Raw genomic sequence first — 57,671 nt, 5'->3', positions numbered from 1 at the left:
GCGGCCTGACCCCGGACAACGTGGCGCAGGCCATTGCCCGGGTCCGGCCGTACGCGGTGGACGTCAGCGGTGGGGTAGAGCAGGGCAAGGGCATCAAGGATCACGCAAGGATTCACGCATTTATGCAGGCCGTACGCAGCAGCACCGCAACGATGTGACGGCTGGCAGTCTGCCGCCGTCCACTGCATGGTACAAAACATGCGCTGCACACAGCAGGCAGGCGTCGCCTTCGGGTGGGCCAGAACCGAAGTGGCAACCCCAAGCGCGGGTTGTCTGGAAGGCTGAGGATGGAGTGCGTTGCAGGCAGGTCGCGGCCTAGTGCTGACCGCCGTAGCGTACCGATCATCGCCGCACACATGAATTTAGCTCAAGGGCATACACGGGGCTGCGAACCAGAGCGTTCGGGCCGCCGGTACTGGAGAAAGAAAGCATGAGCAACTGGTTAGTAGACAAACTGATCCCTTCGATCATGCGTTCCGAGGTGAAAAAAAGCTCGGTGCCTGAAGGTCTGTGGCACAAGTGTCCATCCTGCGAGGCGGTGCTGTACCGTCCGGAACTGGAAAAGACCCTGGATGTTTGCCCCAAGTGCAACCACCACATGCGCATTGGCGCCCGCGCACGGATCGACATCTTCCTCGACGCTGAAGGCCGTGCCGAACTGGGCGCGGACCTGGAGCCGGTTGACCGTCTGAAATTTCGTGACGGCAAGAAGTACAAGGACCGCCTGACCGCTGCCCAGAAGCAGACCGGCGAAAAAGACGCCCTGATCTCCATGAGCGGCACCCTGCTGGGTATGCCGGTAGTGGTGTCGGCGTTCGAATTCTCCTTCATGGGCGGTTCCATGGGTGCGATCGTCGGCGAGCGCTTCGTGCGTGCGGCCAACTATGCACTGGAGCACCGTTGCCCGATGATCTGCTTCGCCGCTTCCGGTGGCGCGCGGATGCAGGAAGCCCTGATCTCGTTGATGCAAATGGCCAAGACCTCGGCGGTCCTGGCGCGTCTGCGTGAAGAAGGCATTCCGTTCATCTCGGTACTGACCGACCCGGTCTACGGCGGCGTTTCCGCCAGCCTGGCGATGCTGGGCGACGTGATCGTCGGCGAACCCAAGGCCCTGATCGGTTTCGCCGGTCCGCGGGTGATCGAGCAGACCGTTCGGGAAAAACTGCCAGAAGGCTTCCAGCGCAGCGAGTTCCTGCTGGAGCACGGCGCCATCGACATGATCATTGCCCGTTCCGAGCTGCGTCCACGCCTGGGTAACCTGCTGGCGCAACTGATGGGCCTGCCGACGCCTGAGTTCGTTGCTGCACCCATCGAGCCAATCGTGGTTCCACCGGTGCCTGCCCACCTATGACACAACGTACCCTTGGCGAATGGCTCGCCTACCTTGAGCAGTTGCACCCGTCCGCCATCGACATGGGGCTTGCGCGCTCGCAAGAGGTAGCGTCCCGGATGGGGCTGGGCAAGCCGGCGCCTCGGGTGATCACGGTCACCGGCACCAACGGCAAGGGTTCTACCTGTGCGTTCGTGGCTTCGTTGCTGCGCGCACAGGGCCTGAGCGTGGGTGTCTACAATTCTCCGCACCTGCTGCATTACAACGAGCGGGTGCAGGTCAATGGCGTGTTAGCCACTGACGCACAGCTGTGCGAGGCCTTCACTGCGGTGGAGGCGGGCCGCGGCGAAATCTCCCTGACCTACTTCGAAATGGGCACCCTGGCAGCGTTCTGGCTGTTCCAGCGCGCAGGCCTGGATGCGGTGGTCCTGGAAGTCGGCCTTGGCGGGCGCCTGGACACGGTCAACCTGGTGGATGCGGATATCGCGTTGGTCACCAGTATTGGTGTCGATCACGCCGACTACCTGGGCAATACCCGAGAATCGGTGGCCTTCGAGAAGGCCGGGATTTTCCGTCAGGGCGCACCGGCACTGTGTGGCGACCTCAATCCACCACAACCCCTGCTGGACAAAGCGCGCGAGCTGGCTTGCCCGTTTTTCCTGCGGGGTCGGGATTTTGACCTGGGCCTGACCGAGCAGCACTGGCAATGGCGCGGTGTCGACGGGCAGGGGCAGGCCATTGAGCTACGGGATTTGCCGTTGCTCGACTTGCCGATGGAAAACGCTGCGCTGGCGCTGCAGGCCTATGCCTTGCTGGGCTTGCCTTGGGTGCCTGGGCAGATCGCGGCGGCCTTGCAGGCGACCCGCGTGGTCGGGCGCCTCGATCGGCGTCAGTTCAACTGGCACGGCAAGCGCCTGAACCTGATGCTGGACGTGGGGCACAATCCGCACGCGGCCGAGTACCTGGCACAGCGCCTGGCCCGGCGCCCGGTGGCGGGTCGGCGCCTGGCGGTCTTCGGATTGCTGGCGGACAAGGATCTCGATGGAGTTGTCGGTGAATTGAGTGCTAGTGTCCAGCATTGGGCTGTCGCCCCGCTGGAGTGTGCGCGTGCCCGCCCGGTTGCAGATTTACAGGCGGCGTTGCAGAACCTTGGCGCGCCCGTGACCTCCTATGCAAGCGTGGCCGAGGCCCTGGAAGGGCAAAGCGCGCAGGCGACGGCAGAGGACGAGATTCTGCTGTTTGGATCATTTTATTGTGTCGCCGAGGCCCTTGAATGGCTGGCCCGGCACTCCACGGAGGAAGCTGCAGATGGCTTTGCTGGATAACGCGTACAAGCAGCGGATGGTCGGCGCACTGGTGTTGGTGGCCCTGGCGGTGATTTTCCTGCCGATGCTGTTCTCCCGAGAGGATGAGCAGCGCCAGGTGGTGGTCCAGGCCCCGGTCGCGCCACAGGCGCCGGTCATGCCCCAGGTCCAGGTCGAGCCAGTGGTGGTTCCCGAGCCGCAAGCGCTGCCGCAGGAGCCTGTGCCCAGCGATGCCGAAATCGCCATGGAGCAGGCGCCGGTCGCGAGTGCGCCGACGGTCGCCCCGAGCGCACCGATCGTCGCGGCCCCGGTGGTTGCCAAACCGGTTACCCCGCCGCCAGCACCCAAGCCGGCACCCGCACCGGTCGCGCCAGTCAGCAAGCCTGACACCACCCAGAGTCGGGTCGATGCCAATGGCCTGTCGGTCAGTTGGTCGGTGCAACTGGCCAGCCTGGCCAATCGTGAAAGTGCCGAAAACCTGCAGAAAACCCTGCGCAGCCAGGGCTACAACGCCTACATTCGCACGGCGGATGGCAAGAACCGGGTGTTCGTCGGGCCGCTGATCGAGCGCGCCGAAGCCGACCGTCTGCGTGACCTGTTGAACCGCAAACAGAACCTCAAGGGTTTTGTGGTGCGTTTCCAGCCCGAACGCGGCTGAAACGATCGTCTCTATTTGAAATGCACTGAAAATCGCAGCTTACCGATAGCCATGGGCTCTGCTAAAATGCGCCGCCTTATCCGTCTGTAGGCTGTACTGTGCCATTTACCTGGGTTGACTGGGCGATCGTTGCAATCATCGCCATCTCCGCTTTGATCAGTCTGAGCCGCGGCTTCGTAAAAGAAGCATTATCGCTGGTGACCTGGATCATCGCAGGAGTCGTTGCCTGGATGTTTGGTGGTTCACTGTCCGAGTACCTCGCCGGATACATCGAAACACCTTCGGCCCGCGTGATCGCCGGCTGCGCCATCTTGTTTGTGGCCACCCTCGTGGTGGGCGCAATGATCAATTATCTTATCGGCGAATTGATTCGCGTCACCGGCCTCTCCGGGACCGATCGATTCCTCGGCATGGCTTTCGGCGCGGCGCGTGGCGCCTTGCTGGTGGTCACCGCCGTCGGGCTGTTGAGCCTGGGCCCGGTACAGCAGGATTCATGGTGGCAGGAGTCGAGGCTCGTGCCACAATTTCTATTGGTTGCAGACTGGTCCAAAAACCTCATATTGGGGTGGAGCAGTCAGTGGCTGGCCAGCGGTATCAGCGTACCCGCTGACATACCGTTCAAGGAGCACCTCTTGCCGACGGCGAAAACGCCGCAGTGAGTCGTGTTCAGTTCAGTTTCATTAAGTAGGGGTTGCGTCGCATGTGTGGCATCGTCGGTATCGTCGGTAAGTCGAACGTCAATCAGGCGCTGTATGACGCGCTAACCGTCCTCCAGCACCGCGGCCAGGACGCTGCCGGTATTGTGACCAGCCACGACGGCCGGTTATTTCTGCGCAAGGACAATGGCCTGGTACGTGACGTGTTTCATCAGCGTCACATGCAGCGCCTCGTCGGCCACATGGGCATTGGCCATGTGCGTTATCCGACCGCCGGTAGCTCGACCTCGGCCGAAGCTCAACCGTTTTACGTCAACTCGCCGTATGGCATCACCCTGGCGCACAACGGCAACCTGACCAACGTTGAACAGTTGGCCAAGGAGATCTACGAATCGGATCTGCGTCACGTCAACACCAGCTCCGATTCGGAAGTGCTGCTCAACGTGTTCGCCCACGAACTGGCCCAGCGTGGCAAGTTGCAGCCGACCGAAGAAGACGTGTTCGCCGCCGTCACCGACGTGCACAACCGTTGCGTAGGTGGCTATGCGGTCGTGGCGATGATCACCGGCTACGGCATCGTCGGTTTCCGTGACCCGCACGGCATCCGTCCGATCGTCTTCGGCCAGCGTCACACCGACGAAGGCGTCGAGTACATGATCGCCTCCGAGAGCGTGTCCCTGGACGTGCTGGGCTTTACCCTGATCCGCGACCTGGCACCGGGCGAAGCGGTCTACATCACTGAAGAGGGCAAGCTGCACACCCGTCAGTGCGCGACCAACCCGTCCCTGACCCCATGCATCTTCGAACACGTCTACCTGGCGCGTCCGGACTCGATCATCGATGGCGTGTCGGTGTACAAGGCTCGCCTGCGCATGGGTGAGAAGCTGGCTGAGAAGATCCTGCGCGAGCGTCCCGAGCACGATATTGACGTGGTCATCCCGATTCCGGACACCAGCCGCACCGCGGCCCTGGAGCTGGCGAACCACCTGGGCGTGAAGTTTCGCGAAGGTTTCGTGAAAAACCGCTACATCGGCCGGACCTTCATCATGCCTGGCCAGGCTGCGCGGAAAAAATCCGTACGCCAGAAACTCAACGCCATCGAGCTGGAGTTCCGCGGCAAGAACGTGATGCTGGTGGACGACTCGATCGTGCGCGGCACCACCTGCAAGCAGATCATCCAGATGGCCCGTGAAGCTGGCGCCAAGAACGTCTATTTCTGCTCCGCAGCACCGGCCGTGCGTTACCCGAACGTCTACGGCATCGACATGCCGAGCGCTCACGAACTGATCGCGCACAATCGTTCGACCCAGGACGTGGCCGAACTGATCGGTGCTGACTGGCTGATCTATCAGGACTTGCCTGACTTGATCGAAGCGGTCGGCGGCGGCAAGATCAAGATCGAGCAGTTCGATTGCGCAGTGTTCGACGGCAAGTACGTCACCGGCGACGTCGATGAGGCTTACCTGAACAAGATCGAGCAGGCGCGTAACGACGCCTCCAAGGTCAAGACCCAGGCAGTCAGTGCGATCATCGATCTGTACAACAACTGAGTTTCTACCGGCCCTGAGGGGCCGGTTTTGTATCTACTACAGGCTCTTCATGACAAGAGCAGGGCAAGGAGTGACAGCATGAGTCAGGATTGGGATGCCGGTCGGCTGGACAGCGACCTCGATGGCGTAGCGTTCGATACCCTGGCCGTACGTGCCGGCCAGCACCGCACGCCGGAGGGCGAACACGGTGATCCGATGTTCTTCACCTCCAGCTATGTGTTCCGTACCGCAGCCGATGCTGCGGCGCGCTTTGCAGGCGAAGTGCCGGGCAATGTCTACTCACGCTACACCAACCCCACCGTTCGGGCCTTCGAGGAGCGCATTGCTGCCCTCGAGGGTGCTGAGCAGGCGGTGGCCACGGCCACAGGCATGGCGGCGATTCTTGCGGTGGTGATGAGCCTGTGCAGTGCCGGCGACCACGTACTGGTGTCGCGCAGCGTGTTCGGTTCGACCATCAGCCTGTTTGAGAAGTACTTCAAGCGTTTTGGTATCGAAGTCGACTACGTCCCCTTGGCGGACCTGTCCGGCTGGGACGCAGCGATCAAGGCCAACACCAAGTTGCTGTTCGTCGAGTCGCCGTCCAACCCGTTGGCCGAATTGGTGGACATCAGCGCATTGTCCGAAGTGGCGCACGCCAAGGGCGCGATGCTGGTGGTCGACAACTGCTTCTGCACGCCCGCCTTGCAGCAACCGCTCAAGCTCGGCGCTGACGTCGTGGTGCACTCGGCCACCAAGTTCATCGACGGCCAGGGCCGGTGCATGGGCGGCGTAGTGGCCGGTCGCAGCGAGCAGATGAAAGAAATCGTCGGCTTCCTGCGCACGGCCGGGCCGACCCTGAGCCCGTTCAACGCCTGGATCTTCCTCAAGGGCCTGGAAACCTTGAGCCTGCGCATGAAGGCTCACTGTGCCAACGCCCAGCAACTGGCCGAATGGCTGGAGCAGCAGGAGGGCATCGAGAAGGTGCATTACGCCGGCCTCAAGAGCCACCCGCAGCACGAACTGGCCCAGCGCCAGCAGAAGGGCTTTGGCGCGGTCGTGAGCTTCGAGGTCAAGGGCGGCAAAGAAGGCGCATGGCGCTTCATCGACGCCACCCGGCTGATCTCGATCACCGCCAACCTGGGTGACAGCAAGACCACCATTACCCACCCCAGCACCACGTCCCACGGGCGCCTGGCGCCACAGGAGCGCGAGGCGGCGGGTATTCGTGACAGCCTGATCCGGATTGCTGTCGGCCTCGAAGACGTGGCCGACCTGCAAGCGGACCTGGCGCGCGGGTTGGCTGCCTTGTGATCGAGATCGCAACGACTGCCGGCGGCAGCAATGGCCGGGTTGCCCTGGTCACGGGTGCTGCCCGCGGCATCGGTTTGGGGATTGCCGCCTGGTTGATCAGCGAAGGCTGGCAGGTGGTGCTGACCGATCTCGACCGTGAGCGTGGTTCCAAGGTCGCCAAGGCGTTGGGCGAACATGCCTGGTTCATCACCATGGACGTGGCCGATGAGCAGCAAGTGACCCAGGGCGTTGCCGAAGTCCTGGGGCAGTTTGGTCGCCTGGATGCACTGGTGTGTAACGCGGCGGTCGCCGACCCACGCAATATCACCCTGGAAAGCCTTGACTTGGCTTACTGGAACCGGGTATTGGCGGTCAACCTCAGTGGGCCGATGCTGTTGGCCAAGCACTGTGCGCCATACCTGCGGGCCCACAACGGTGCCATCGTCAATCTGGCCTCGACCCGTGCCGGGCAGTCGGAACCCGATACCGAGGCCTATGCGGCGAGCAAGGGTGGTTTACTGGCCTTGACCCACGCCCTGGCCATCAGCCTTGGCCCGGAAGTTCGGGTCAACGCGGTCAGCCCCGGCTGGATCGATGCCCGTGATCCTTCGGCGCGACGTGCCGAGCCGTTGAGTGATGCCGATCATGCCCAGCATCCGGCGGGCAGGGTAGGCACGGTCGAAGACGTCGCGGCGATGGTGGCCTGGCTGCTGTCGCGCAATGCCGGGTTTGTCACCGGCCAGGAGTTCGTGGTCGACGGTGGCATGACCAAGAAGATGATCTACGAGCAGTGAAGGGCAGTAACAAGTAAAAGCCGGTCGCAGGTGTCACTGCCTGCGCACCACTGCTTTGACTTGGAGCTTGCCGCTTGTGGCTTTCAGCTGTTTTTGAAAAAAACTTCAATCAGGGTATTGACTTAGCTTCGGTATCTGCGTAAATTTCGCGGCCTCGGAGAAGCAAACGGGTGATTAGCTCAGCTGGGAGAGCGTCTGCCTTACAAGCAGAATGTCGGCGGTTCGATCCCGTCATCACCCACCACTTCTTGAGAGTCTTGCGAAAGCAAGATGGAAGCTGAAAAGCCTCCACCGACGCGCAGCGGTAGTTCAGTCGGTTAGAATACCGGCCTGTCACGCCGGGGGTCGCGGGTTCGAGTCCCGTCCGCTGCGCCATATTTTCCAGATCGGGTTTACCCGGTTTGAGATTGCAAAGCCTCGAAGCTTTACAGTCAGACGAATTAACTGGACGCAAGTCCACAGCGATACGCAGCGGTAGTTCAGTCGGTTAGAATACCGGCCTGTCACGCCGGGGGTCGCGGGTTCGAGTCCCGTCCGCTGCGCCATATCTGCTCCAGGGCCCACTGAACGCCTTGGTGCTACGAAACAAAACACTGGTCATGCCCGTGTCTGTTTCGAGTCGATAGCAAAGACCCTGGTCGAAAGACCGGGGTTTTTTGTTTCTGTGATTCACAAAAAACCTGCGAGGCTCACGCTTCGCAGGTTTTTTGCTTTTCGCCTGGCGCGACAGACGCGCAAGCCAGCGTTGCCCTCAATATAGCGAAGCCGTGGCTTTGTTCTATCCTGAAATTTGAACCCCATCTCAGGAGGAGAGTGCCATGGCCGCTGACAAGCAACACGATCAATACCGCGATAACGACGAAGAAGATCAGGACGAAGCCAGTCCTGAAGAGAACCCGCCACCGCAAACCTGGAAACACCCCGATGACGGCAAAAGCCTCTCGGACCTGGACCAGGAGTGGCCGTTGAAACCCTGAAACTGCCCGTACCGGTCATGCCTGGTGGCGTGATCGGTACGACCCTGGTGCGCATTCGAACCAGCGCAGGCAAGCGCGGTTGAAACTTTGCACATCGCTGTAGCCGAGCTGGTCGGAAATCTCCACCAGCTCCAGCGGCGAGTGTTGCAGCAGGTCTTCGGCGCGATAGCGGCGGTACTCGTCCAGCAACTCGGAAAAACTCCAGCCCAGGGCTTTCAGGCGCCGGGCGGCGGTGCGTTCGAGCAGGTGCTGGGAGGTGCAGAAGTCTTGCCAGTGGGCGCCGGGCAGGTCGCGGATCAGGTGGTCGCTAACCAGTTCCAGCAAGGTCGGCTCGCTGTTGCGCCGAGTCTGCTCCAGCAGTTCGACCAGAGTCTCCTCCAGTTGATGGTTGCCCGGGGTCAGCGCCTGCACGAACACCTGGGGTTCGAGGTGGATCACGTTGTGTGCCTGGCGCCACTGCACCGGTGCACGAAAGGCCTGCTCGTGAGCCGAGGGGCTGGCTGGGACCGAGTGCACCAGGCCCACCCCCAAGATCGGGTCTTGCCCCAGCCCGCTGGCCAGCACCTTGCGGCGCAGCATGCTGCAGATGCTGATGAGGATGTAGTCGGTCATCGCGGCGGTGGCGCGCAGGCTGCCGCAGTCCAGTAAGTGCAGTTGCACCGAGCCTTCGCTGCGCACCACCCGGGCCTGGAAATGGCCGTTGAAAAACGGGAAGAAACGCACGAAGTAGGCGCAGGCGCTGTCCAGCGATGTGGCCACATCAAACAGGTAGGTCAGGCCGTTGGTCGAGGTGGACACGAAGCGCCGCCCGGCTGCCAGCCCCAGCAGCGGGTCGGCGGTCGTGGCCTGGGCAAAGGCCCAGAATCGCCGGGACAGAAACAGCGGGATCCGGGTAAACGGAGTGCGCAGTTCAAACAGCGTACGGCGAAACAAGGCCTCGATCTGTTCGTGCGCCACTCCCCGGGCCAGCAGTTCTTCAATGGCCGGCAGCAGGCTGGGGGCGTAGAACGCGTTGGCTATCGGCTGATCGCTTTTTGTCATTTAGGGCTCACAGCATGTTCCGGTTCACTGGTTAGGCTGCCCGACGTTAAGGGATTTGCCGGAGCAAGACCATGCTTGATTTACGCCAGCTCGACCTCAACCTGCTGCTCGCCTTCGATGCCATCTACCAGCAACGCAGCGTCACCCGCGCTGCCGAAGTCATGAGCCTGTCGCAACCGGCGATGAGCAATGCGCTGCGCCGCCTGCGTGACCTGTGTGGCGACCCGCTGTTCATCAAGAGTCGTCTGGGGGTGACGCCGACCCTGGTGGCGCACCGCCTGGCCGATTACGTGCGCGCTGCACTTGAATGCCTGCGCGACGGCTTGCGGATGATCCCGGCGGCGCGGCAAAGCGATCCACTGCTGCGCATCAGTTGCCTGGACTGCCTGCAGCCAGTGTTGCTCGAAGCCTTGCTCCAGGCCCCGCATGCCGATTGGCAGGTGCGGTATTTCCAGCCGCGACGCCGGGACGCCCTGCAGGAACTGGCAGCGGGCAAACTGGACATCCTGATCGATCTCGACCAGCCCCTGGCGGGCTTGCACAAGCAGGTGCTGCCGGTCGATCACTATGTGTTCGCCTATGGCGAGGCGCTGCGAGAGCCGCCGCGCACCCTGCAGGCTTACCTGGCGCAACCGCAGATCCAGGTCTCCAGCCGGCGCGACGGGCTGAGCCCGGTAGATCTGCACCTGGGCCTGAAAAGCCTGCGGCGCAACATCGCCGTCAGCACCCAGAGCACCCTGGCGGCGAAGCTGATCGCCGACCGCCAGCCGTTCGGCCTGAGCCTGCCGAGTCGGGTCGCCACGGCCCTGGGCATGCAGCAGGCGCCGTTGCCCCTGGACGAACCGGTATCGTTGCAATTGGCGCTGTACATCGAGTCGCGATATCGCTTCGAGCGCAGCCGGGAGGAGGCGATGCACTGCCTGCTCAACGCCCTGGGCGCACCTCGAACTCCGCTGGCCGTGGCACGCCGGGCTTGAGGAGCGTCGTCAGAACGCGTAGGGAATGGTCACCTTGGCCCACAGCATCTGGCCTTTTGGACGGTTTTCCACGTCGAATTCCTTGGCCCAGCGCAACTCGGCGCTCGCGTACTTGAGAAAGGTCAGATACATCGCCGGACCGATGGCGAACACCTCGCCACGGACCCCGTCGTTGACGTCCTGGCCGTTGAACTGCACGGCCTTGCCGTATTGTTTATCGTCGGTGGTCTGCTTGAGGTAATACCCGTTGAGGCCGAGGTTGAGGTTGTCGGTCACCTTGTAGCTGGCGGAGTAGTCGAAGTGGAAGATTTGCCCTGAGCGGTAATCGGTGTCGTGGTTCTCTTCGTTGAAGCTGTAGGTCGTCTTGAGCGACAGCTCGGTGCGCTCGGTCGGCAACCAGGTGAAGGAAAACAGCGGTTTGTAGGTATAGAAATTGTTGCTGGTATTGGCCAGGCGCGTGGCGTCGTACTCGCCGGTGGGAATGGTGATCTCCAGGGCCGCAGCCAAGGTCAGGTTTTTGCCCATGTCCCACAAAATGATCGGCGCCACGGTGGTGTCACCCATGCTTTCTCGATCATCCTCCAGGCCGAAGGCCTGCACGCGCTGCTTGATCCAGGGCTGGGCCGCGTAGAGTCCCAGACGGCTGCCGGCGACCCGCAGCGGGGTCAAGTAGTCCAGGCGCGGAATCACCGCTTCGGACGTGATCTCGACGCCCGGCACCTTGCCACCCAGGGAACTGATAGTGAGCTTCCTGGCTTTGTAGAAGTTGTAGTAGAGGTTGAACGCAACCATGTTGTCCGGGAGGCTATCGACGTCCAATGGCAGCATGAAGAAGCCATCGGTGCCCGGGCCGATGTTGTCGACGCCGGATTCGGTGGCCTGTGCCGACAGGCAGACACTCGACAGCAGGGCCAGGCTGGTCGCCAGGCGCAGGGGAGAGAAGACACGGGTCGGATTCATTTTTGGACTCTTATTATTGTCTGGGGACGCGTCGCCGGCCCTCACGCTGGCCGCCACATAGAAATAAGCCCTCAGCGTTCGACGGGGCAGGGTATTGGCGGACACAGAGCGGACTTCTGCGGCCAGCCTGTGGCCCGCCGGGGCGCCTGGCCGGCGGGGTGGGTCGCGGGTTGGCAATCAGGCGGCCAGGCGTGCTAACGTTCTGCGACATAATCGGTTACAAAAATAAGAACCTGATCGGAAGCCTGTCGCCATGCCCATCAAAGTCATCGATCCCCACTACGAACTGGCGCTGGTGTCACCTTTCCTGCTGCAGACCCTGGCCGAAGTGGCCAGCGTCAACGGCATCGACCCCCACAGCCTGTGCCGGGGCCTGGGGTTTTCCCTCGACGACCTGCAAGACCCGGCACAACGTATTTCCTACCGCCAGGCCGTGGCGATGATCCAGCGCGCACTCAAGGTCATCCCCAACCAGGGGCTGGGATTGTGGGTGGGCAACCAGAACGTGTTGGGCACCCTGGGGTTGCTGGGGCATGTGTTGTCGCTGTGCAAGACTCTGCGTGACGCGTTCGAACTGGGCATGCGCCACCAGCACACCTCGGGCGGGATTGTGGTGTCCAGCGTCCGCGAAGTGGCCGCCCAGGTGTTTGTCGACGCCGAATGTCGCCTGCCGTTCGCTGACGTGCAGATGTTCGCCGTGGAAGAGTTTTTTGCCAGCCTGCTGGTCTACGGCCGGGCGCTGGTGGGGGCCGATTTCAGTTGTGTGCGGGTGGAGTTTGTTCACGCGGCCCCCGACTACCTGGCGGAATATCACCGCCTGCTGGGCGCGGACGTGCGTTTTGGCTGCCTGCACAACCGCCTGGTACTGGAGGCTCGCTGGCTCGATGTGCGGCTGCCCAATCACCATTCCCTGGCGCTGCGCCAGGCGGTCACGCTGCTGGAGCTGGAAGGGGCCCAGGTGCACCAGAAGCTTGACCTGATTCAAGCGGTGGAGCGGGCCATCTCCCGCGACCTGACCCAGGGCAGCCACATCGAAAAGATCGCTGGCGACCTGAACATGAGCGGCCGCACCCTGCGCCGTCGCCTGACCGAGCATGCCCTGACGTTCGAGGCCCTGCTGGAGCAAGTGCGCCAGGCGCGCACCATGAGCCTGTTGGCCAACCCCGAGATGTCCATCGAACGTATTACCGAAGAAGTCGGCTACAGCGATGTGCGCAGTTTCCGTCGCGCCTTCAAACGCTGGACCGGGCAGAGCCCGAGTGCATACCGGGGTGAGGCGCAGGCACAATAACCCTTCCCCTCACACAAACCCCTGTGTGCCGGGTAGAATTCCTGCCTTTCTAAAGGAGTTCTCATGAGTTACTACCAGCCGGGCATCCTCGCCACCCCCGTTCCGCCCCAGGCGCGGCATCTGTTTTTTGCGCTCCAGGCCGTTGAAGCATTGCCGGCGGCGCTCGACCAACTGATGCAGTGGGTGGACGGGAAGTCGGCGGTGGTCGGGTTCGGCAAGTCGCTGGTCAACGCACTGGGGGCCAAAGTGCCTGGGCTGCGACCGTTCCCGGCGATGATCGGGGTGGGCGTCGACAACCCGTCGACCCAGCATGCACTGTGGATCTGGCTGCACGGTGAAGACCGCGGCGAACTGCTCAACCGCAGCCGCGCCATCGAGGCGGCGCTGGCCCCGGCCCTGCGCCTGGTGCAGATGAACGAAACCTTCCGCCACATGACCGGCCACGACCTGACCGGCTACGAAGACGGCACCGAAAACCCCCACGATGCGGCTGCCGTGGCGGCCGCGCTGGTAGCGGAGGGCGAGGATGGCCAGGTGGGTGGCAGTTTTGCCGCGATCCAGCAGTGGCAACACGACCTCAGCGGCTTCAACGCGCTGCCGTCCCATGAGCAGGACAACATCATGGGCCGGCGCAAAAGCGATAACGAAGAACTCGACGACGCACCGATTTCCGCCCACGTCAAACGCACCGCCCAGGAAAGCTTCACGCCCGAGGCGTTCATCGTCCGTCGTTCGATGCCGTGGATCGAAGGCGAGCGTGCCGGCCTGATGTTCCTGGCCTTCGGTCATTCGTTCAATGCCTTTGAAGCCCAACTGCGCCGCATGAGCGGCCTGGAAGACGGGATCGCCGATGGCCTGTACCGCATGAGCCGGCCGATCACCGGCGGTTACTACTGGTGCCCACCCCTCAAGGACGGCCGCCTCGACCTGCGCGCGCTGGCTATCGGCTGACGGGCATTCACCATCGATAGCACCTGATCCACCGCCATCGCTGGCAAGCCAGCTCCCACAAGGTAGGCGGGGGGATGCCAAACCTGCGCGCACCCAAACCACACTGTAGGTATGGGTAACCCACCCGGCGGTTGGCGCTTGTAAGAAATATCCGAGAGGAGTACAAATGTACTCCATGACGACTTTAACGCCCCGCCGTGCCGCTATCCTGACCTTCATCCGCGACCGTATCGCGCAACAGGGCCAGTCCCCGAGCCTCGCTGAAATCAGCGAGGCTTTTGGTTTTGCCTCGCGCAGCGTGGCGCGCAAGCACGTGCTGGCGCTGACCGAGGGCGGGTTCATCGAGGTCAACCCGCATCAGGCCCGGGGCATTCGCCTGCTCAACCAGCCGCGCCGCCCCGAGTTGCTGGACATCCCGGTGCTCGGGCGGGTCGCCGCCGGTGCGCCGATGGGGGTCGATGCCGAGGTGCACAGCCGCCTGTGGCTGGACCCGGCACTGTTCTCGCGGGCCCCGGACTACCTGCTGCGGGTCCAGGGCGACTCGATGATCGGCGACGGCATCCTCGACGGCGACCTGGTGGGGGTGCGTCGCAGCACCCAGGTGCAGAACGGTCAGATTGTGGTTGCACGGCTCGAAGGCGAAGTCACCATCAAGCGTTTTGAACGAACCGGGGACAGCGTGCGCTTGCTGCCGCGCAACCCGGCCTACAACCCGATCGTGGTCAACGCCGATCAGGACCTGGCGATCGAAGGGGTGTTCTGCGGCCTGGTGAGGCAAGGCTAATGGGTGCCGTCGTTGCGCTGGACACCCTGTTCCATCGCGGCCAGGTCTGGAAAGGCCGGCCTGCGCCCGCCGACGTCAGCCGCCAACCCACCGGGCATGCCGCGCTGGACGCGGCGTTGCCCAGCGGCGGCTGGCCGGAGGCGGCGTTGAGCGAGGTCCTGATTGCCGGGCAGGGCATCGGTGAGTTGCAACTGGTGTGGCCGGCCCTGGCCCGGCTGACCGCGGGAGGGGAGCGGGTGGTGCTGGTGGCGCCGCCTTGCGTGCCATACCCCCAGGCGTGGCAGAACGCCGGGGTCGATTTGCGCCAGTTGTCGATCATCCAGGCCAGTGACCGCGAGGCCTTGTGGGCGGCGGAACAATGCCTGCGCTCGGGCAGTTGTGGTGCGGTGCTGTGCTGGCCGAAACAGGCCGATGACCGGGCCTTGCGGCGTTTGCAGGTGGCCGCCGAAACCGGCCAGACCCTGGCCTTCGCCTATCGCTCGATCAAGGATGCGATCAACCCTTCGCCGGCAGCCCTGCGCATTGCCATCGATGCGCGGCCCGCCCAGTTGCGGGTGCTCAAGTGCCGTGGCGGGCTGGCCCGTACGGCGCCGATTGCCTTCGCCCCGGGGCATTGAGGTTGCTATGCGCTGGGTCTGTATCCTGTTCCCGCAACTGGCGCTGGACGCGGTCTTGCGTCAGCGCAGCGACTCCGACGAACCGCTGGCGCTGCTGAGCGGCCCGGCACAACGCCGGGTGTTGCAGGCGGTGAATGAGCCGGCGCGGGCCCTGGGCTTGCGGGCTGGGCAGTCGATGACGGCCGCCCAGGCCCTGAGCAAGGCCTTTGCCTGTGCCGACTATGACCTGGCGGGAGTGGAGCACTGGCAGCAGTTTCTCGCGGCCTGGGCCTACCGCTTCAGTTCCCAGGTCAGCGTGCATTTCCCGCGTACCGTACTGTTTGAAATCGAGTCGAGCCTGGCGTTGTTCGGGCCCTGGCCGCAGTTTGAGGCCCGCTTGCGTGCCGAGCTGACGGCCCTGGGGTTTCGCCATCGCCTGGTGGCGGCGCCCAACCCCCTGGCCGCGCGGATCCTGGCCAATGCCTATGACGGCCTGACGGTACCGGACTCCCAGGCCCTGGGGCCGTTGCTCGGGCAAATGCCGGTCGAGCGCATCGGCCTGGCGCCCACGGTCGCCAGCGCGCTGTCACGCATGGGCCTGCGCACCTTGAGCCAGGTCCAGGCGCTGCCCCGGCAAACCCTGGCCCGGCGTTTTGAGGCCGCGGTGCTCAAGCACCTCGATACCTTGCTGGGCGAACGACCGCTGGCCTTGGCCTTCTACCTGCCGCCGGACCGCTTCGACGTGCGCATCGAACTGAATTTCGACGTGCAATCGCACCAGGCCCTGCTGTTTCCGTTGCGCCGGCTGACCGCTGACCTGGCGGCGTTTCTCTGTGGTCGCGACAGTGGCGTGCAGCGGTTTGACCTGCACTTGGAGCACGCCGGCCTGGCCGATACCCTGATCAACGTCGGGCTGCTGAGTGCCGAGCGCGACCCGGGCATGCTCTTCGAGCTGGCCCGGGGGCGCCTGGAGCAGGTACACGTCGAGGCCCCGGTACGCGGCTTTCGCCTGTCGGCGCAGGACTTGCCCAGCTTTGTACCGCAGCGCCGCGAGCTGTTCGACGAACGCCCGCAGCAGTCCTTGCCCTGGGAGCAACTGCGCGAGCGCCTGCGTGCCCGACTGGGCGACGATGCCGTGCAGGGCCTGGGGTTCCAGGCCGACCACCGCCCCGAGTGTGCCTGGCAACCCCATACCCAGAGCCTGCCCGCCACGCTGCAGTCCCAGGCGCAGCGTCCAGGTTGGTTGCTGACTGAGCCCCAGGCGGTACCGGAAGGGGCGGTACGGATCCTCATGGGACCGGAGCGCATCGAGTCCGGCTGGTGGGATGGCGCCGATGTGCGCCGCGACTATTACCTGATCCAGACCCGTGCCGGGCAACAGGGCTGGGCCTATCGCGGGGTGGGCGAGGGCGGGCCGCTGTGGCTGCAGGGCTGGTTCGCATGAGCAGCGGGTATGCCGAACTGCATTGCCTGTCGAACTTCAGTTTCCAGCGCGGTGCCTCCAGTGCCCGGGAACTGTTCGAACGGGCCAGGCGCCAGGGCTACCAGGCCCTGGCGATCACCGACGAATGCACCCTGGCCGGCATCGTTCGCGCCTGGCAAGCGGCCAGGGGGCAGGGCTTGCCGCTGATCATCGGCAGTGAAATGCGTATCGAGAACGGCCCGAAGCTGGTGCTGCTGGTGGAGAACATCGAGGGGTATCAGGCCCTGTGCCGGTTGATCACCCAGGCCCGGCGGCGCGCGGAAAAAGGCCAGTACCGGGTCCTGCGCGAAGACTTTGCCGAGCCCCTGCCCGGGCTGTTGGCCTTGTGGTTGCCGGACCCGGAGGACGCGCTGGCCCAGGGTGCCTGGCTAAAAGGGGTGTTTGGCGCGCGGCTGTGGCTGGCGGTGGAGCTGCATTGCGGACAGAACGACGCCCGGCGCCTGGCCGATCTGCAGGCCCTGGCGGCACAGTTGCAGATCCGCGCCGTGGCCAGTGGTGATGTGCACATGCATGCCCGTGGGCGCCGGGCGCTGCAGGACTGCATGACCGCGATTGCCCTGCATGTGCCGGTGGCCGCCGCCGGGCAGCGCCTGCACCCCAATGGCGAGCGGCATTTGCGCAGCCTTGAGGCGCTGGGCGAGTTGTACCCGCGCGCGCTGCTCGACGAAACCCTGGAGATTGCCCGGCGCTGCCGCTTCGATCTCGCTCAGTTGCGCTATCAATACCCCCGTGAACTGGTGCCGCAAGGGCAGACGCCAACCTCCTGGCTGCGGCACTTGACCGAGCAGGGCCTGGCCCGGCGCTGGCCGCAAGGACCGGACAGCAAGGTGCGGGGGCTGATCGACAAGGAGTTGCAACTGATCGCCGAACTGGGCTACGAGAGTTATTTCCTCACCGTCGAGGACATCGTCAGCTTCGCCCGTCGCCAGCGCATCCTGTGCCAGGGCCGAGGCTCGGCGGCCAACTCGGCGGTGTGCTTTGCCCTGGGCATTACCGAAATCGACCCGAGCCGGATGAACATGCTGTTCGAGCGGTTCCTGTCTCGCGAGCGCAACGAGCCACCGGACATCGACGTCGATTTTGAGCACGAGCGCCGTGAGGAGGTCCTGCAGTACGTGTTCCAGCGTTATGGCCGGCGCCGGGCGGCACTGACGGCGGTGGTCAGCACTTACCACGCGGCCGGGGCGATCCGCGATGTGGCCAAGGTCCTGGGGTTGCCGCCCGACCAGATCAACGCCCTGGCCGACTGCTGTGGTCACTGGAGTGACGACGCGCCGCCGCTGGAGCGTTTGCGTGAAAGCGGCTTTGACCCGGACACCCCGTTGCTGCGCCGGGTGTTGAGCCTGACCCGGCAACTGATCGGCTTCCCTCGGCACCTGTCCCAGCACCCCGGTGGTTTCGTGATTTCCGAGCAGCCGCTGGACAGCCTGGTGCCGGTGGAAAATGCGGCCATGGCCGAGCGTACGATCATCCAGTGGGACAAGGACGACCTGGACATGGTCGGCCTGCTCAAGGTCGACATCCTGGCCCTGGGCATGCTCAGCGCCATTCGTCGCTGTTTCGACCTGCTGCGCTACCATCGCGGGCTGGGCCTGAGCCTGGCGAGTATCCCGGCCGAAGACCCAGCGACCTACGAGATGATTTGCCGCGCCGACACCATCGGCGTGTTCCAGATCGAGTCCCGGGCGCAGATGTCGATGCTGCCCCGGCTGCGACCCCGCACTTTCTATGACCTGGTGATCGAAGTGGCGATCGTCCGTCCCGGGCCGATCCAGGGCGGGATGGTGCACCCCTACCTGCGGCGACGGAACAAGGAGGAGCCAGAAACTTACCCCAGCGTGGCGCTCGAAGCGGTGCTCAAGCGCACCCTGGGGGTGCCGTTGTTCCAGGAGCAGGTCATGCAGATCGCCATCGTGGCCGCCGACTACAGCCCCGGCGAGGCGGATCAACTGCGCCGCGCCATGGCGGCCTGGAAACGTCACGGCGGCCTGGATTCGCACCAGGTGCGCCTGCGTGAAGGCATGTTGAAAAACGGCTATTCAGAGGCGTTTGCCGCGCAGATCTTCGAACAGATCAAGGGGTTTGGCAGCTACGGTTTTCCCGAGTCCCACGCCGCCAGTTTTGCCTTGCTGACCTACGCCAGTTGCTGGCTCAAATGCCATGAGCCGGCGGCGTTTGCCTGTGCCTTGATCAACAGCTGGCCCATGGGTTTCTACAGCCCGGACCAGATCCTCCAGGACGCGCGTCGGCATCAGTTGCAGATCCGCCCGGTGGACGTCAGCGCCAGTGCCTGGGATTGCAGCCTGGAACCGATTGACCAGCAGCAACCGGCGATCCGCCTGGGCTTGCGCATGATCAAGGGGTTTTGCGAGGAAGACGCCCGGCGTATCGAGGCGGCGCGCCTGTGCCGGGCCTTTGTCGATGTGGCCGATCTTGGCCAGCGCGCCGGGCTCGATGCCCGGGCCCACGCGCTGCTGGCCGACGCCGGTGCCTTGCGTCCGCTCGCCGGCAATCGTCACCGGGCGCGCTGGGAGGTAGCGGGGGTGCAGCAACAGTTGGGGCTGTTCGCCGGCTTGCCGAGCCAGGACGAGCCGCCAGTGAGCCTGCCGGCCCCCACTGTCAGCGAAGACCTGCACGCCGACTACCACAGCGTCGGCACCACCCTTGGCCCCCATCCGCTGGCGCTGTTGCGCGAGCAGTTGCGGGCCCGGCGTTGCCGCAGCTCGCGGGAACTGCTGGAGGTCGAGCATGGGCGCAACGTCAGCGTCGCCGGCCTGGTCACCGGCCGCCAGCGTCCGGGCACCGCCAGTGGCGTGACCTTCGTCACCCTGGAAGACGAGTTCGGCAACATCAACGTGGTGGTCTGGCGCGACCTCGCCGAGCGCCAGCGCAAGGCCCTGGTCGGGGCGCAATTGCTCAAGGTCGATGGGCGCTGGGAAAAAGTCGGTGAAGTGCGCCACCTGATCGCCGGCCGCCTGAGTGACCTGAGTCCCTTGCTCAATGGCATCAGTGTGCACAGCCGGGATTTTCATTGAGGGCGTTTTTCTTGCCCTTGTAATCGCCTTATTAATGCTGTCCTCGTTGATAGCACTTTGCAATAATGCCGCCCTCCGACGCCTTGACCCCAGGCTGTCGATTTCCATCCCATCGTTATCTCTCGTTGCTGCAATCGGCAGTGCCCAGGCCTGTTCGCGCCGGGATCAACAGTGTTTACATAAGGAATATGCAGTGAGAATGACCTCTCGGATGGTGCTGTCCGGTGCCGCGATTGCCATCGCGGCCACAATCGGGGGATGTGCGACCGAAAGCTCCCGTGCCTTGCCGGTGGCCAAGGTCGAAAGCGCCACTCAGGCCTGGAACGGTGCTCGGGTGCCTATGGCAGTCGGCAAGTTCGACAACCGCTCCAGCTACATGCGCGGGATTTTCTCTGATGGCGTAGATCGTCTCGGTGGCCAGGCCAAGACCATCCTGATCACCCACTTGCAGCAAACCAACCGCTTCAGCGTGCTGGACCGCGACAACATGGGTGAAATCCAGCAGGAAGCGGCGATCAAGGGCCAGGCCCAACGCCTCAAGGGCGCCGATTTTGTGGTGACCGGCGATGTTACTGAATTCGGTCGCAAGGAAACCGGCGATCGCCAACTGTTCGGCATTCTTGGTCGTGGCAAGACCCAGGTGGCCTACGCCAAGGTCAACCTGAACATCGTCAACATCAGCACCTCGGAAGTGGTGTATTCGACCCAGGGCGCGGGCGAGTACGCGTTGTCCAACCGCGAAGTGATCGGCTTCGGCGGTACCGCTTCCTACGACTCGACCCTCAACGGCAAGGTCCTGGACCTGGCCATGCGCGAAGCGATCAATCGCCTGGTGGACGGCATGAACGCCGGTGCCTGGAAGCCGGGCAACTGATCAAGGTCGATCACCAGGAGCGATACCCATGAACACGTATATGGCGTGGCCAATGATGGCCCTGGCCTTGTCGGGCAGCGTGTTGCTGGCCGGATGCAGCACCCCGAAAACCCTGTACCAATGGGAAGACTACCAGCCCCAGGTGTATGAGTACTTCAAGGGCGAAGAGCCCAAGGAAGCTCAGGCCGAAGCGCTGGAGCGCGACCTGCAGAAGATCAATGCCACGGGCAGCACCCCGCCACCGGGTTACCACGCCCACCTGGGGCTGTTGTACCTGAGCATGGGCAAGGACGATCAGATGGTGCAGCAGTTCCGGACCGAGAAAGCCCTGTTTCCCGAATCCGGGCCGTACATGGACTTCCTGCTCAAGAACGCCAAGACCGGAGATGCCAAATGATCGTGCGCTCAGTAAAACTGCTGGCCGGGGCCCTGGCCCTGGCCCTGCTGGGTGGATGTGTCAGCCCCAAGACCGTGGACTATTCGGCGTACAAGCAAAGCCGTCCGAAAAGCATCCTGGTGTTGCCGCCGCTGAACGACTCGCCGGACGTCAAGGCCACCTACAGCATGCTGTCCCAGGTGACCTTCCCGTTGGCAGAAGCCGGTTACTACGTCTTGCCCATCGCCCTGGTTGACGAGACCTTTCGCCAGAACGGCCTGACTACGCCGGCAGACATCCACCAGGCGCCCGCCAACAAGCTGCAGGAAATCTTTGGCGCCGACGCTGCGCTCTACATCACCGTGACCGAGTACGGCACCAGCTACATGCTGATCGCCAGCGACACGGTGGTCACGGCCAGCGCCAAGCTGGTGGACCTGCGCACCGGCACTACCCTGTGGACTGGCACCGCCCGGGCCTCCAGCGAAGAGAGTGGCGGCGGCGGTGGTGGCGGCCTGGTCGGCATGCTGATTACCGCGGCAGTCAAACAGATCGTCAATAGCTCCACCGACGCCGGTCACCCGGTTGCCGGCATCACCAGTGTACGGCTGCTGTCAGCTGGGCAACCGGCAGGCCTGCTGTATGGACCGCGTTCGCCCAAGTACGGCACCGATTGAGCTGAACTGACTGCGGATTCAGGCGTAGCTCGGCCCACACATCGCGGGCTGACAAGCGCCGTGAGTTGGACAACAATGAAACCATCAGCGCCGGCCGCGCTCCAAGCTTTGAGCGCGGGCCCACCTGCGTCGGTCCGTTGTCCCACCTTTGCCCTGTGCGCACTGAGTCCATCGATGCAGTTTCTAACGCAACACCACGGTTGTAGCGGATGGAGCGGTGAAATGGCCGAGCGCATTCGTGCGTTCGACTGGAGCGTCACCGAGCTCGGCAGCTTCGACACCTGGTCGCGCAGCCTGCGCAGTTCGGTGCAGTTGCTGCTGGCCTCGCCAGTGCCGCTGGTGATGCTCTGGGGACGCCCCGGCTACATGATCTACAACGATGCCTATTCGGTGTTTGCTGGCGGGCGTCATCCCTATCTGCTCGGCTCGCCAGTGGAACTGGGTTGGCCGGAAGTCGCCGAATTCAACCGTAACGTGGTCGACACCTGCCTGGCTGGTGGCACCCTTTCATACCGCAACAAAGAGCTGGAGCTGTTGCGTAACGGCCAGCCCGAAGCTGTGTTCATGGACCTCTACTACAGCCCGGTGGCCGATGATGACGGTGTGCCGGCCGGGGTCCTCGCGATTGTCGTGGAAACCACTGCCCACATGACCTCTGAACGCCTGCGCGAACAGGCCGAAGCGGCCTATCGCGCCGACAACGAACGGGTACGCCTGGCGCTCAATGCCGGGGCCTTGCTGGGGTCGTTTGTCTGGGACATTCGGGCCAATCTGTTGTCTGGAGATGAGCGGTTTGCACGGACTTTTTCCTACCCGTGCGAGCAGTCGCTGGAGCTGATGTCACCCGAGTACGCCGCGACCAGAATCCATCCCGATGACTTGCCAGAAGTTAACCAACGGGTGGAGCAGGCTCTGGAAAATGGTGGCCCGTTCAATGCTGAATACCGTATCCGGCGGGCGGATGACAGCTATTGCTGGGTGCTGGCCAGTGGTTGCTGCGAGTTCGATGAACAAGGTCAACCCCTACGTTTTCCCGGGGTGCTGATCGATATCCACGAGCGCAAGACTGCCGAAGAGAACTTGCTCAAGTTCACCCGCAACCTGGAACAGCGGGTCGCCGATGAGGTGGAAGGCCGCCTGGCCGCTGAAGAGCAATTGCGCCAGTCACAGAAACTCGAAGCCATCGGCGGATTGACCGGCGGCGTTGCCCATGACTTCAACAACCTGTTGCAGGTGATCGCCGGCAACCTGCACCTGTTGGCCCGCCATGAAGCGGGCAACGCCAACGTGCAGCGCCGGGTCGGTGCCGCACTGGCGGCCGTCGAGCGCGGTGCCATGCTGTCCTCGCAACTGCTTGCCTTTGCCCGTCGCCAACCCTTGTCGCCAGCGGTCTACAACCCTCGGCAAATCTACCAGGGCCTGGGGGAGTTGCTGCAGCGCGCGCTGGGCGAAACCATTCAGATCGATGTGCAACTGCCCGACGACCCCTGGTGCATTTCGGTCGACCGCAACCAGTTGGAAAACGCCTTGCTCAATCTGGCGATCAATGCCCGTGACGCGATGCATGGCGAAGGCACGATTGTGATCAGTGGCAAAAACGTCGTGCTCGATCGCTTCGTGTGTGCCGGCAAGGGCATCAGCGCCGGCGACTATGTGCGCCTGTCGGTGATCGACCCCGGCGAGGGCATGGATGCGGCCACCCTCAAGCAGGCATTCGAACCGTTCTTTACCACCAAGGCCGACGGCCAAGGCACCGGCCTGGGCTTGAGCATGGTATTCGGCTTCGTCAAGCAGAGCGGCGGGCATATCGAGATGATCAGCGAAGTCGGCGGCGGCACGTGCGTGCACATGTATTTTCCTCGCAGTGAACGCGCCCAGAGCCGCGAAATGCCAGCGCGTGGTGTGCCCCACACAGGCGGCAACGAGACGATCCTGGTGGTGGAGGACAACGAGGAAGTGCGTGGTACCACCGTCGAATTTCTCCAGGCCTCGGGCTACCAGGTGTTGCTCGCGGGCAATGGCGACAGTGCCATGCAGTTGCTGCTGGACGGGGCGGCGGTGGACCTGATTTTTACCGACGTGGTGATGCCCGGGCTGATCAAGAGTTCCGACCTGGCCGCCTGGACCAAGGTCCAGGTCCATCCAGTGGCGGTGCTGTTTACCTCAGGCCATACCCGCGACATCATTTCCGACAATCATCAGCTCAGCCCCGACACCTACTTGTTGAGCAAGCCCTATGGCCCGGATGCGCTGTTGCGCATGATCCGCAATGTCCTGGAGGATAATGGCCGCGGGTGAAGAAGGGCGACGAACGGACGCCACTGGTCCGATTGCCGGTCGACAGCGACCCTCAGGCAAGGCCATGCTGATGACTGGTGAACACAGGACACGTGTTCGCCACCGATCAACAAACGGAGGTGTTCCATGCCGGTGAAACATGACCTGTATCAGGACTTGAGCTATTCAAAGGAAGACATTCAGAAAAAGCGCGCCAATGATCCCCGCCTGCATGCGCTGCTGGATAAATACTCGGATATCGACACCCAGGTACTGGAGGCCGAAGCCGCCGCCAAGGATGATGACGAGGTGAAGAAGCTCAAGGCCAAACGCCTTACGATCAAAGACGAAATCTCCCAAAGCTTGAACGGTGCCTCCAAGGCTTGACCTCTCGACGGGGGCGCAGCATCGCCCCCGCGATTGACTCAAGGCTGTGCTGACAACGCCTTGGCCAAGGGCAGTCGCACCATGTGGCTGGACTTCAGTGAACCGAAATACAACCAGTCGCCATACTCGCGAACCGTGGTGATGGGCGAGTAGTTACCGCTACTGGCATCCTGCAAGTTGCTGATCACCTTGCCGTCCAGGTCCAGCCCCAGGGCAAATGCGCGGCGCTCCACCGGTTTGGGCAAGAGCATCATGGCCCTGACGATCATCTTGCGCACGAACGGATACCCGGCCAGGCCGTCGAGCAGGCTGTTGCGTGGTGCGTACAACGCTACCCAGAAGCGTTCCTGGCCGTTGAAGCTGAGGTTGTCCGGCAAGCCCGGCAGGTTGTCGACGAACACGTCACGGGTGCGTGCCTTGGGCCCGCTCAGCCAGTAACGGGTGATGCGATAGGCACCGGTTTCGTTGACCAGCACAAAGCCGTCATCCGGTCCCAGCGCCACGCCATTGGCGAACTCCAGGCGGTCCAGCAACTGCTCGGTCTTGCCGCTCTGGAAGTCATAGCGCAACAGGCGCCCGTCCCCCCCGTGCTCGATGATCGCCTCGCCATCATGACCGTAGCCCCACCGACTGGAAGCATCGCTGAAATAGGCATAGTGCCCGGTGCGGTCGATGACCACATCATCGGTAAAGCCCAAGGGCACGCCGCCGGCCTCGGTGCTCAGGGCGATCAACTGGCCTTGGGTGTCGAGGGCCAGCAGGCCCTTGATGGCGTCGGCGATGATCAGCCGGCCATCCGGATGCCGGGCCAGGCCCAGGGGGCGACCGCCGGTGTCGGTCAGGACCTTGAGGACTTTGCCGTCCAGGCTGGTACGGATCACCCGGCCATCATGCAGGCCACTGATCAGGAAGCCGTCTTCCAGCAGCAGGGCTTCGGGACCCGGGAGGTTGGCCGCGCCGATGTGCTCCACATCCCGCAGCCGTTGGTTCTCGGCAAACACACCCGAGACCAGGGAAGGCGCCGGCGGCGGTGTCCAGGCCACGGGTTGCACCTGGGTCGGCGCCAGCAGCAGGAACAGGCCGACCAGTACCACGACCACCAACAGCAAGCCACTGAGACTGACGCGTCGGCGTGCGCGGCTCATCAGGCGACGGCTCCGGCAGGCTTGAGCAGGGTGCCCAGCACCCGGTCGCGCAGGGCCAGCAACGACACCGCTGACTCGCGGTCGATCCGCCGCTTGAGCAGCAATTGATTGGCCAGGCGCATCCACAGGCCGCTGAAGTGGTATTCCAGGGTGCGCACGAAACGGCTGCCGTCGCCCTCGCTGCTGCATTCATAGGTCAGCAGCAGCTCCAGGCCATGATCGCCCTGGGCCCGGGCGCTCCAGCGGCGCCCCGGCAAATATTCGTTGACCTCCCAGCTCAGGTGCCCGGCACGACCACCGGCGTGGATGTCCTCTTCAAAACGTGCCCCGGCATGCAGCGGTCCCTGTGGCCCCTCGACCCGCAGCGAGGAGGGGTGCCACTCCGGCCAGCGGGTGACGCTGCTGGCGTAGGCGAGCACGGCAAGCGGGTCGAGGGCAATGTCGATCTGGTGCTGCAGGCGGGTCATGGGCGGTCGGCTCCAGGGCAGGTGGGTGTGCGCTGGGTGGTCTTCCCAGTACAGCGTGCCGAAGAGGTAGTCCATCAACGGCAGAACGATGTTGAAGTTGCGCGCCTGCATCAGTTCACGCCGGTGATGCAGTTCATGCAGGTGACGCATCTGGCGGATCCACGGCAGGCGGGTGAGCGGGTTGGCGGGCGGCAGGTGTTCGCAGGCGTGAAACACTTCGTAGGTCAGGTAGCCGAGGATCATGCAGCCGGCGAACAGTCCGGCGACATTGCCGTTGAACTGCGCCAGCAACCACCAGGCGGGCAGGGTGACCAGCAGGCAATGCAACACGATCAACCAGGCCGGAAACAGAATCACCCGCCAGTCGCGCGCGGTGTCGTAGGCCATGTGGCCGGGGGCGAAAAAACTGTGGTGATCGCCAGCGTGACGGGCATAAAACAGGCGGGCAAAGGCGTGCTTGTGGTGACCCAGGTGCCGGTGCACGGTATAGACCACCAGGTTGAACAGCAGCAGGGTCAACGGCACCGCCAGCCATTCGAGAGGCTGTACCTGCTCGAGTGTGCCCCAGAACAGGCTGATCGCGGTGATCCCGAACGCCAGCACAAACCCGGCGTGCAGCCACGGATTGTAGAAGCGATGGATATCAGCGCGATAACGGTTACGAAACGCCTGCGTGGTTTGCCTCACTCTGATCACCTGTTGTCGTTGTTACTGACAGAAGATTAGTCGCGGGCAAATTATCCGGCCAATGGATCTGCGTAATAGCGTTGGATTCAGGCGCTGAATGTCTTCAGAACACCGGGTCCCAGCGTTGGGACCAGTCGCTGTCACGCTGGACCAGTTGGCGCAGCAACTCGAATGCCTGCTGCAGGACCTGGGAATCACGATCGCGTGAATACACCAGGAACGTCGGGTAACTGAACTCCGGCGCCTTGGGCACTCGCTCCAGCACGCCGCTGTCCAGGTAGGACTGCACCACCCGGGTCCGGAAGTAACCGGTGCCACCGTTCTGCAGAATGTACTGCAATGCCAGCGGCCCGAGGTTGAAGCTCAGCACGGCCCTGGCCTTGTCCGGCAGTGCAGAGTCGTGCTGGCGGCGAAAGTCGCTGCCCCAGTCGATGTACACATAGGGTTCGGGCTGCGAGGGCAGTCTGACCTGGATCAGCTTTTCCTCGAGCAGTTGCTCGACCTGCAGCCGCGGCCAGTATTCGGGTTGAAACACCAGGGCGGCGTCGAGCACGCCCATTTCCAGCTGGCGCAGCAGGGTTTCGCCGTTGCCGATTTCCGTGCGCAGGGCGTAGGCCGGAATGTGGGTGCGAATGTCGCAGGCCCAGCTGAGCATCAGCGGATTGCACAGGCTGACCTCGCCGCCGATGTGCAGCACATTGCGGTAGCCGTCCGGCAGGGGCAAGTCGCGGCGCGCCGCTTCCCAGGTTTGCACCAGTTGATTGGCGTACACCACAAAGGCTTCGCCGTCGGCCGTCAGGCGGGCGCCGGCACGGTTGCGCACGAACAGCGTGGCGGCCAGCTGGCTCTCGAGCTTTTGTACCCGTGCGGTGATTGCGGTCTGGGTGACGTGGAGTTTTTCCGCGGCCGCGGCCAGGCTGCCGCAACGAACGATTTCCAGGAAGGTACGGGCGAGATCGATGTCCATGGGCCGGCCGCTGACGTAAAGGGCCCAGCAGTGTAGAGCAAGCGGGCGCTGAAGACCCGCCGGGGTCCTGAAACGACGAATCCCGCCTTGGCGGCGGGATTCGTGTGCAGCTTGGCCGGGCCTCCACTGGGGAGGCCGCTGGCTTAGGCCGGGAACAGCTCGGACAGTTTCATTGCCAGCATCATGTCGCCTTCAGCGCGCAATTTGCCGCCCATGAACGCTTGCATGCCATCGGTTTCGCCGCTGACGATGCCTTGCAGGGTTTCGCCGTCCATGACCAGGGTCACTTGGGCGTCCGGGTTCTCGCCTTCTTTGAGCTCGCAGGTGCTGTCTTTGACAACCAGCGAGAAGTTCTTGTCTTCGTCGATACGGAAACCGAACACCAGGTCCAGGCCGGCAGCGGCGGCTGGGTTGAACTTGGCTTGCATTGCTTGTACGGCGTCAGCTACGGAGGTCATGGTTCGATCCTTTTATGGGGTGTTACAGCAAGGGTCACAGTAATCCGGGGTTCATCGGAAAGTGATGAGTTCCGGGGCCTTCAACAGTTGCAGGTGGGCATGACTGTTGAAAGAAGCCAGGGCCACCTCGCGACCACGGAACTTCAAGTGGTTGAGCGAGGTGTTGACGATTTGCCAGTTCAGCTCGAAAGCCTGTTTGGCTGGCATCAGCGTAATCAGGTGGAGCAGGGCGGTAATGGTTCCGCCGGAGGTGAACACGGCGATCTTCTGGGTGCTGTCGGCCTGCTCCAGGATCCGCTGCAGGCCGGCCTGGACCCGTTCGACAAAACCGAGCCAGCTTTCCAGGCCGGGCGGATCGTAGGTGCCGGCCAGCCAGCGCTCGATGATCAGGGCGAAGATGCGTTGGAACTCGCCGCGGTTGTGCGCCGCGTTGCGCAGGATGTCCAGGGCCTCGGGTTCTTCGGGCAGCAGGTCCGGGAGCAGCGCACGGATCACCGCATCGGCGTCGAATTCATTGAAGGCCGAGTCGGTCTCCAGGGTCGGTACCGGCAGGCCAACGGCGGCGAACTGCGCCAGGGCACTGGTGGCGGTGTGTTGCTGGCGGCGCAGGTCGCCAGCCAGGCAGCGATCGAAGCTCAGCCCCAGTTCAGCCAGGTGGCTGCCGAGGATTTCTGCCTGGCGCACACCGGTCGGCGACAACACGTCATAGTCGTCTGCACCGAAGGAGGCCTGGCCATGTCGAATCAAGTAGATGCTGCCCACGTCCGCGTCATCCCGGTACGTTGAAGGTTTGGCGAGGTTATGAGGATGGCGGTGAGCTGTCAATGAAAAAACATACGCTTGTTTGAAATGCTCGTTGGAGGCCCCTCGCATCCGGTTTCACGACTGGCCGCCACGCGGTCGCATGGGTATGCTGGAGCTATCCGCGCCCGCGTATCGAGCGGCGCACCGTCGTTAAGGAGTCCCTGTGGAGTTTTTTGCCGAGTACGCAAGTTTTCTGGCTAAAACCGTTACCCTGGTGATCGCCATCCTGGTGGTCCTGGCCAGCTTTGCCGCACTGCGCAGCAAGGGTCGGCGCAAATCGGCGGGCCAGTTGCAGGTCAGCAAACTGAATGATTTCTACAAGGGGCTGCGCGAGCGCCTGGAGCAGACCTTGCTCGACAAGGACCAGCTCAAGGCCCTGCGCAAATCCGAAGCCAAGTCCGAGAAGAAACAGAAGAAAAAGCCTGAGGCCAAGCCGCGGGTGTTCGTCCTCGATTTCGACGGCGACATCAAGGCCTCGGCCACTGAGAGCCTGCGTCACGAAATCACCGCGCTGCTGTCCCTGGCCACACCCAAGGACGAAGTGGTCCTGCGCCTGGAAAGCGGCGGCGGCATGGTGCACAGCTACGGCTTGGCGTCCTCGCAACTGGCGCGCATTCGCCAGGCCGGCGTGCCGCTGACCGTGTGCATCGACAAGGTCGCCGCCAGCGGCGGCTACATGATGGCGTGCATTGGCGAGAAGATCATCAGCGCCCCCTTTGCCATCCTCGGCTCGATCGGCGTGGTGGCGCAGTTGCCCAACGTCAACCGGTTGCTGAAAAAACACGACATCGACTTTGAAGTGCTGACCGCTGGCGAATACAAACGCACCCTGACGGTATTTGGCGAAAACACCGAGAAGGGCCGGGAGAAGTTCCAGGAAGACCTGGATGTGACCCACGAACTGTTCAAGAACTTCGTTGCCCGTTATCGCCCGCAACTGGCCATCGATGAAGTCGCCACCGGGGAAGTCTGGTTGGGTATAGCTGCGTTGGACAAACAACTGGTGGATGAACTCAAGACCAGCGACGAATACCTGGCCGAACGCGCCAAGGGTGCCGAGTTGTTCCACCTGCACTATGCCGAGCGCAAGAGTTTGCAGGAGCGGGTCGGGTTGGCTGCCAGTGGTTCGGTGGATCGCCTGTTGTTGACCTGGTGGAGTCGCTTGACCCAACAACGGTTCTGGTAACTAACAAGCGATCTCTGTCGTCATGTAGGGGGACACGCCTACCTGGTTTATCGCGGTGACCGTTACACGTGGCACAGGTTTTTTCCAAGCCCTGAATACAAGTATCGATCCTTGGTTCGGGGCTTTTTCGTCATGTCTAACATCTGACTTTATGTGTCGGGATTTTACCGTCCGTTGGCGATTTTTCCGGCACGGATCCAGCCGTTCGATCGCTTAGGCTGGGGAGTTCCCCACCCAGCGCAATGGAATTGCCCAATGATCGAATCTGAACACCCTCTGCCCATAGCGCTTTCGCGCGAAGACCTCAAGGCAACCGTTGACTCGGCCCTGCCGCTATCGCCCGCGCAGTTCGCCAACCAACGGATTCAGGCCAAATGGGGTCACGACATTGACCCGGCGACCGCACAGTTGGTCACGCTCAACTACGCCTACCACGGTCACCCGGCGGTGGATGGCGTCCAGCAGGGGCGGGTAGCGCATGCCCAGAGCCTGAGCCAGGCACTGCTGGCCAACTATCAAACCGTCGGTGACGGGCGTTTTGGCGAAACCGCGTTCGGTTTGTATACGCCACCCGATATCGGCCCGGCTGTGCAAATCGTCGCTAAGGTCGATGAGTTTGCCTATGTCGGCAGTGGCAACCATGACACCTATGAAGGCATCTACCGCCAGGCTGATCCGCCGACCTACGGCCCTTCAACCCAGCTGAAAATCCGCCCTGTGGATTTCAAGCGCTGGGTCTGGGAGCTGGAGTTGAAGGACCGCTACAGTGACTATCTGGACCAAGCCTGGCCCACTGATGAGGTCATCATTGCAGCGCCAGCCTACCCGCTGCGCACGTCGGTCAAGACGGCCTTGGTCATGGCGGCGTATTTGCAGCGCCAGGAACACAGCCTGACCGAACAGGGTTTGGCCATCGTCCTGCAAGCGGCCGGCCTGGCGCCGCAGCAGCCCTGGGCGCAGGTGACGCTTGAGCAGTTGCAGGCAACGAGCCGCAGCACGCGGCAGATCGAAGTCGCGCGCCTGGTGATCTATCGCTACAGCGCCACGGATATCTGGAGTTTTTCTCGTCCCGACGACCCGAGCGTCGTGCTCTACATCCCCGGCAACTCCTCACCCTTGCATGAATTTGCCGATACCCGTGCGCTCTGTGCCTGGATCGTGGAGCAGGCCAGGGATGCCGACAAAAAAACCGCACTGGCTGCGCACTTTGCCGAAGACGACCGTGTCGATGGAACCCTCCATGCGGGGGTCGTGACTGCTCTGGAGGGCATGGCGATCTATCCCAGGCAGCACGATCTGCAGCCGGGCCATGGGTTTTTTAATGATGATGGGTATTGGGATCCCGCCGACTATGTCCATCTGGACGTAGCGCCCAGGGCGACCGACCCGTGCGCACAGTTGGTCCTGAGTATGAAGCGGGCGGCCCGTGCCAGCGTTGAAAGCATCCGCGATGACGCACAGGTCAATCGCGATAACCTCAGTGCGGTGGTCGAACCCATGGTGCAATGGATCAACCGCTATGCCCCCTTGGCCCTGTTTGTCCCCGGCGGCGAAGGCCTGCTGGCGCTGGCCGGGATCATCGATGCCGGGTTTGGCCTGGACCAGGCCGTCAATGGCCGTGATCCGCAGACGCAGGCGGACGGTGTGACACTGTTGGTGTTTGGCTTGCTCAATGCCCTGCCATTGTTGCGGGCCGGTGCGGTGTTGCGGGGCGAGGGTGGCGCGCTGGAGTCGTCGAGACGCCCAGGACCCGCTGCCGAGGCCCCGAAGGACCCCAGCGTCAGTCTCACCCCTGCTGAACGCTCTACATCGGCCCCGTCACCCGCTCCGGTCACGCGCCTGACCTTGCTGCGTCGGCTCGGGGCCCCAGTTGCGTCGTTGAGTGATGAGGCGTTGCAACAGATCGCCAAGGTCAGCACGGTCGATGACGATATGCTGCGCCTGATGCAGGCCGGGGGGCGGCCACCGACGCCATTGCTGGCCGATAGCCTCAGCCGTTTCCGGCTCGACCAGGAACTGGCCAGCGTCGCCGATCCGGCCACCCGTACCGAGCGGTTCAACCGCCGCTACCAGGCACTCCAGCACTCGGAGAATGAGTGGGTGCGCCTGTTGCAACGCCAGTACCCCGGCCTGCCGAAAACCGTCGTCGAGCAGATGCTCGACCGCTCGGGGGTTGACCTTGCCCAGGGCCTCGATCCAGTCGCCAGCCGCCAGGTGCTCAAGCGGCTCGACGCCAAGGCCCGTCAGTATCAGCAGCACGTGCGCCTGAATCGGGCGTATGAAGGGTTGTACCTGCGCGCGATGAGCAACCTGGAGTCGGACACCCTGGCCCTGCATACCCTCGGGCGCCTGCCTGGCTGGCCGAAGAGCCTGCGGTTCGAGGTGCTCGACGGCTCGATCAGTGGCCCTGTGCTCGATTGCATCGGTCCGACCCATGGCGCTGAGTGTCGACACCTGATCCGGGTCGGTGCGCGTTATCGGTCGTCCGGCGCGGCACCCACCCCACTTGCCGAGGTGGACCTCTACACTGGGCTGCTTGCCCAACTCAGCGAAGAGCAGCGGGCAGCCTTGGGGCTGCACACGGCAGATCAGGCCGCAGAGCTGCGCCTGCTGCTCGCGGACCGGGCGATATCGCGCGCCGAACTCATGCATGGCCTGGGCCGGATGGACCTGGGCTTGCCGTTCGACACGCAGGGGCTGGCAGGTGGCGGTTTTCCCTCGACCCTGCAGGGCAGTGCGCTGACCCACGAAACCATGCGCCTGCAGGTGCGCGACCTGTATCCCGACTTCACCGATGCCCAGGTTGATGAGCTGCTGCAACGCGAAGGCACGGGAGCCGCGGCCTGCCTCGACAGGCTGCACAATCAGCTCAATCAACTGCTGGCGCAACTCAACCTCTGGCTCGACCAGACTGCGCAGGACATCGGCGACATGCAGCATGATTTTCTCGCGCTCGGCGATGCCGAGGCGGCCGGAATGAACGAGGCTCAGGTGCAGGCGCGCAACCTCGAAATACTGCACGCCGACATTGACCATGAGCGTGAAGCGCGCAAGGAACTGGCCCAAGAGCTGATTGCGATCTGGCAGCAGCGCGCGCCGGTCGCCGGAAACCTGTACAGCGGCAATGCCACGCAGGGTTTCTCGATCAACATGGATTTCGAGGAGTTCCACAGCCTGCCGAGCCTTGATGCACGGTTTGCGGGGGTGCGCGAACTGTCGATGCGCGATATGCACCTGGTGGAGCGTGAAAGCCTGAATGTCTTTCTCCAGAGCATGCCGAATCTGCGTCACCTGAATCTGGAGCGCCTGGACCTGCGCCTGCTGGCCAGCGAGGATGACCTGCAAGGCAGATTGCCTAGCGCAATCGTCGACATGAAGGGCTTGCAGAGCCTCAACCTGCGGTCCACCTTCCTGGTGTTAGATGAGCGCAGCGCCGGCCAGATAAGTGACCTGCGAAAGTTGCAGAGGCTGGACCTGAGTGACAACCCCCTGGGCATTCCGCCGCTGGTGATGGGGCTCAACGAACTGCAGGTGTTGAACTTGCGGGGGACGGGGATCAGCCGTTGCCCGGCCGGTGTCGCCGAGCAACCCTACCTCAGCTCACTGGACCTGCAGGACAACCAGATCCATCGCGTTCCCCAGGCCATCCTCAACCAGGCGGTGTCCCGCGATCGGCTGGGGTTGTGGGGCAATCCGCTGACGGATGAAGACACCCTGCTGCGCCTGGTCGAGCACCGCGAACGTACCGGCATCAATCTCTGGTTGAGCCAGCCGGGCGAGGGTTATGGCAGTGCCCAGCCTTGGCTGGCGGAAGGTGATCCGACGCTGCAGCAGGCTCGTCAGTCGATCTGGCAGCGCCTGGCTGCCCGGCCCTCGGGCACATCGCTGCTGCGGGTGATCGATGGGCTGAGCCTGAGCGCGGACTTCCAGGTCGACTATCTGGCCTTGCAGGCGCGGGTCTGGCAACTGTTGGTCGAGGCCGATGCCAGCGAGGAGCTATGGGGCTGGTTGTGCCAGCGGATTGAATCGATGCCAGGCGATCCGCACAACCCGTTCAGGTTGTTCGGTGTGCTGGAAAGTCGGGCCAGGCTGTACCGTGACTGGGTGGCCCTGGGACGGCCGATATCGATGACGGGGCATGAACTGCCTTGAGCGGGAGCAGCGCCTTGAACCCGCTGTCGGGTTCAAGGCGTCACGATCAGCGGCGACGGAACAGCGGCAGCGGTTCGTCAGTGGCGGCCTGGTAGGTCACCGAGAAGTCCTTGAGGCTTTCCAGGGCTTCGTACGGGTCTTTGTCGGCGCGCAAGGCGTAGGCGTCAAACCCGCAGCGGCGCAGGTAGAACAACTGGTCGCGCAGAATGTCGCCAATCGCCCGCAGTTCGCCTTTGAAGCCGTAGCGGTCGCGCAGCAGGCGGGCGTTGGAGTAGTTGCGCCCGTCAGTGAACGCCGGGAAGTTGAGGGCGATGACCTGGAAGTTCTCCACGTCGTCGCCGATTTCCTCGGCTTCTTCATCGGCGTCCAGCCACACGCCCAGGCCGCCATCGCGGGCCTTGAGGGCATGGGCGTGCTCGCGCCACAGGGCCAGCGGGACGATCAGGTCGTCACAGTTGGAGATACCGTCGAGGGTCGCGTCCTTGGGCAGCAAGTGCCAGGTTTCGTCGACCACTTCGTTGTTCTTAATGATTCGCTGCATAGACGCGTTCCTTGAAGAGGTCGATGCCGATACGTTGATAGGTGTCGATGAAGCGCTCGTCTTCGGTACGTTGTTCCACGTACACGTCGATCAGCTTCGAGATCACATCCGGCATGGCGTCCTGGGCGAAGGACGGGCCGAGGATCTTGCCCAGGCTGGCGTCGCGACTGGCGCTGCCCCCCAGGGACACCTGGTAGAACTCTTCACCTTTCTTGTCCACCCCGAGGATGCCGATGTGGCCGACGTGGTGGTGGCCACAGGCGTTCATGCAGCCGGAGATGTTCAGGTCCAGTTCACCGATGTCGAACAGGTAGTCCAGGTCGTCGAAGCGACGCTGGATCGATTCGGCAATCGGGATCGACTTGGCGTTGGCCAGGGAGCAGAAGTCACCCCCCGGGCAGCAGATGATGTCCGTCAGCAGGCCGATGTTCGGCGTGGCAAACCCCTGCTCGCGCAACTCGCCCCACAGGGTGAACAACTGGCTCTGCTCGACGTCGGCAAGAATGATGTTCTGCTCGTGGGAGGTGCGCAGTTGACCAAAGCTGAAGCGATCGGCCAGGTCGGCCACCGCGTCCAGCTGTTTGTCGGTCAGGTCGCCCGGGGCTACGCCGGTGGGCTTGAGCGACAGGGTCACGGCAACATAACCCGGCTTCTTGTGGGCCAGGGTATTGCGGGTGCGCCAGCGGGCGAAACCCGGGTGTTGCTGGTCGAGCTCGGACAGTTCGGCGCTCTGGTTGTCCAGGGCCTTGTAGTCCGGATCGACGAAATGCTTGGCGACGCGGTGCACTTCGGCTTCGGTCAGGGTGGTCTGGCCTCCGCGCAGGTGCTCCATTTCCGCATCGACTTTCTGGGCGAAGACTTCCGGCGTCAGGGCCTTGACCAGGATCTTGATCCGCGCCTTGTACTTGTTGTCGCGACGGCCATAGCGGTTGTACACGCGCAGGATGGCGTCGAGGTAGCTCAACAGGTCTTGCCACGGCAGGAATTCATTGATGAACGCACCCACCACCGGGGTACGTCCCAGGCCACCGCCGACCAGCACGCGGAAACCCAGTTCGCCAGCGGCGTTGTGCACGGGTTCCAGGCCAATGTCATGGACTTCGATGGCGGCGCGGTCGGAGGTCGAACCGTTGATCGCAATCTTGAACTTGCGTGGCAGGTAGGCGAATTCCGGGTGGAAGGTGGTCCACTGGCGGACGATCTCGCACCACGGGCGCGGATCGATCAACTCGTCGGACGCCACACCGGCAAACTGGTCGGTGGTGACGTTGCGCAGGCAGTTGCCGCTGGTCTGGATGGCGTGCATCTGCACGGTGGCCAGCTCAGCCAGGATGTCTGGAATGTCTTCCAGCGCCGGCCAGTTGAACTGCACGTTCTGCCGGGTACTGATGTGGGCATAGCCCTTGTCGTAGTCGCGAGCGATCTTGGCCATCATTCGCGCCTGCCGCGAAGTCAGTTGGCCATAAGGCACGGCAACCCGCAGCATCGGGGCGAAGCGCTGGATATAAAGGCCATTTTGCAGGCGCAGGGGGCGGAATTCTTCTTCGCTCAGCTCGCCTGCCAGATAGCGTCGGGTCTGATCACGGAACTGCTTGACGCGGTCCTCGATGATCCGCTGATCGTACTCGTCGTATACGTACATATAAGTCCTGTTCTCAGGCTTGGGCCCTTGGAAATCGCTGCGTTTCTCGCTCGCTGAGTTCCGAAAATGCCTTGGCAATTCTGCGCGCACGGCCGCGCACTCCCCACGGAGCCGGGGCAAGATACCAGTTTGCGTTTATGCGCAAAAGTGATGTTTGAGTATATGGAAAGAACCAAATCGACTAATGAGACTGATTATTGTCTTACCCTTATTTGTCGTACGGGCAATCCTCGACTTAACTGTGATCGAGTCTTCATGCAATCACCGATAAAACCGACAAGAGGCGATGCAATGAGCAATCCGACCAAAGCAGGCAAAAGCGATAGCAGCGTCGATGCGTGGGCAATCTTGTTCCTGATCATCCTGGTAGTGGGCACTGCGGTTTACTGGGTCAGCCATCAGTAAACCCGTGTCATCGGGCCCAGATCCGCTGATTGTCGGACCAAACGTCAATTAACCGCGATATGCCCGCCAGTGGCCGGCTATAATGCCCGGCTAATTTTCGGGGCTCGGTTGTTTAATGTTCAGGTTCGTGTGGGGAATGGTGCTGACGCTCTGCGCGGTCTTCGGACCGGGCGTGCAAGCGGCGTCGGTGGTGTTCCTCAACCCGGGAACCACCAAGGAAGTGTTCTGGGTCAGCTACACCCAATTTATGCAGGTGGCCGCCCGCGACCTGGGCATGGACCTGCAGGTGCGTTATTCCGAGCGCGTGGCACAGACCACCATCGAACAGGCACGCGAGGTGCTGTTGGGGCCCAATCGCCCGGATTACCTGGTGTTCGTCAACGAGCAGTATGTCGCCCCGGAAATCCTGCGCCTGTCCCAGGGCAGCGGGGTCAAGCTGTTCATGGTCAACAACGCCCTGACCACCGACCAACTGGCGTTGCTCGGTGACGCGCGGGAAAAATACCCCGACTGGCTCGGCAGCCTGGTGCCCAACGACGAGGAGGGCGGCTACCTGATGCTCAAGGAATTGATTCGCCAACACCCGCCCGTTGCCCCCGGGCAGAAGCTGGAGTTGCTGGCGTTTTCCGGACTGAAGATCACCCCGGCCTCGCAGTTGCGGGAGAAAGGCATGCAACGTGCGCTGCGTGAGCATCCCGAGGTGCAATTGCGGCAGATGGTCTATGGCGCCTGGAGACGGGACCGCGCCCATGAGCAAGCGGCTCAACTGTTCAAGCGTTATCCGGGAGTGTCGCTGGTCTGGGCCGCCAATGACGAGATGGCCTTCGGTGCCATGCAGGCCTATGAAGAGCTGGGCGGGCAACCGGGCAAAGGCGTCCTGTTCAGTGCGGTCAACACCTCGCCGTCAGCCTTGCAGGCGTTGCTGGATCGGCGCCTGAGCGTGCTGGTGGGTGGGCATTTCAGCCTCGGCGGCTGGGCCCTGGTGCAATTGTATGACTATGACCAGGGCGTGGCCGTTGAACAGTATGGCGGGCGCGACCGGCAGGTACCGCTGTTGCAACTGATCGACCGCACCCAGGCCCGGCGCATGCTGGCGCTGCGCGACACGCAGGGCTACGGGGTGAATTTTCGCAGCCTGTCGGCCAAGGGTCGTCCAACCAGTTACCGCTATCCGTTCAGCCTGCAGACCCTGATGCGCTGAACAGCCTGCTAGACCCCAGCCAGATGCACCACCAGCTTGACGATGGCAAACAGGGCCAGGGCAAACACCGCCGTGAACACAACCCCCAACAGCACAAAATGACTCGGCTTGCCGTGGGTAAAGTCGCGGGCGCGGTTCTTGCCGCTTTGTACGCCGAAGGCCGCCGCCATCACGCTGTGGAGCATCTGCCAGAAGCTGGGGGGCTTGTTATCGATTGGATCGTCCATAAATCCCTCGTCACCGGTGGGTGTCTGCCAAGCATAGCCAAACTTCCCGGGGTCGGGGCACCCATTGCCCCGACCCCGCGAGGGCGGGAGGCGACTCAGAACTGTTCGGCGCTGAGGTCGAACAAGGGCTGGCTGCCGGCGCGAATCGCTTGCTCCAGGCCCAGCACCCGGGGCAGCAGACGCTGCATGTAGAACTTGGCAGTGGCCAGCTTCGCGCCGTAGAACCCGGGGTCGTCCTGCAGCTTTTGTTTCGCCACCTGGGCCATGCGTGCCCAGAGCCAGGCGTAGGCGACATAGCCGAACAGGTGCAGATACTCCACCGAGGCCGCGCCGATTTCGTTGCGATTGTTCGCGGCCTGGTCTTCCAGCCAGTCGCTGAGGTCCTCCAGACGGTGCGCCGCCTCGATCAATTGCGCGCGGTAGGGCGCATCGGGCTGTTGGGCGAACTGGTGGATTTCGCCGGTGAACAGGCGCAACGTCACGCCGCCGTCGGCCAGCACCTTGCGCCCGAGCAGGTCCAGCGCCTGGATGCCATTGGTGCCTTCGTAGATCTGTGCGATGCGCACGTCACGCACCAGTTGCTCCTGGCCCCACTCGCGGATGTAGCCGTGACCGCCGAACACTTGCTGGCCGTGGATGCAACTTTCCAGGCCAGTGTCGGTAAAGAACGCCTTGGCCACCGGAGTCAGGAGGGCGACCAGGGCCTGGGCGCGATCCTGTTCGGCAGGGTCGGGGGAAAACTTCGCCAGGTCCAACTGTTGCCCGACATAACTGGCGAACGCCCGGCCGCCTTCGGTCATGGCCTTGATGCTCAGCAGCATGCGGCGCACATCGGGGTGGACGATGATCGGGTCGGCGACCTTGTCCGGGGCACTGGCCCCGTTGGCGGCCCGACCCTGCAGGCGGTCACGGGCGTAGGCCACCGCGTTCTGGTACGAGGCCGCGGCGCAGCCAATGCCCTGGATACCCACGGACAGACGCTCGTAGTTCATCATGGTGAACATCGCCGCCAGGCCCTTGTTGGCTTCGCCCACCAGCCAGGCGCTGGCGCCGTCGAAGTTGATCACGCAGGTGGCCGAGGCCTTGATGCCCATCTTGTGTTCGATCGAACCACAGCTCACCGCGTTGGCCGCGCCGAGGGAGCCGTCCGGGTTGACCAGCACCTTGGGCACCACAAACAGCGAGAGGCCCTTGGGACCGGGCGGTGCATCCGGCAGCTTGGCCAGGACCAGGTGAATGATGTTTTCGGTCAGGTCCTGGTCGCCCCCGGTGATGAAGATCTTGCTGCCGCTGATCCGGTAGCTGCCATCGGCCTGGGGTTCGGCGCGACTGCGGACAATCCCCAGGTCGGTGCCGGCATGGGCTTCGGTCAGGCACATGGAGCCCGCCCAGCGGCCTTCATACAGGGGCGGCAGGTAGAGGCGTTTGAGGGCCTCGCTGGCGTGGGCATCCAGGGCCAGGCAGGCCCCGGAACTCAGGGCGGAGTACAGGGCGAAGCTGGAGTTGGCGGCGTAGAGCATTTCCTCGAACTGCACGGCGAGCATCTTGGGCATGCCCATGCCGCCGAAGTCGGGATTGCCGGACAGGCCGACCCAACCGCCTTCGATGTAGGTGGCATAGGCCTGCTGGAAACCCTCGGGGGTGCTGACCTGGCCGTCGTGCCACTGGGCACCTTGTTCGTCGCCACTGCGATTCAAGGGGGCGATCAGTTGGCCGGTGACTTTGGCCGCTTCCTCGAGAATGGCATCGGCGGTGGCGGCGTCGACCGTCTCGGCCAAGGCCGGCAGGCGCGCCCACAAGGCCGGGGCGTCGAACACTTCATGCAGGACAAAGCGCATGTCGCGCAACGGGGCGTTGAATTCGGGCATTACGTGAACCTCAATGGGACTGTGGGCACGGCGGGGGTCTACAGCCCGCCGCCGGACGGCTGGAGCAAAAGCCTGGTTTACAGGGCCTGGGCCCGGTCGCGCAGGAGGTACTTCTGGATCTTGCCGGTGGAGGTCTTCGGCAGCAGGGTGAAGACCACGGTGCGCGGGACCTTGAAACCGGCCAGGTGGTCGCGGCAGAAGCCGATGATGTCGGCCTCGCTGACGTCCTGGTGATCGGCCTTGAGGGTGATGAAGGCGCAGGGGGTTTCTCCCCACTTCTCATCGGGGCGGGCGACCACGGCCGCTTCCAGCACGCCGGGGTGGCGATAGAGCACGCCCTCCAGTTCGATGGTGGAAATGTTCTCGCCGCCGGAAATGATGATGTCCTTGAGCCGGTCCTTGATCTCGATGTAGCCATCGGGATGACACACCGCCAGGTCGCCGGTGTGGAACCAGCCGCCTTCGAACGCTTCGGCGGTGGCGGTGGGGTTTTTCAGGTAGCCCTTCATCACCGTGTTGCCGCGCATGAACACTTCACCGATGGTCTGGCCGTCGCGCGGGGTCGGCGCCAGGGTGCGCGAGTCGCCGACCATTACCCCTTCCAGCGTCGGGTAGCGCACCCCCTGGCGGGATTTGATCTGCGCCCGTTCATCCAGGTCCAGTTCGTCCCACTCGGTATGCCAGGCACACAGCGTCACCGGGCCATAGGTTTCGGTCAGGCCATAGACGTGGGTGACCTTGATGCCCATTTCTTCCACAGCGCCAATCACCTTGGCCGGCGGTGCGGCACCGGCGACCATGGCGTTGACCGGATGATCGATGGCCGCCTTCGCCGACTCGGGCATGTTGACCAGCGCGTTGAGCACGATGGGCGCGCCGCACAGGTGCGTGACCTGGTGCTCGCGGATCAGGTTGAGGATGCGCTGCGGATCGACCCGGCGCAGGAACACGTGCACGCCGGCCAGTGCGGTGATGGTCCAGGGGTAGCACCAACCGTTGCAATGGAACATCGGCAGGGTCCAGAGGTACACCGGGTGGTTGCCGATGGACCAGGTCATCTGGTTGCCCAGGGAGTTCAGGTAAGCCCCGCGATGGTGGTACACCACGCCCTTGGGATTGCCGGTGGTGCCGGAGGTGTAGTTCAGCGAAATGGCCTGCCATTCGTCCGCCGGCCACTGCCAGGCAAAGTCGGGGTCGCCTTCGGCCAACAACGCTTCATAGTCCAGCTCGCTGACGGCCTCGCCTTCACCGTACTCCGGATCATTGACGTCGATCACCAGCGGTGGGTGATCGAGCATGCCCAGCGCCGCGTGGATCACCCCGTGGAACTCACGGTCGGTGATCAGCACACGGGCTTCGCCATGCTGGAGCATGAAGGCGATGGCTTCGGCATCCAGGCGCACGTTGAGCGGGTTGAGCACGGCACCGATCATCGGTATGCCGAAATGCACTTCGAGCATCTCGGGAATGTTCGGCAGCATCACCGCCACGGTATCGCCCTGGCCGATCCCGCGTCCGGCCAGGGCAGAAGCCAGGCGGCGGCAACGGTCGTAGGTCTGCGCCCAGGTACGGCGGATCGAGCCATGGATCACGGCGGGGTAGTGGGGGTAGATGCTGGCAGTGCGCTCAATGAAGCTCAGGGGCGACAAGGCAATGTGATTGACCGGGGCAGGGCTGAGCCCTTGTTCATAAATCGACATGACGGATTCTCGATGGCTGATTGTTAGCTCTACGGATGTCCCTGGGGCGCGGCGGCCTGGGTCATCTCTTGGGTCCGGTAGACTTTATATAACATTCGTCGATACATATGGAAGTTAAACCTAAGCACTATAGTATATATACTATATTTGTTTCTTCCCAAGCCATGACCGGTATATGCTGGCCGCCCCGGATGAAGTAGACCTGCAATGACCCACACTCCCGTTCGATTGCACAGCTGGTTGCGCCTGCAGCGCGAGGGTGTGCCCCTGGCTGCGCGAGCCGATGCCTTGTGCCGTGCGTTGCAGGATTGTCCCGAAGTGCGCCGGGCGTTCTACCTGAGCTGGCAACCCGAGGCACGCCTGTACAGCCACGCCGGCGCTGCCCGGCATTTTCCGCCGGGTCAGGGCGATCCGGCGCTGGCCAGCGATCAGCGGTTGTTCGAACACCTGCAGCAGGTCGGGCGCCTGGATCTGGCCCAGGTGCGGCACCTCGATTGCTGGCTGGCCGGGCGCCTGCGCCGGGCCGCCATCCGCCATGGCCAGGTGTTCGAGCTGGCGTTGCAAGCGGGGCAGCCGGGGCTGTTGCTGATTGAAGTGTGCGAGGGCGTCAGCCTCGACTGGCTGGGCTGGGTCCATGACCTGCTGACGACCCTGTTGCACAGCATCAACGGCACGCTGCGCGCTTCACCGCTGTTGGGCCACGATCCGCAGCCGAGCCTGCTGCTCGATGCCCAGGGCCGGACGCTGGAATGCAACGCGGCGCTGTTGGCCCTGCTGGAGGACAAGCCGCTGGCTGAGGTGCCGGGCTTGCTCCCGGTCAATCATCGCGAACTGGTGCGCGCCTGCCTTGCGCAACAGCGCGCCATCGACGGGGTCGAGGCGCAGTGCCAGGCGCAGATCCTGATCTGGACCTTTATCCCCGATCCCCAGGACCAGCGAGTGCTCGCCCGCTGTCGCGACGCCACCACCCAGGTGCTGGCCGCGCGCGAAGCGGCCACGGCCCGTCGCCTCTATCGCTTGATCATCGAGAACACCACCGACCTGATTTCCCGGCATACCCCGGACGGGCGCTTTCTCGACGCCTCGCCGGCGTCCTGGACCCTTTTGGGCTACTGGCCGGAACAATTGCGCGGGCGCCTGGCCCGTAGCCTGTTCCACGAGCAGGACCTGCACAGCCTGGTGCAGCGGGCGCGGGATGCGCTGGAGCAGGACGGTTATCACACCATGACCTACCGCATCCGCCACTGTGACGGCCATTACCTGTGGTTCGAAACCGCCAGCCGGGCGATCCGCGAAACCTACACCGGGGCGGTGGTCGAAGTGGTCAGCGTGTCCCGGGACATCACCGCCCGGGTGCAGGCCGAGGAGAACAAGCGACGCCTGGCCGAGGTGGTCGAGGTCAACACCGATCCGGTGTTGTTCATCGACCCGCAGGGGCAGGTGACTTACCTCAATCCGGCGGCCCGACGCCTGCTCGGGATCGCCGACTCACAACCGCTGCCGGAGCTGGCCGCGCTGTTTGCCAGTGGCGACCTGGCGCGGCTGCAGCGTGACGGCTGGAGCAGCGCCGAGCGCGATGGCGTGTGGAGCGGCGATGCGCGCCTGCAACCCTTGACCGGCACCGGTTCGGTGCCGGTGTCGCTGGTGCTGCTGGCCCACCGTTCGGCCGGGGGCGAGCGCTACTACTCGTTGGTGGCGCGGGACATGACCGAACGGGAACTGCGCGAAGCTCAGCAGCGCCGGCATCAGGACGAACTGGCGCACACCGCGCGGGTGGTGACCCTGGGCGAACTGGCCTCCGGGATTGCCCACGAAATCAATCAACCGCTGGCGGCCGTGGTCAATTATGCCAATGCCAGCCAGCGCTATTTGCAGAGCCTGGAGAGCAATCCCCAGGCTGCGCAAAAAGTTGCCCAGGGCTTGCAGCGCATCACCCATCACGCCACCCATGCCTCGCAAGTGATCAGCCGCCTGCGAGCGTTTCTGCGCAAGGGCCAACGGCGCATGCAGGCCCTGGATTTTGCCGAGGTGGCGCGCGGCGCCGTGCGTTTGTGCGCCTGGGAGGCGAGCAATTGGCAAGTGACAATCGAGGATCGCCTGCCGGATAATCTGCCGCCCGTGTATGCCGACCGGGTGTTGCTGGAGCAGGTGTTGCTCAATCTGTTGCGCAATGCCATCGATGCCAACCGCGAGCACCATCCCGGCCAGCCTTCGTTGATCCTGTTGGCGGCACAACAGGGCAGCGCGGCCAACGTCGAGATCACGGTGCATGACCAGGGGCCAGGTGTCAGCGAATCGCAACTGGCGCAGCTGTTCACCCCGTTCTACACCAGCAAGGCCGACGGGCTGGGCCTCGGCCTGTCCATGAGCCGCAGCATCATCGAAGGCTTTGGTGGCGAGCTCGAAGCCCGGCGCCAGGCCGTCGGCTTGCTGATGAGCTGCCGCTTGCCGCTGGCCGGCCCAACCAGACAACCTCAGGAATAATGTAATGGCGGGTGCGACAGAACACGTGGTGTATGTGGTCGACGATGACCAGGGCATGCTCGATTCAACGGTCTGGCTGCTGGAGTCGGTGGGGCTCAAGGCCTTGCCGTTTACCAGTGGGGTCGAGTTTCTCAATGCCTGCGATGCCAGTCTCGACGCCTGCGTCTTGCTCGACGTGCGCATGCCCGGCATGGGCGGCTTGAACGTGCAGGAAGAAATGCGTCAGCGCGAGCTCAACCTGCCGATCATTTTTGTCAGTGGCCACGCCGATGTGCCGATTGTGGTGCGCGCCTTCAAGGCCGGGGCCCATGACTTCATCGAGAAGCCCTACAACGAGCAATTGCTGCTGGACAGTGTGCAGCAAGCGTTGAGCAATGGCGCGGCCGGCCGCTCCGGTAACCAGGAGCACCAGGCCTTGCAGGCGCGCCTGCAGACGTTGACCCCACGGGAGCGCGATGTGTTGCTGCCGTTGGTGCAGGGTTACACCACCCGGGAAATCGCCGAGCAACTGGGGGTCAGCGCCAAGACGGTCGACCTGTACCGGTCGCGGGTGATGAAGCGCATGCAGGCCCAGACCCTGCCGGACCTGGTGGGGATGGCCATTGCGGCGGGGTTGGTGGATCCGCTGCAATTGCGCTGATTTTTTTGGGGGGGGAGGTATATCCGTTGCTGCGGTAACGGCTACTTAGGGTTCCGCCCTTACGGCCATCCCTTTCAAAGTCTTTTCGTTTTCGCAGCCTTGATCACCCGGTCCGTTGATACATGTGCATGCACTGCGGTGCCTTGAACCCATGTCTTGGGCTTGGGCACTTTGGGGCCACGGGGGCTTTTCGCAACTTGTTTGGGGTGGATGTTTCTGGCCAACGCCAATAAGCGCTGAGCCAGTTTTTCCAAAGGAATGACGGGAAGATATTCCGAGGGCAGCGCAATCTGCATTCCCTCATATCCACTCCTGACCTGAACCGCCAAGTGGTAAATCGAGGCTTCCCATCCTTCAGGCTGAGTATCCCGATGAGCTTGCTCGACGCTGCGTTTGAGGACGGCCAGGACGTTGTAGGCCAATACCACAGTAGCGAACCCGAGTAAGGCAGCCTTTGGGCTGCCAAGGGTTTCGATTTCACTTTCCAGGATCGCTTCCAGTCGCTGAAACATTCCTTCAATGCTCCAGCGACGGCGATAGAGATCCGCGATCTGCTGTGCACTGACGCTCTGGGGCAGGTTGCTCCAGAACATCAAGCTGCTGTCACCCGAATCCGTTGGCGAATGAAGCGTCAGTTCGACACGCCGACATTGGTAACCGCCTCTGACCTGAATGATCTGCTCACGCACAGTGCCTGTTTCCACAGGCACTGGCTCCTGCCACTCACTCTCTTGAATCAAGCGTGGATGCTTGGCTTGCTGACGAATGACAAAGGAGGTCTGGACCTGCTCACAAGCCTCCATAACCGGGAGAGTGCAATAGAGTCGATCAGTCAACCACACTTGGCCCGGCTCGGCATTGGCCAATAGCGGCAGAACACAAACACGCTCGCTTGCGTAGGCATCTTCACACGCCTGAAGGTCGATGACCTGATCCAGGTCGGGGTCGTAGGCCACCACCGAAAAACCGGGACGGGCGGCGCCGCGCTCGTGACGTAAAGCCCCCAGTCGTTTTTCAGTGGATGCCAAGTGATTACCGTCCACTACCCGAACCTGCCATCCCGGCAGCATCGCCGTGCAACCCAGCTCCCTGATGGTTGGGGCCAGGCGCTGTGCACAGCCCGTCACCAGGGCGCGCAACAGAGCCGGCTCGGTACGACTGATCTTGTCGTAGAGGGCCGTCAGGCTGACAGGAAGGTCTTCCAGCTGCCGCGCGGCGGCGTGCCGGGATGGCTTCAAGCCCAATGAAACAAGGGACATCAGCTTGATGATGGTCGAGAACAATAGCTCACGAGAATACTGCCGTTGCCGATGTTCTTCGAACACCTGATCGATCCACTCAGGGGCAATAGCCTGCTCCAGCGCCAATTTGGCCATGACGCTGGCAGGTGCCTTTTTCTCGAAACGCGCTAGAACATCGGCCCACATCGTTTGGGTATCCCAAAATGAAATTTCAGGGGATTTTACCGAAGACCTTGAAAGGGATGGTCCTTAGGGCGGACACCAGCATGCGAACTGATGTTTACGACGCTACCTGCTCGACGGTAACGGGCGGCATCGCGCAATGCCGATTTGGCCAGTGCGACTAGGTGGAACGGCGCCACCACATTGATTTCGTTAAGTTCGTACCACACCGCCGAATTGGCCGAGGCAAGGTCGCTGTGCGGAATAACTCTGCTGATGCCGGCGTTATTGACCAATACGTCGAGCTGACCCCACGCGGCGATCGCCTCGTTAACAAGCCTGACCCTGTCAGCTTCAAAAGCAAGATCAGCTTGCACGTAGATAGCCTGTTTCATTCGGCAGCCATAGCGCGACCCGTATCCGCAGAGTGTCGCGAATGGAGGACCACCGCATAGCCTGCCTGGCTCAGTGCACGTGCAATGGCTGCGCCGATACCGGAAGTGGATCCTGTAACCAACGCGACGCGTAGTGCGTTATCGATTGGCGGATTGGGTTTCATATGGAAATCTCGAGTTGGTTGCTAGAGAACCACCATCGCAGCACCGTGGGTCGTCGTAGGTGCGAATCGTTTCCTATCTGCTGGTAGTTCACCAGCCGCTTACTTGCTGTCTGGGATATGCCCTTTTCGACAGCAGAAATGCTGCGCGCAATTGCATGGACTTGGCCACCCATTTGCATTGCCACTGACCAGTCCATTGCATTCGTGCTGACCAACCGTTTGCATTCGACTGAACCAGCACGCGCTGTAGTGACGACCGCCAAGCGCACGCACAGATTTATCTAGGCCAGCACGACTCACGCGGGGCTGTCAGGAGGTCCCTCTAATCATTTTGAGCGGCCCGCGAATTTCTGGATCAGATGAGTCGAGCCCGAGACAATGAGTAAATCGCCCGGCAGGATCAGGGTGTCAGGTGTGGCATGCTGGAAGTCTTCGTTGGCGCGCTTGAGCCCTACGACCGTTACACCATATTTTTCACGAATACTGGCATTGGCAAGTGTGTTGTTTTGAGTCGGCAGCGGGGCGTGAATTTTGGCGATTGCAAAGCCGTCATCGAACTCGATGAAATCAATCATCCGCCCGGTAATGAGGTGCGCGACACGCTCTCCCATATCCGCCTCCGGGTAGACAACGTGATGGGCACCAATACGTTGAGCAAGATGTCCATGTTCGGCAGTCAGTGCTTTGACCCAGATATCCTGGATGCCCAGCTCGGTCAAGGCCATGATGGTCATCAGGCTGGCCGCCAGGTCGGTACCAATACCTACAATGGCATGGGCAAAATCGGCAGTGCCTAGTTGGCGCAAGACCATGAGGTTGGTGGAGTCGGCCTGGACGGTGTGAGTCAAGAGATCAGCCCACTCATGGACAGGTTCAGCATCCCGGTCGATGCCCATGACGTCATGGCCCAACCGCATTAACGATTGGGCCACAGAGCCACCGAAGCGACCGAGGCCGATCACCACAACGCTATCGCCTTTGGAAAAAGAAAACTGCTCTGTAAACAGAAACTTAGCCAACAATTGGGTGCTCCTCTGGATAGCGATAGGGCATGCGGTGCTCGCCCAGAGCCAGTGACGCCGCAAGCGTAATAGTGCCAACCCGTCCGACATACATCAGCAGAGTCAGCATCAACTGACTTGTCTCAGGCAGATTGCCAGTGATTCCGGTGGACAGGCCGACCGTGCCAAACGCAGAGATGACTTCGAAGATAACCTGGTCGGTGGGGAAGTCAGTTTCGCGCAAGATAACCAGCGTCCCCAGCACAATCATGGCGCTGCTCAGTACGAGCACCGTGATGGCTTGGCGTTGTGCTGAGGCGCCGACTCTCCGGCCAAATGCCTCACTGTCACTGCGGCCTCGAATTTCAGCAATGATCAATATGACGAGGATAGCGGCGGTACCGACCTTGACACCCCCAGCGGTTCCCGCACTACCGCCCCCTACAAACATCAGAAAGTAGTGCACTGCCCAACTCTCATGGGTCAGCATGCCGATATCAATTGAATTAAACCCGGCTGTCCGTGCAGAAACAGAAGCAAATGCCGCGGAGAGAACTTTATCAGCCAACGGCATCGGGCCGAGTGTTGTCGAGTTGGACCACTCAAACATCAGCAAACTGAAAAAGCCACCCAGCAACAGTACTGCCGTGCCAATCAGAGTGAGCTTGGTATGCAGTGACCAATGACGGGGATCGTTCAATTTGTTACGCAAGTCATGCAGGACGGGAAAGCCGATACCGCCGATAACAATCGCGGTCATGACCGGTAGCAAGATAAATACATCTGTGGCGTAGCGCACCAGGCTGTCCGGGTGGATGGAGAAGCCCGCGTTATTGAATGCCGATACGGCATGAAACAGACCGCTCCACGCTGCTTCAGCCCATGGCAAGTCATAAGCCAAATGTAATCGGAGGGTGAGCGAGAGCGCGATAATGAGTTCCAGGGCAAACGTCACCACAAGCACCAGTTTGGCCACACTGGCAATGTCGCCCAACCTCAATGAGCGTGACTCGAACTGGGCGATCATTTTGGTGCGCAGACGAAAGGAGCTATTGACCATCAAGCCCAGCAAGGTCGCCACAGTCATCATGCCGAAGCCCCCTAGCTGGAATAGCAGCAGAATCACCGACTGACCAAAGGTTGACCAGTAAGTGCCGGTATCCACCACTACCAACCCGGTAACGCATACGGCCGATACTGCTGTAAAGAATGCAGTCAGCCAGGGTGCAGCACTACCTTCGGCGTGGGATATCGGGAGCATCAGAAGGCCGCTGCCGACGAGTATTGCGGCCAGAAACACCAGAGCGACAGCCCTGGCTGGATGAAGCAATGATTTCATTTAACGGTCGCCAGCAAGGTTGGGGGCATCGGCGGCACCCGCTGACACCCCTCAACTGTAAACAGTTGGTCAGCGCGAATGCAAACGGTTGGTCATCGGACCATGGCGTAGTGTCCGTGGTAATCCGCCATATCCAGACTCATTCTGGCGTCAAAAGCACCGCCAGCGTCATTTTTATGAACTCTTCGTTGCGGTCGATTGTGTCCAGGGCGCCGCGGACGTTATCGGCAACGTCTGCCGAGCCGCGAGCCTCCGCCCAGTTTGATAGCTCCATGATGGCTGCCTCGAGGGCGAGCTGGTTTTTCATTGATCTTGAAAAGAAGGGAAGGGAGTAGGTCAGAATTTGGCATCGCGAATCCTCCGTGGAGTTTTCAGCGCAGCAGGGGGATTTGGAGTGGTATTCGTTCGGCAGGGCGCCGGTGGAGGGAAATGGGTTGCGTGACTTGTCGTGACTCTATGTTGATCTATAGCTATTCGATTGCAGCGAGCGCCATAGAAATCAACCATGTACCAAGGGTTTGCTAGAGTTCTGCGTGCATGGGGTGCTAGGGGTCGAGTGTTCGAATCACTCCGTCCCGACCATATAATTCAAAGGGTTGCGAGATTTTATCTCGCGACCCTTTTTTATTTTTGATCGTTTTTACCCCTACAAAACGACTGGCTCTGAGTGGAATCCTCACTGCGTTCGCGTGAATTGATGCCTTATCTGGCAGTCGTCTCATGAACAAGGCTGGAGAAAATTTACGCTATTTAGCCGTACCGGCGATGGATATGCTGCATGCATGGATGATCGCCCAGTGTCACCTGACGCCCGAAGGCACGGCCATCAATAAGGCGCTCAATTACAGCCTGAAACGGTGGGCAGCGCTGTCACACTACGTCAATGGCGGGGCCGGCCCAATTGACAACAATTGGGCCCAGAACCAGATCCGCCCTTGGGTTCTTGGACATAAAACTGGCTCTTCGCAGGTTCGTTTTGCAGCGGTAAACGCGCGGCCGTGATCATAAATATGATCCAATCGGCGCGGCTGAATGGTCATGATCCGTATGCCTCTGAAGGATGTTCTCACACACCTGCCGACGCAGCGGGCGAGTGAAATCGATCAGTTACTGCCGCATCAGTGGCAACCGGTTTAGTTACGCAAGGCATGATGGCCGGACGCATACGTAATAACGCCAGAACAGTAATGCATAGACGATGTCACCCGATGCCGCTACTGGCAATGGCCAGGGGATGCTGCCCGTCAGCCAGTGACCATATACCACCACAACAAACAGTACTTTCAGGATTATCCCGAGCAGGATATAGGGACGATACTGCAGCGGATCGCGAGCGATCATCCAATAGGCCCAGCCGAATATGATAACCAGGCACGTGGTGAGTTGAATGAAGAGGGTTGAGGTAGGGGTAATTTGCAGCCCCAACAGTGCAGCTACGGGTTGTAGGGCTACGAGTAATGGAAGACCTGCGAATACGTTGAAGCAGGCGGCAGAAATAAACAGCTTGCGTGTATAACTGTCGGTCATGGAGTTATTCCTGAGAGGTGTTGACGCCTCGCACCATGCAGAGACATCTTGTAACTTTTAGGTCTCAGCCAAGCAGCTTGAGTAATGCCGGATAGCTATTGGGGAACAGCCTGCTTATCCAGAACAAGGTGCTCGACTTGTTCCCTGTGATAATGCGTTTGGTTCCTTTGCGCAGCCCCTTGATGATGTCGCCGGCACAATCTGCCGCAGGCGTCAGTAGCATCTTGTCGGCAAGCGCTTTGAACCTTTCTTCTGTACTACCGGCGGCTTTACAGCGTCGTCCGGCCTTTTCAATATTGGTTTTGATTCCGCCAGGGTGCACACACACGGCGCGCACGCCGCTGCCCTCAAGTTCCGACCATAGTGCTTCGGTCAGACCACGTACGGCGAACTTCGACATGTTGTAAGCGCTTTGCATCGGGAAACCTACCAGGCCAAATACGCTGGAAATGTTGACGATGCAGCCTTCCCGCTGGGCCTGCATCATCGGCAGGAACGCTTTGGTGCCGTACAGCACGCCCCACAGGTTGATACCGAGTTGCCACTCGTACTCATCGATGGAGGTGTTGGCAACTGTCCCGATGACTGCGGCACCTGCGTTATTGATGACGAAGTGCGCCGTGCCAAAATCTCGCTTTACCTCGTCGGCATGGGCCTGGAAGGCGTCCCAGGACGATACGTCCAGGAGGTAACCTTTCGCTTTACTGGCGTCAGGCAATAGCTTCATGGTTTTGTCGAGACCAACCTGGTTGATGTCCGACAGGGCGACGTGCGCGCCAGCTTCCACCATCTGGATAGCCAACTCCCGACCAATGCCTGATCCTGCGCCGGTGATGACGACTACTTTGTTTTGGAACATGTTTTTTATCCTTCTTGTTTTGATTGGTTTGGCCACTACAAATTTTTCTGACAAGAACTATTTGCTGAGAATGTGGATCGCGACGGCTGCCTCCTCAATACCCTGCAAACCGCCGCCGTTCTCCTGGATTGCATGGCGTGCGCCATATACCTGGCGTGCGCCAGCCTCTCCGCGCAGTTGCGTAACAAGTTCGTAGAGTTGTCCGATCCCGGTAGCGCCGAGTGGATGGCCTTTCGATTCCAAGCCACCTGAGGTATTGACCGGGATGCGCCCGCCCAGCGTGAATTCGCCACGTTCAGCCGCAGGTCCGCCCTGACCGAACGGGACCAGGCCCAGGTTTTCGACCTGAATGATTTCGCCCATCGCCGAGGCGTCATGGACTTCGGCGACATGCATGTCTTGCGGCCCCAGGCCCGCCTGTTCATAGGCCTGATTAGCGGCCAGGCGACCGACGTTCAGTTCCGGCTGATCGAGCCGGCGATGGCTGAAGCTACGGATGACGCTGGCCGCTACCTTGATGCAGCGGCTCCTGTCGGCACCGATGCGTGCGAGTCCTTCCTCGGTGCACAGGATGGCTGCTGCTGCGCCGTCCGACAGCGGCGCGCACATTGGCAGGGTGAGCGGGTAGGTGATCGGAGGGGCGGCAAGGATTTCGTCGATACCGAAGGCTTTGCGAAATTGCGAGTAGGGGTTATGGACCGAGTGAGTGTGGTTTTTCGCCGACACCGCTGCGATCTGCCGCTGCGTGGTGCCGTAGGTTTTCATATGCTGGCGGCACAATGCGGCATAGATGGCCATGAACTTACTGTAAGGCTTGTCCGATTCCGACCCGGCAGGCGGCACCACGCCTTCGCCCATTTTCACCAGCGTCTGATAATTCTCTTCGGCTCGAGATACGTCCCAACCAGCCTCGAACAGCGAGAGGGCCTTCAGTTTATCCGGGATGTTCATCTTTTCCGCACCCAACGCCAGCGCGATACTGGCTGTACCGGCCTTGAGACTTTGCACGGCCAAATTGAAGGCTGAGCTACCCGAAGCGCAGGCATTCTCGATGTTATAGATAGGAATGCCTTCAATACCGATCTTGCTGAACACGACCTGACCTGGGATCGAGAGCTGACCTTGCAATGGACCATTGGTCATGCCGGCATAAAACGCGATATCGAGATCGGCGGCAGTGCAGTGGGCGTCCTTCAATGCGCCCTGGAAAGCCTCACGTGCCAAGTCGTCGAGGCTGCGTTCGATGTGGCGACCGAAGACGGTCATGGCGATGCCGGCGATATAGATATTGCTCATTGAAAATTCCTTATATTCAGTGGGTCAGTGTCCAGTTCGCACCCCACGGCGTGGTTGACGTTGGGTGCGCCTGGGCAGCGGCTTACTGAAGTTGCTGGTCGTTACCAGGTTCAGGCAGGCGTATCTCGGCCACGTGCAGGCCGAGGTTGAGAACGACTCGATTTTTTTCCGATCGGGTCGTTCGACGGGCCTGAGATCTGCGGTTGTGTCAGATCTTGCGGGCCGCGTTTTTCCAATACGGCTGACGCAGTTCTTTTTTCAGCACCTTGCCCACCGGACTACGTGGCAGGCTGGTAGTGAAGTCGACCGACTTCGGTGCCATCACGCTGCCTAGCCTGGCCTTGCACAGCTCGATAAGCTCCTGCTCGGTGGTTTCCTGGCCTGGGTTGAGCTCGACCACGGCCTTGACGGCCTCGCCCCATTTTTCATCGGGCACGCCAATCACGGCGCAGTCCTGAACGGCCGGATGTCCCCACAGCACTTGCTCGACCTGGCTGGGATAGACGTTGAAGCCGCCGGAAATGATCATGTCCTTTTTGCGATCGGTGAGGTGCAGATAGCCTTCGGCATCGATATGGCCGATGTCGCCGGTATGCAGCCAACCGTCGACGATGGTCTCGGCGGTCTTCTCCGGCTGCTTGTAGTAACCCTTCATGATCAGGTCGCCGCGCACGCATATTTCACCGGTTTCACCGCGCGGCAGGATCTGGTGGGTGTCGCTCATCACTTCGACGCGGACCAGCGGGTTAGGGCGGCCGACCGAGGACAGGCGTTCGTCGTCGGCGAATTGGTCACCCACCAGATGCTCGTCAGGACGAAAGTTGGCGATGCTGGCCGGTGCTTCGGTCTGACCATAGCCGCCGGTCATGACCGGGCCGAAAATCTCGATAGCTTTCTTCAGCTTGTCTACCGACATGGGCGCCGCGCCGTACATCAGGTACTTCACCGAGGAGAAATCCAGCGTCTCGATACCGGGAATTTCCAACAGCCTGTAGATCACCGTTGGCGGCAGAAAGAGCTCGCTGACCCTGTGCTGCGCAATGGCGTTCAACATCAATGCCGGATCGGGTTTGGTAATGACCACGACAGTGCCACCTTGCGCCGTGCAGGGTACGGACAACAGGCCGGCAGTGTGGGTCATCGGTGCGGCGGCCATATTCACCGGCTTTTCACCATTGCGATAAGCACAGGTCAGCATGAAGTGAGCGATGAACGTCTGCACGCTGCGGTGGGTGTTCATCACGCCCTTTGGCGTGCCCGTTGTTCCACCAGTGGGTGAGACCGCCACCACGTCGTCCATGTCATAAGCGACTTCGGGACGGCTCGCCGGCTGGCCGGCACTCCATAGTTCCAACGAAGGTGCATCGACAGCATCGGCATCGATACAGATCCAGTGTTTGATCTTAGGCAGCCTGGACCGTAGCTCGGCGATGATTTGCGCGAAATCGTTCTGGTAGAACATCACCTCGCAGTCGAATGCGTCGAGGATGTAGTGATTCTCTTCGCTCGAGTTGCGCGCATTGACTGGAATCCAGGTCATGTTGGCGCGCCATAGACCCAGTGTGCAGGCCCAGGCGGTGACGTCGTTACCTGACCAGACGGCACCCTTGGTTTCCTTCGGCAAGCCCAGTGCGAGCAGCTTGTTGGCGATGCGACACGAGAGCTCGCCGATTTCGTTGAAGGTGTAAGCGCGCTCGCCCTGGATGTAGGCGACCCCGGCAGGGTTGATGCCCCAGCCGCGATCGTAAAAGTCGATGATGGCCATAAGTGGTTCCTGTGCCGGTAATCAGAGTTTGGTAACGGTGGCACGGGCCAGGCCGCGTTCTTCCAGGAAGCCGAGCAGATAGCGGTGTCCAAAAGCCTTGGAGCCAGAAGCGAAGCCGACCTTGTTGGTGTCGTCGTCGAGCAGCCTGATCGCCGCCGCGGCCTGTAGGGCACCGGTGGAAATATAGGGTGTGACGCCATGCACGGTAGCGCGCACGGCGGACAGGTGACCGCGGCCGATAGCGATGTCGACGCTGCGTTGCAAGGTGGTGCGTTCGCGGGGCGGCATGCTCGGCGTGGTGGCCTCTACCAGGCTCTTCACCACCGCGTCCTGCTGCTCCTTGGACAAGTGCTTGTATTGCGCTTCCCACTTCTGGCTCAGGCCATGCACCATCGGCATCACATTGTTGTCGTAGAAACCGACCGCGGAGGTGCAGGCGCGCACGCGCGGATCATGCTCGAAGTAAATTGGCAGCGAGGTTCCCCCCCAAGGCAGGCAGAAAACCGGCTGCATGAAGTTGGGGTCGACAATGTTGAACGAAGCGGTGGCTGGGTGCTGCACCAGCTTGTTTTCCCACAGGTAGAACTGCTCCCGGTGGAACAATTCGAAAATCGAGGCCGCCGAGCCCAGGCTGACCCCGGCGACATCACGCGGGCCGCGGCACAGGGCGGCGGTTTCCAGCACGTCGATGCCGGGGGTTTCCAGCGCCAGTTCGGCGGCGATCTCGGAGAAGCTGAACATGTAGGACAGCGATGGCGAAACCAGCAGGCCAGCCTGACGATAGAGCTCGCCAAATTGCTCGCGAACCTGACGGACGTAGCTTTGCTCGCCGGTGGTATCTATGTGGTGGCAGCCGGCCTTGAGCGCGGCCTCGACGGTGGTCAGACCGAAGTTGACGAAGGGGCCAACGGTGTTGCAGACCACTTTGGCCCCCTTGAAGGCGGCGCTCAGCGATTCGACGTTGTGCTCGGCCTCGATGATTTCATAGGTCGCGGACTCCAGGCGTACCACACGTTGCGCCATCATTTCCTGCGCGCGCTTGGCATCGCGCGCCACAGCGGTGAAAGGGATGTTCTGGTCGATCAGCCAGTCCATGGTCAGCATGCCGGTGTAGCCACTGGCGCCATAGACAACTACGGGAAATTTAGCCATTTTTTGCGTCTCTTGTTTTTCGGGTTTTGGGTAGCTGCATGCATCAATTCTGTGACCAGCCTTCGGCATAGAGCTGTTGGCACAGGAGGCCAACACGCATCGTGATGATGGTGTTCTCACCATCCTCGATCAGTGCAGAGCGGGCATCGCGGAAGATTTTTTCGATCGGGTATTCGCGCGAGGTGACCGCGCCACCGAACAGCTGCAGTGCCTCGCTGGCAACCTTCATGCACTCTTCGGTGACTGTTACCTTTGCTGAAGCTGTCGCGTAGGGGTGAGCGCACGGTGACAAACGCGCATAGGCCAGTGACCGCCGAGCGACGCCGCGCGCCAGTTCGACGCGGCGCATCATGTCGCCCAGGCGGTAGCGTGTGAGCTGATGGTCGATCAGCAATTGGCCGCCCTGTTTGCGTTCATGGCAATACTGCAAAGCCATTTCGAAGGCCGAGCGGGCGACGCCGGTGAACACCTGCGACATATGCGTACCGGCGTAGGACCAGGCCGAGGATTGGTTGCCGTAATATTGATCTTTCAGGGCGACGGCAAAGCGGCGTGGTATTTTCACGTTGCTGAAATAGATTTCACCCTGTGGCAGGGCGCGCTGACCGATTTTGTCCAGCGGCTTGCCGCGTGAAATACCGGGCAGGTCGAGCGGGATGATCACAGCTACGCCGTGGGGCCTGCCATCGGCATCGAAGTAGCCGTCACCATAGTCAGCGGTCATGTGAGCCAGCGCGACTTGCGCCACGGCACCGTTTGAAAACCAGGCCGAACATTGGCCATTGATAACGATCTCGTCCTTGCCGACTTTGGCGCAGAGGCTGCCCTTATTGCCTTCCTGTCCGGGCGGCCATTCGCGCTTCATGTCGTAGATCATGAGATCGCTGCCTTTGTCCGGGTGAGTCACCATCCAGCAGCCGATCTTGCCCGTGCAGAGCTCTACGAGCTCCTGATTGCCGGCGGCCATGGCCATTTGCAAGGGAGCACCGCAGACAACCAGGGAAATCCCCAGGCCGGCATCGCCCCACCCCATTTCCTCGCCGATCAGTGACTCAAGACGAACGGCGGTCTGGGGTTCGAACTGAGAGAAGAAAGCTGGCTCGATACCGAGCTTCGCCGCCTCTTGAAACACCGACCAGAATGGCGAGTCTGGTGCGCACACGTCGGCGGCACTCATTTTGTCGAGCTCCCGGCCGATGGGGCGTAGTACGTGTTTGGCAAACTGATGCACCGTCTGCTGTATGGCGCGCTCTTCTTCGGTCAGCGGCGTTTCAAAGCCAGTCAGACCGACGGCAGGCAATCGCAGGGTTTCGTGCAATGTGATCATTGTGAAGGCCTCGCCTGGAGTTGTGATCGATCTGTCTCGCACTTATGCGAGCGGCGGAAATTCGGGTGATTATTGTTCTTCCCGACATCGACAACTCACCTGAAAAGCGGTCATATTTGTCAAAATATGCTCATCCCGAGATGCCCATGAATCCGCAACAACAGGTCCATGAAACACTGGGATTGCCCTTGCTGGGCGGCCTGGTGTGCAGTGAAATCCCCTTGTATGCGGAGCGCTACTTCTTGCATACGACTGATCTATCCGTCCCGCCGGTTGACTTCATGGCCCTGTTGACCCAGTTCGGTGGCTCGCGGGCGGATGAGGGGGCAGGGGGCGAATTGCGCTCAACCTCGATGCCCCGCTTGTCAATGCTGCTGCCTGCAGGTTGTGCCACTCAATGGCACTATTCCGGCAGCATTGATTTCGCGGTTTTTTATCTGCCCGAGCGCACGGATGGCGTGTTTCGACAATTGCGTGAGCTATGCGCTGGCGCGCAGGCACCATTGCCCCTCAGTGATGGCTTGGTGAGTGCTGCGGCCCGGCAATTGATGGATGAGCTAAGCCTTGGGAAAGGGGCTGATCAGGGGTTCATGGCAAGATTGGCCATGGTCATGCTTGAGCA

The 57,671-nt window shown here is 61.9% G+C and carries 48 protein-coding genes, 3 tRNA genes and 3 pseudogenes (2 of these 54 cut by a window edge); 31 read left to right on the top strand and 23 right to left on the bottom strand.

Annotation, left to right across the window (positions count from 1 at the left end; translation table 11 throughout):
- The 12 genes from AACY45_RS05745 to AACY45_RS05690 form a co-directional block, all read left to right on the top strand.
- Positions 1-158 carry the end of a phosphoribosylanthranilate isomerase gene (locus AACY45_RS05745; protein ID WP_339544557.1) on the top strand. 475 nt of this gene lie to the left of the window's left edge, so 158 of the gene's 633 nt are visible here — the last part of the coding sequence; its start codon lies beyond the left edge, outside the window; it ends in the stop codon at positions 156-158.
- A gap of 272 nt (positions 159-430) precedes the next feature.
- Positions 431-1,351: an acetyl-CoA carboxylase, carboxyltransferase subunit beta gene (gene accD, locus AACY45_RS05740; protein WP_339544556.1), complete on the top strand. Its 921-nt coding sequence runs from the start codon at positions 431-433 to the stop codon at positions 1,349-1,351.
- Positions 1,348-2,655: a bifunctional tetrahydrofolate synthase/dihydrofolate synthase gene (gene folC, locus AACY45_RS05735; protein WP_339544555.1), complete on the top strand. Its 1,308-nt coding sequence runs from the start codon at positions 1,348-1,350 to the stop codon at positions 2,653-2,655. The genes accD and folC overlap by 4 nt, the downstream gene beginning before the upstream one ends.
- Positions 2,639-3,292, top strand: coding sequence for an SPOR domain-containing protein (locus tag AACY45_RS05730; RefSeq protein WP_339544554.1), 654 nt, complete (start codon positions 2,639-2,641; stop codon positions 3,290-3,292). The genes folC and AACY45_RS05730 overlap by 17 nt, the downstream gene beginning before the upstream one ends.
- 98 nt (positions 3,293-3,390) lie before the next feature.
- Positions 3,391-3,951: a CvpA family protein gene (locus AACY45_RS05725; RefSeq protein ID WP_339544553.1), complete on the top strand. Its 561-nt coding sequence runs from the start codon at positions 3,391-3,393 to the stop codon at positions 3,949-3,951.
- Between the two features lie 41 nt (positions 3,952-3,992).
- On the top strand, positions 3,993-5,498 hold the full coding sequence (gene purF / locus AACY45_RS05720; RefSeq protein WP_339544552.1) for an amidophosphoribosyltransferase: 1,506 nt from the start codon (positions 3,993-3,995) through the stop codon (positions 5,496-5,498).
- Positions 5,499-5,576: 78 nt separating this feature from the next.
- Complete coding sequence (locus tag AACY45_RS05715) at positions 5,577-6,788, top strand: O-succinylhomoserine sulfhydrylase (protein ID WP_339544551.1); 1,212 nt, start codon at positions 5,577-5,579, stop codon at positions 6,786-6,788.
- 5 nt (positions 6,789-6,793) lie between these two features.
- Positions 6,794-7,561: an SDR family oxidoreductase gene (locus tag AACY45_RS05710; protein WP_445261166.1), complete on the top strand. Its 768-nt coding sequence runs from the start codon at positions 6,794-6,796 to the stop codon at positions 7,559-7,561.
- Positions 7,562-7,729: 168 nt separating this feature from the next.
- Positions 7,730-7,805 (top strand) — tRNA-Val (locus AACY45_RS05705).
- Between the two features lie 54 nt (positions 7,806-7,859).
- Positions 7,860-7,936: transfer RNA gene (locus AACY45_RS05700), tRNA-Asp, on the top strand.
- 93 nt (positions 7,937-8,029) lie between these two features.
- Positions 8,030-8,106: transfer RNA gene (locus AACY45_RS05695), tRNA-Asp, on the top strand.
- Positions 8,107-8,379: 273 nt separating this feature from the next.
- The gene (locus AACY45_RS05690; RefSeq protein WP_339544549.1) at positions 8,380-8,538 is read left to right on the top strand and encodes a hypothetical protein; all 159 of its coding nucleotides are present in this window, start codon (positions 8,380-8,382) and stop codon (positions 8,536-8,538) included.
- Between the two features lie 15 nt (positions 8,539-8,553).
- Here the strand turns inward: AACY45_RS05690 and AACY45_RS05685 are convergent, their stop codons facing one another.
- Positions 8,554-9,579, bottom strand: coding sequence for an AraC family transcriptional regulator ligand-binding domain-containing protein (locus tag AACY45_RS05685; RefSeq protein ID WP_339544548.1), 1,026 nt, complete (start codon positions 9,577-9,579; stop codon positions 8,554-8,556).
- Positions 9,580-9,650: 71 nt separating this feature from the next.
- Here AACY45_RS05685 and AACY45_RS05680 point away from each other — a divergent pair, with 71 nt between their 5' ends.
- Entirely contained in the window at positions 9,651-10,556 is a 906-nt protein-coding gene (locus AACY45_RS05680; RefSeq protein WP_339544547.1) for a LysR family transcriptional regulator, read from the top strand.
- Positions 10,557-10,565: 9 nt separating this feature from the next.
- Here the strand turns inward: AACY45_RS05680 and AACY45_RS05675 are convergent, their stop codons facing one another.
- A complete protein-coding gene (locus AACY45_RS05675) occupies positions 10,566-11,516 on the bottom strand; it encodes a SphA family protein (protein ID WP_339544546.1) in 951 nt (316 codons plus the stop codon).
- 253 nt (positions 11,517-11,769) lie between these two features.
- Here AACY45_RS05675 and AACY45_RS05670 point away from each other — a divergent pair, with 253 nt between their 5' ends.
- The 11 genes from AACY45_RS05670 (at position 11,770) to AACY45_RS05620 (ending at position 24,247) form a co-directional block, all read left to right on the top strand.
- Entirely contained in the window at positions 11,770-12,807 is a 1,038-nt protein-coding gene (locus AACY45_RS05670) for an AraC family transcriptional regulator (protein ID WP_339544545.1), read from the top strand.
- 63 nt (positions 12,808-12,870) lie between these two features.
- A complete protein-coding gene (locus AACY45_RS05665; protein WP_339544544.1) occupies positions 12,871-13,758 on the top strand; it encodes a Dyp-type peroxidase in 888 nt (295 codons plus the stop codon).
- A gap of 166 nt (positions 13,759-13,924) precedes the next feature.
- Entirely contained in the window at positions 13,925-14,542 is a 618-nt protein-coding gene (lexA, locus tag AACY45_RS05660; protein ID WP_339544543.1) for a transcriptional repressor LexA, read from the top strand.
- Positions 14,542-15,159 (top strand): translesion DNA synthesis-associated protein ImuA, encoded by a 618-nt coding sequence (gene imuA / locus AACY45_RS05655; RefSeq protein WP_339544542.1) that lies wholly within the window; start codon positions 14,542-14,544, stop codon positions 15,157-15,159. The genes lexA and imuA overlap by 1 nt, the downstream gene beginning before the upstream one ends.
- Positions 15,160-15,166: 7 nt before the next feature.
- Positions 15,167-16,582 carry a Y-family DNA polymerase gene (locus AACY45_RS05650; protein WP_339544541.1) on the top strand — a complete coding sequence of 472 codons (1,416 nt, stop codon included), beginning with the start codon at positions 15,167-15,169 and terminating at the stop codon, positions 16,580-16,582.
- Entirely contained in the window at positions 16,558-19,656 is a 3,099-nt protein-coding gene (locus AACY45_RS05645) for an error-prone DNA polymerase (protein ID WP_339544539.1), read from the top strand. The genes AACY45_RS05650 and AACY45_RS05645 overlap by 25 nt, the downstream gene beginning before the upstream one ends.
- 199 nt (positions 19,657-19,855) lie before the next feature.
- Entirely contained in the window at positions 19,856-20,530 is a 675-nt protein-coding gene (locus AACY45_RS05640; RefSeq protein ID WP_339544642.1) for a CsgG/HfaB family protein, read from the top strand.
- 28 nt (positions 20,531-20,558) lie between these two features.
- Positions 20,559-20,927, top strand: a complete 369-nt coding sequence (locus AACY45_RS05635; RefSeq protein WP_445261164.1) for a DUF4810 domain-containing protein — start codon at positions 20,559-20,561, stop codon at positions 20,925-20,927.
- Positions 20,924-21,583, top strand: coding sequence for a DUF799 domain-containing protein (locus AACY45_RS05630; protein ID WP_339544538.1), 660 nt, complete (start codon positions 20,924-20,926; stop codon positions 21,581-21,583). The genes AACY45_RS05635 and AACY45_RS05630 overlap by 4 nt, the downstream gene beginning before the upstream one ends.
- Positions 21,584-21,757: 174 nt before the next feature.
- Positions 21,758-23,881: a hybrid sensor histidine kinase/response regulator gene (locus tag AACY45_RS05625; protein WP_339544537.1), complete on the top strand. Its 2,124-nt coding sequence runs from the start codon at positions 21,758-21,760 to the stop codon at positions 23,879-23,881.
- Between the two features lie 126 nt (positions 23,882-24,007).
- Complete coding sequence (locus AACY45_RS05620) at positions 24,008-24,247, top strand: DUF465 domain-containing protein (RefSeq protein ID WP_339544536.1); 240 nt, start codon at positions 24,008-24,010, stop codon at positions 24,245-24,247.
- Between the two features lie 38 nt (positions 24,248-24,285).
- Here AACY45_RS05620 and AACY45_RS05615 read toward each other — a convergent pair whose 3' ends face one another.
- The 5 genes from AACY45_RS05615 to AACY45_RS05595 all read right to left on the bottom strand — a co-directional run bounded on the left by AACY45_RS05615 (position 24,286) and on the right by AACY45_RS05595 (position 28,733).
- Positions 24,286-25,392, bottom strand: a complete 1,107-nt coding sequence (locus AACY45_RS05615; RefSeq protein WP_339544535.1) for an SMP-30/gluconolactonase/LRE family protein — start codon at positions 25,390-25,392, stop codon at positions 24,286-24,288.
- Positions 25,392-26,546, bottom strand: a complete 1,155-nt coding sequence (locus AACY45_RS05610) for a sterol desaturase/SRPBCC family protein (RefSeq protein ID WP_339544534.1) — start codon at positions 26,544-26,546, stop codon at positions 25,392-25,394. The genes AACY45_RS05615 and AACY45_RS05610 overlap by 1 nt, the downstream gene beginning before the upstream one ends.
- A gap of 103 nt (positions 26,547-26,649) precedes the next feature.
- A complete protein-coding gene (locus AACY45_RS05605; RefSeq protein WP_339544533.1) occupies positions 26,650-27,513 on the bottom strand; it encodes a LysR family transcriptional regulator in 864 nt (287 codons plus the stop codon).
- A gap of 143 nt (positions 27,514-27,656) precedes the next feature.
- The gene (locus tag AACY45_RS05600) at positions 27,657-27,971 is read right to left on the bottom strand and encodes an SCP2 sterol-binding domain-containing protein (protein ID WP_166589062.1); all 315 of its coding nucleotides are present in this window, start codon (positions 27,969-27,971) and stop codon (positions 27,657-27,659) included.
- A gap of 51 nt (positions 27,972-28,022) precedes the next feature.
- Complete coding sequence (locus AACY45_RS05595) at positions 28,023-28,733, bottom strand: histidine phosphatase family protein (RefSeq protein WP_339544532.1); 711 nt, start codon at positions 28,731-28,733, stop codon at positions 28,023-28,025.
- Between the two features lie 205 nt (positions 28,734-28,938).
- Here AACY45_RS05595 and sohB point away from each other — a divergent pair, with 205 nt between their 5' ends.
- Positions 28,939-29,961 (top strand): protease SohB, encoded by a 1,023-nt coding sequence (gene sohB / locus AACY45_RS05590; RefSeq protein ID WP_166589060.1) that lies wholly within the window; start codon positions 28,939-28,941, stop codon positions 29,959-29,961.
- Between the two features lie 255 nt (positions 29,962-30,216).
- Entirely contained in the window at positions 30,217-34,113 is a 3,897-nt protein-coding gene (locus AACY45_RS05585) for a dermonecrotic toxin domain-containing protein (protein ID WP_339544531.1), read from the top strand.
- 46 nt (positions 34,114-34,159) lie between these two features.
- Here AACY45_RS05585 and AACY45_RS05580 read toward each other — a convergent pair whose 3' ends face one another.
- On the bottom strand, positions 34,160-34,654 hold the full coding sequence (locus AACY45_RS05580; protein WP_339544530.1) for a DUF934 domain-containing protein: 495 nt from the start codon (positions 34,652-34,654) through the stop codon (positions 34,160-34,162).
- A complete protein-coding gene (locus AACY45_RS05575; protein WP_339544529.1) occupies positions 34,638-36,296 on the bottom strand; it encodes a nitrite/sulfite reductase in 1,659 nt (552 codons plus the stop codon). The genes AACY45_RS05580 and AACY45_RS05575 overlap by 17 nt, the downstream gene beginning before the upstream one ends.
- A gap of 520 nt (positions 36,297-36,816) precedes the next feature.
- Here AACY45_RS05575 and AACY45_RS05570 point away from each other — a divergent pair.
- On the top strand, positions 36,817-37,902 hold the full coding sequence (locus AACY45_RS05570; RefSeq protein ID WP_339544528.1) for an ABC transporter substrate-binding protein: 1,086 nt from the start codon (positions 36,817-36,819) through the stop codon (positions 37,900-37,902).
- 8 nt (positions 37,903-37,910) lie between these two features.
- Here the strand turns inward: AACY45_RS05570 and AACY45_RS05565 are convergent, their stop codons facing one another.
- From AACY45_RS05565 to AACY45_RS05555, 3 genes are all read right to left on the bottom strand, one after another.
- The gene (locus tag AACY45_RS05565; protein ID WP_339544527.1) at positions 37,911-38,129 is read right to left on the bottom strand and encodes a DUF2970 domain-containing protein; all 219 of its coding nucleotides are present in this window, start codon (positions 38,127-38,129) and stop codon (positions 37,911-37,913) included.
- Positions 38,130-38,224: 95 nt separating this feature from the next.
- Positions 38,225-39,997 (bottom strand): acyl-CoA dehydrogenase C-terminal domain-containing protein, encoded by a 1,773-nt coding sequence (locus AACY45_RS05560; RefSeq protein ID WP_339544526.1) that lies wholly within the window; start codon positions 39,995-39,997, stop codon positions 38,225-38,227.
- A gap of 77 nt (positions 39,998-40,074) precedes the next feature.
- Positions 40,075-41,697, bottom strand: a complete 1,623-nt coding sequence (locus tag AACY45_RS05555; RefSeq protein WP_339544525.1) for an acyl-CoA synthetase — start codon at positions 41,695-41,697, stop codon at positions 40,075-40,077.
- A 207-nt stretch (positions 41,698-41,904) separates the two neighbouring features.
- Between AACY45_RS05555 and AACY45_RS05550 the strand changes: the two genes are divergently transcribed.
- Both AACY45_RS05550 and AACY45_RS05545 read left to right on the top strand, forming a co-directional pair.
- Positions 41,905-44,181 carry a PAS domain-containing sensor histidine kinase gene (locus AACY45_RS05550; RefSeq protein WP_339544524.1) on the top strand — a complete coding sequence of 759 codons (2,277 nt, stop codon included), beginning with the start codon at positions 41,905-41,907 and terminating at the stop codon, positions 44,179-44,181.
- A 4-nt stretch (positions 44,182-44,185) separates the two neighbouring features.
- Complete coding sequence (locus AACY45_RS05545) at positions 44,186-44,821, top strand: response regulator transcription factor (RefSeq protein WP_339544523.1); 636 nt, start codon at positions 44,186-44,188, stop codon at positions 44,819-44,821.
- Positions 44,822-44,895: 74 nt separating this feature from the next.
- Here AACY45_RS05545 and AACY45_RS05540 read toward each other — a convergent pair whose 3' ends face one another.
- The 5 genes and pseudogenes from AACY45_RS05540 to AACY45_RS05520 all read right to left on the bottom strand — a co-directional run bounded on the left by AACY45_RS05540 (position 44,896) and on the right by AACY45_RS05520 (position 49,473).
- On the bottom strand, positions 44,896-46,197 hold the full coding sequence (locus AACY45_RS05540; RefSeq protein WP_339544640.1) for an IS4 family transposase: 1,302 nt from the start codon (positions 46,195-46,197) through the stop codon (positions 44,896-44,898).
- A gap of 113 nt (positions 46,198-46,310) precedes the next feature.
- A pseudogene (locus tag AACY45_RS05535) lies at positions 46,311-46,783 on the bottom strand (SDR family NAD(P)-dependent oxidoreductase); the annotation flags it as partial.
- Positions 46,784-47,109: 326 nt separating this feature from the next.
- A complete protein-coding gene (locus AACY45_RS05530; protein ID WP_339544522.1) occupies positions 47,110-47,805 on the bottom strand; it encodes a potassium channel family protein in 696 nt (231 codons plus the stop codon).
- Positions 47,795-49,123 (bottom strand): TrkH family potassium uptake protein, encoded by a 1,329-nt coding sequence (locus tag AACY45_RS05525; RefSeq protein ID WP_339544521.1) that lies wholly within the window; start codon positions 49,121-49,123, stop codon positions 47,795-47,797. Before AACY45_RS05525 ends, AACY45_RS05530 begins: the two co-directional genes overlap by 11 nt.
- Before the next feature lie 139 nt (positions 49,124-49,262).
- Positions 49,263-49,473: pseudogene (locus tag AACY45_RS05520) on the bottom strand (hypothetical protein).
- A 403-nt stretch (positions 49,474-49,876) separates the two neighbouring features.
- Here AACY45_RS05520 and AACY45_RS05515 point away from each other — a divergent pair.
- Positions 49,877-50,260: pseudogene (locus AACY45_RS05515) on the top strand (IS66 family transposase); the annotation flags it as partial.
- Here AACY45_RS05515 and AACY45_RS05510 read toward each other — a convergent pair.
- The 6 genes from AACY45_RS05510 to AACY45_RS05485 all read right to left on the bottom strand — a co-directional run bounded on the left by AACY45_RS05510 (position 50,261) and on the right by AACY45_RS05485 (position 57,049).
- Positions 50,261-50,650: a hypothetical protein gene (locus AACY45_RS05510; RefSeq protein WP_339544520.1), complete on the bottom strand. Its 390-nt coding sequence runs from the start codon at positions 50,648-50,650 to the stop codon at positions 50,261-50,263. It lies immediately after the preceding pseudogene.
- Between the two features lie 64 nt (positions 50,651-50,714).
- Positions 50,715-51,509: an SDR family NAD(P)-dependent oxidoreductase gene (locus tag AACY45_RS05505; RefSeq protein WP_154860589.1), complete on the bottom strand. Its 795-nt coding sequence runs from the start codon at positions 51,507-51,509 to the stop codon at positions 50,715-50,717.
- Positions 51,510-51,566: 57 nt separating this feature from the next.
- Entirely contained in the window at positions 51,567-52,805 is a 1,239-nt protein-coding gene (locus tag AACY45_RS05500) for a thiolase family protein (protein ID WP_339544519.1), read from the bottom strand.
- Between the two features lie 208 nt (positions 52,806-53,013).
- Positions 53,014-54,570 (bottom strand): AMP-binding protein, encoded by a 1,557-nt coding sequence (locus tag AACY45_RS05495; RefSeq protein ID WP_339544518.1) that lies wholly within the window; start codon positions 54,568-54,570, stop codon positions 53,014-53,016.
- Positions 54,571-54,591: 21 nt separating this feature from the next.
- Positions 54,592-55,722, bottom strand: a complete 1,131-nt coding sequence (locus AACY45_RS05490) for a saccharopine dehydrogenase family protein (RefSeq protein WP_339544517.1) — start codon at positions 55,720-55,722, stop codon at positions 54,592-54,594.
- Between the two features lie 43 nt (positions 55,723-55,765).
- Positions 55,766-57,049 (bottom strand): acyl-CoA dehydrogenase family protein, encoded by a 1,284-nt coding sequence (locus tag AACY45_RS05485; protein WP_339544516.1) that lies wholly within the window; start codon positions 57,047-57,049, stop codon positions 55,766-55,768.
- 65 nt (positions 57,050-57,114) lie between these two features.
- Between AACY45_RS05485 and AACY45_RS05480 the strand changes: the two genes are divergently transcribed.
- Positions 57,115-57,671: the 5' portion of an AraC family transcriptional regulator gene (locus AACY45_RS05480; RefSeq protein ID WP_339544515.1), read on the top strand. The gene runs 379 nt beyond the window's last position; the window shows 557 of its 936 coding nt (coding positions 1-557); its start codon is at positions 57,115-57,117; its stop codon lies beyond the right edge, outside the window.

The sequence above is a fragment of the Pseudomonas sp. RA_35y_Pfl2_P32 genome, assembly GCF_963970735.1.
GTDB lineage: Bacteria > Pseudomonadota > Gammaproteobacteria > Pseudomonadales > Pseudomonadaceae > Aquipseudomonas.
This window is presented reverse-complemented; position numbering and strand designations above follow the sequence as displayed.

Excerpts from the sequence above, each read along its gene's own strand:
- accD (WP_339544556.1), top strand. The coding sequence starts at position 431 with ATGAGCAACTGGTTAGTAGACAAACTGATCCCTTCGATCATGCGTTCC.
- folC (WP_339544555.1), top strand. The coding sequence starts at position 1,348 with ATGACACAACGTACCCTTGGCGAATGGCTCGCCTACCTTGAGCAGTTG.
- AACY45_RS05730 (WP_339544554.1), top strand. The coding sequence starts at position 2,639 with ATGGCTTTGCTGGATAACGCGTACAAGCAGCGGATGGTCGGCGCACTG.
- purF (WP_339544552.1), top strand. The coding sequence starts at position 3,993 with ATGTGTGGCATCGTCGGTATCGTCGGTAAGTCGAACGTCAATCAGGCG.
- AACY45_RS05715 (WP_339544551.1), top strand. The coding sequence starts at position 5,577 with ATGAGTCAGGATTGGGATGCCGGTCGGCTGGACAGCGACCTCGATGGC.
- AACY45_RS05690 (WP_339544549.1), top strand. The coding sequence starts at position 8,380 with ATGGCCGCTGACAAGCAACACGATCAATACCGCGATAACGACGAAGAA.
- AACY45_RS05685 (WP_339544548.1), bottom strand. The coding sequence starts at position 9,579 with ATGACAAAAAGCGATCAGCCGATAGCCAACGCGTTCTACGCCCCCAGC.
- AACY45_RS05680 (WP_339544547.1), top strand. The coding sequence starts at position 9,651 with ATGCTTGATTTACGCCAGCTCGACCTCAACCTGCTGCTCGCCTTCGAT.
- AACY45_RS05675 (WP_339544546.1), bottom strand. The coding sequence starts at position 11,516 with ATGAATCCGACCCGTGTCTTCTCTCCCCTGCGCCTGGCGACCAGCCTG.
- AACY45_RS05670 (WP_339544545.1), top strand. The coding sequence starts at position 11,770 with ATGCCCATCAAAGTCATCGATCCCCACTACGAACTGGCGCTGGTGTCA.
- AACY45_RS05665 (WP_339544544.1), top strand. The coding sequence starts at position 12,871 with ATGAGTTACTACCAGCCGGGCATCCTCGCCACCCCCGTTCCGCCCCAG.
- lexA (WP_339544543.1), top strand. The coding sequence starts at position 13,925 with ATGTACTCCATGACGACTTTAACGCCCCGCCGTGCCGCTATCCTGACC.
- imuA (WP_339544542.1), top strand. The coding sequence starts at position 14,542 with ATGGGTGCCGTCGTTGCGCTGGACACCCTGTTCCATCGCGGCCAGGTC.
- AACY45_RS05650 (WP_339544541.1), top strand. The coding sequence starts at position 15,167 with ATGCGCTGGGTCTGTATCCTGTTCCCGCAACTGGCGCTGGACGCGGTC.
- AACY45_RS05640 (WP_339544642.1), top strand. The coding sequence starts at position 19,856 with ATGACCTCTCGGATGGTGCTGTCCGGTGCCGCGATTGCCATCGCGGCC.
- AACY45_RS05635 (WP_445261164.1), top strand. The coding sequence starts at position 20,559 with ATGAACACGTATATGGCGTGGCCAATGATGGCCCTGGCCTTGTCGGGC.
- AACY45_RS05630 (WP_339544538.1), top strand. The coding sequence starts at position 20,924 with ATGATCGTGCGCTCAGTAAAACTGCTGGCCGGGGCCCTGGCCCTGGCC.
- AACY45_RS05625 (WP_339544537.1), top strand. The coding sequence starts at position 21,758 with ATGCAGTTTCTAACGCAACACCACGGTTGTAGCGGATGGAGCGGTGAA.
- AACY45_RS05620 (WP_339544536.1), top strand. The coding sequence starts at position 24,008 with ATGCCGGTGAAACATGACCTGTATCAGGACTTGAGCTATTCAAAGGAA.
- AACY45_RS05615 (WP_339544535.1), bottom strand. The coding sequence starts at position 25,392 with ATGAGCCGCGCACGCCGACGCGTCAGTCTCAGTGGCTTGCTGTTGGTG.
- AACY45_RS05605 (WP_339544533.1), bottom strand. The coding sequence starts at position 27,513 with ATGGACATCGATCTCGCCCGTACCTTCCTGGAAATCGTTCGTTGCGGC.
- AACY45_RS05600 (WP_166589062.1), bottom strand. The coding sequence starts at position 27,971 with ATGACCTCCGTAGCTGACGCCGTACAAGCAATGCAAGCCAAGTTCAAC.
- AACY45_RS05585 (WP_339544531.1), top strand. The coding sequence starts at position 30,217 with ATGATCGAATCTGAACACCCTCTGCCCATAGCGCTTTCGCGCGAAGAC.
- AACY45_RS05580 (WP_339544530.1), bottom strand. The coding sequence starts at position 34,654 with ATGCAGCGAATCATTAAGAACAACGAAGTGGTCGACGAAACCTGGCAC.
- AACY45_RS05575 (WP_339544529.1), bottom strand. The coding sequence starts at position 36,296 with ATGTACGTATACGACGAGTACGATCAGCGGATCATCGAGGACCGCGTC.
- AACY45_RS05570 (WP_339544528.1), top strand. The coding sequence starts at position 36,817 with ATGTTCAGGTTCGTGTGGGGAATGGTGCTGACGCTCTGCGCGGTCTTC.
- AACY45_RS05565 (WP_339544527.1), bottom strand. The coding sequence starts at position 38,129 with ATGGACGATCCAATCGATAACAAGCCCCCCAGCTTCTGGCAGATGCTC.
- AACY45_RS05560 (WP_339544526.1), bottom strand. The coding sequence starts at position 39,997 with ATGCCCGAATTCAACGCCCCGTTGCGCGACATGCGCTTTGTCCTGCAT.
- AACY45_RS05555 (WP_339544525.1), bottom strand. The coding sequence starts at position 41,697 with ATGTCGATTTATGAACAAGGGCTCAGCCCTGCCCCGGTCAATCACATT.
- AACY45_RS05550 (WP_339544524.1), top strand. The coding sequence starts at position 41,905 with ATGACCCACACTCCCGTTCGATTGCACAGCTGGTTGCGCCTGCAGCGC.
- AACY45_RS05545 (WP_339544523.1), top strand. The coding sequence starts at position 44,186 with ATGGCGGGTGCGACAGAACACGTGGTGTATGTGGTCGACGATGACCAG.
- AACY45_RS05540 (WP_339544640.1), bottom strand. The coding sequence starts at position 46,197 with ATGGCCAAATTGGCGCTGGAGCAGGCTATTGCCCCTGAGTGGATCGAT.
- AACY45_RS05525 (WP_339544521.1), bottom strand. The coding sequence starts at position 49,123 with ATGAAATCATTGCTTCATCCAGCCAGGGCTGTCGCTCTGGTGTTTCTG.
- AACY45_RS05510 (WP_339544520.1), bottom strand. The coding sequence starts at position 50,650 with ATGACCGACAGTTATACACGCAAGCTGTTTATTTCTGCCGCCTGCTTC.
- AACY45_RS05505 (WP_154860589.1), bottom strand. The coding sequence starts at position 51,509 with ATGTTCCAAAACAAAGTAGTCGTCATCACCGGCGCAGGATCAGGCATT.
- AACY45_RS05500 (WP_339544519.1), bottom strand. The coding sequence starts at position 52,805 with ATGAGCAATATCTATATCGCCGGCATCGCCATGACCGTCTTCGGTCGC.
- AACY45_RS05495 (WP_339544518.1), bottom strand. The coding sequence starts at position 54,570 with ATGGCCATCATCGACTTTTACGATCGCGGCTGGGGCATCAACCCTGCC.
- AACY45_RS05490 (WP_339544517.1), bottom strand. The coding sequence starts at position 55,722 with ATGGCTAAATTTCCCGTAGTTGTCTATGGCGCCAGTGGCTACACCGGC.
- AACY45_RS05485 (WP_339544516.1), bottom strand. The coding sequence starts at position 57,049 with ATGATCACATTGCACGAAACCCTGCGATTGCCTGCCGTCGGTCTGACT.